Genomic DNA, 46,749 nt, shown 5'->3' on the forward strand with positions numbered 1-46,749 from the left:
TATCGCTAGAAAAAAGAGCCGCTACTCAAATCGAAACTTCTTATCAAATATCTTAAATTAGTTGACTACTGTAATCGGCTATTACGAGTAAGTCTTCAACATCCAAGTAATAAAAACATCGAGTAGACTATTGAATCGGAACAAATGAATTTCTAGTGGCTGTAGAGGCGTATGAGAAATTTTAATGAGAGATGCTATAGTATTTAATTAGCTTTCCACTTGGGGAGTTAATCTAACAATGATTTCATTGATTTTATTAACAATTCTATCTTCGATAGGATTATTAACATAACTAATATGTTTCAATGTTTCTACTACTTTAAACCTAGACTCTAAGATTGTCTTAATCCCTTTACCCTTCTTCTCACTAATTGTATTCATGATACCAGCTAGGTCCATCTCATTCGTACCTGATGTAGGGCCTGTGAACAAAAATAAACTAAATGTAGTTCTTTTATGAGGTTCAATATCTAAGCAGTACAGTACAATCTTATCTTTTATCTCAACTCTTAGTAGTAGTCCTTTCCGATTTCTATCGTAAGCTTGAGACCATCTTGTGCCTTCAAAATCAAATAACCCATAAGGATAAGTATTATCAATATGATTTAGTGGTAGAGCCGTAACACGCCAATTCTCGTTTGCTGACTCAATTCCATGAAAAATTTCAGAAATTTCATTAAGAGACTTAATTTCACTTGGGGCTCTTTCAGGAGTTATTTGTACAGGGTTAATTGGATTATTTCTTACGTAATTTTCTTGACCTAGGGATCCTTTGTTTATGGCTTCATTATCTTGTAGAGTTACTTGGCTGATACCTACAACATCATAAACGGTCTCTTCTTTGCCATCCTGCTCACGCTTCTTCTGAACTGGTAATGTGTTGAGAAACGGAAAACGTGCACTTTGATCAAGCTCTATAATCAATTCAGCGTTATTAGCACTTGGTCTGTCTCCAGCAGTCAGTTCTATTTGATCTTCATCTACCGTTGCTTGTTCCTTAGATACTCTAACTTCGTATTCTTCTCTCTCACGTTCTTTAAATGTTTCGGCACTAATAATATTTAGTCTTTCAAACGGCCAAGAGTGGTGACAAGTTTGAATTTTACGTACTAAAAAGAATCTTTCTTTACTATCTTCTTTAGTCAAGTAGTGTCCTATAACGTCAAGTTTAGTTTTATCTTCGAAAGGTAGGGTTGTTTCTAAGGGTAGTCCAGTCAAGCTATGAAAATAATCATTTTCTTCTGAATGATTCAAAGCATTATTTGCACGACCATGAATTGATCGCATCGCAAAAAGTGTTGGCTTGTCCAGTAAAGCTCGAGCTATGAACGGAACATCACTATCAAGGAAGTGTCTGCTATTAAGTTTTATCGAACATGTTTCACGGTTATCCTCCCCGTCTTCAATAAGCTCAGCTAAATCCTTTATCCAGTCTTCTTCAAATAATTTAGAAATAAAATATTTTGATGCAGAGAAATAGTGTCTAATAATTTCAGAATAAGGAATAAGTACCGTAGTGCTTTTACCTTCAACGAAAGAATCTGAAATAGCTAATAAGGGTAATTTATTATTTAGATTAAGAGGATTAAATTTAGCAGAAGTATCTAGTGATTTATAGATATCTTTTTGAATACATCTATTTCGTTCTATACCAATCTCAATAGTTTCCGAAGTAATAGGCTCAAAAACATTTTCAATGACTCTAGAGCCTTTAGCCTTCCAAATAGAGCCTGCTGACATTAGATATAAGTACTCAACCCTTACTTCTACAATGATTAATCCTGCATTAGGTTTTTTACCAATAGAGCTGAAGTATCTGTTGTAATTTCCAGTTGATTCATAGCTTTTTAACTTATTTATTGACACTGTTTCATGCAACTTGAAAAATTTAACTCTTAGAAATTCAAACGGCTCATGTTTGCTAATATTTTCAATCGCTTCCAACCTATATAGCGCTTCGTTCGTAAAATAACTATCTTCGAAGCGCTCGTTCTCAAATGTTATCTTCACAATAAGACCCTTCGTAAGTTGTACAAATTTCGTTTGATCAATATAGTTCTAGGGTCTGTTGAACATTCGATCATGGCACTGACAGAGACTATTTTTTAGACAATTCTAGATTAAAAATATCTAGTTTAGTCACTCTAAGCGGATCTTTTTAATGATGAATTGGCAAAAAAGAGTCCTGTCCCCAGCACTTAATAAAGAGGGGCTGATGCTAAAACCGCTCTATTCGTTGTAAAAATCTAGCCAATGCAATAAGCATTACCTGCAATTTTTCCTTAGACTAGACCTATTTTAGCTATCAGCAGTGCTCATTTATGAATGTTCAACAGACCCTAATCTTATTTCGCTAATTTTCACTTCAAATATAAGTTTATACATGTTATCAATTATAGTTGTAATTATCATTTAATTTTGTAATTATCATTTAATTTTGTAGTTGTCAGCGACAGCGTCCTGAAGCATCGCCATCATAGCCACAGGGGCAAGGATTCATCGCCGCAACCAATTGAAAATTAGCAGGAAAGGTCATTTGTGAATTGGCACGGCTAATAGTGATCTGCTTGGCCTCTAATGGCTGACGCAATACCTCTAACACCGCACGATCAAACTCAGGCAATTCATCAAGGAATAAAACCCCCTTATTGGCAAGCGTTATCTCGCCAGGTTTGGGTCGTGAGCCTCCACCGACTAGCGCTACTGCTGATATCGTATGATGAACTTGACGAAAGGGGCGCGTACCATAGTCATAATCACTATCGGCGACCGAATAAGTGCTGGCGACCTCTAAAGCATCCTCCGCGCTTAGATCAGGCAATATCGTCGGTAGCCGCGACGCCATTAGCGTCTTGCCAGATCCAGGCGGCCCTGTAAATAATAGCGAATGCCCGCCTGCTGCCGCTATCTCTAATGCGCGCCGAGCGTGATGTTGACCTTTGACATCGGCAAGATCAACTTTATAGCCTGCATGTTGCTGCGTAGGACTCGGAGCAACCGTCTCTAACAGGTGATTATCAGTATTCAGATGACCATTAGGATGAGCTAACGCTTGCAGATGATTGCAAACCGCCTTTAGATTCTGTGCAGCTAATACTGTTATACCCTCAACCCGACTCGCCTCTGCACCATTGACGCTGGGCACTATTAGCTGCCTTGATTGCGCAGGCGGTAGCAATGGCTCTACCAGATCTTGTTCGTGGATAGATGACTTTTTTACAGATGTCTTTATTCCCACCTGCTTTTTTTCTGACGATTTTTTTTCTAATAGCTTGTTAGCCACTAGCGCCTCAGCTTTTATCGCTCGTGCGACGGCTAAGCTACCTGTGACTTGGCGTAGCTCACCGTTAAGTGCCAACTCACCAATAAACTCAAATGCTGATAATACCTGTGGGTCAAGCTGATCACTCGCTGCCAAAATACCGATAGCAATAGGTAAATCAAGCCGTGCACCGTCTTTGGGCAAGTCAGCAGGCGCTAGATTGATCGTCAAACGACGATTAGGAAATTGAAAACCAGAATTCAGAATCGCCGAGCGCACCCGATCTTTACTTTCGCGTACTGCCGCCTCTGGTAAGCCCACAATCGTTAATGCGGGCAAACCTTGTGATAGATGCACCTCTATAATAACTTGCGGCGCATGCAAGCCAACGACCGATCGTGTATAGACCTGAGCAAACGACATGAGCGTATCCTGATAGAAGTATATATCGATAATAGAGCATTAGTTAGTAGTGCGCAAATGTCGTTCATTTATTTATAAAAGACGGCCTACTCTTATGATGATAATGAGCCAATATATACGGCAGAATAATGCCCTTGGTTACTAAAATAGTCATTAGCTAATCAGTTGATATTATTAAATATTAAAACTTTATCGGTACGTTTCTTTCAAAACAAATCAGGTAATAAATCTGCTGGCTAAGCAGGTATAAGTTGCTATATTATCAATAGTGCTTGTATAGCAATAAAAAGGAATTTATTGATATCTTGAGGCTAATGGCATTTTGCTAGGGCCTTGTAGACAACCTTTAACTATGGATGGTTAAAATATGAATACTCAAGCTTGCAGTTGGCACACACCAACACTCACCTTACTGACAGTTGCCGTCTCGTTGGGACTGTCTAGTTGTTCAGACAACGATGATAAGATTACTAGTACTGCTATTCCCGTGACTTATTCAGCAGATATACAGCGTACCGAATTTGGCATTCCCCATATCACCGCCAATGATTATAAAGGGTTAGGCTACGGTGTTGGTTACGCTTTTGCTGAAGATAATTTATGCTCACTAGCTCGTGAAGTTGTCGTGGCTAGAGGTGAAAGTATGCTTTATCTAGGCGACGAAGGTAACTTAGCGAGTGATGCCTTTTATACCTGGTACAACTCTCCTGAAAGAAAAGCTAAGTTTTTAGCGGCGCAAGACCCTGAAACTATCGATGCGGTCACAGGTTATGCGGCAGGTTATAGCCGATATCTGCGTGATAAAGGTGTAGCTAATATCGACCCTACTTGTGCCAATGCTGCATGGGTACGCGAAATCACCCTTGACGATTTATTGACAGTTTATGGTAAAGCCAATCTACGTGGTGGCTTATCACCATTTCTTGGCCCTATTGTGAAAGCTGCACCGCCCACTAATCCTACTGGCATTGAAGGTAGCTCTAGAATGCGTAGCGTTGCTCCATCCAATCCTTTAGTGGAATCGGCACCTGAATTTGATATGGATGCTGTTGACGCTATGAGTGGCGGCAGTAATGCCTATGCCTTTGGTAGTGAGGTCACAGGGACTAGTAGCGGTGTGATGTATGGCAATCCACATGAGCCATGGGAAGGCGTGCAAAGGTTTTATCAGTTTCACTTAACGATACCAGGTGAGATTGATGTGATGGGTTCTGCTCAACAAGGACAGCCCTTTATCAATATCGGCTTTAACAAAGACGTCGCTTGGAGCCATACCGTATCCACTGCCAATCGTTATACGCTTTATCAGCTTAATTTAGTAGATGGCAACCCTCTGAAATATAAATACGAGGTAAGTCCAGGTGTGGTTGAAGAACGTGATATTAGAGAGGACAAAGTCACTATTCAACTACCGAATAATAAAGAAGAGGAACACATTATTTATGTCTCACAATATGGACCTATGTTAGCTGCTAATGAAATAAACCCTAATTTACCTTTACCTTCTTGGGGTGATAACAATCTAGCCTTTACTATTCGTGATGCTGCCTCCGAAAACCCTCGTGCACTTAACCAGTGGCGTAGTATGAATAAGGCCACTAGTGTCGAGGATCTAAGAGATAGAATGCAAAGCATTCTTGGACTCGGGTTTATCAATACGATTGCTACCGACCGCAACGGTAAAGCGCTTTATGCTGATATTTCAACCGTACCTAACGTCACTAAATCTAAGCTTGAGGAGTGTGGTTTCAATGCTGGAATTGCGCTTAGAACCCTGATTAGTTTTGCCAATATACCTGCACTTAATGGTAGTAATGCTGCCTGTGAATGGGGCGTTGATATAGACTCACCGCAGGCTGGGATCTTTGGACCTTCAAATCTACCGTTTTTGATTCGTGATGACTATGTCGCTAACTCAAATGATAGCTATTGGCTAAGCAATTTAGAGGAGCCTTTAACTGGATTTTCTCCAATGCTACGTCGTCGTTTAACGCCTTTTCTAGGCGCTACTCCAGTGGATGGTGTGCCATTACTTATGCGCTCACGTATGGGACTGGTTCAAATACAAGATCGACTCAATAATAGAGACGGACTTGGCGGTAGCAGCTTCAATTTAGATAATATGCAAGATGTCATATACGGTAATCGTAGCTATGTTGCTGAGCTGGTACTTGATGATGTGTTAGCTGATTGTCAGGCGAATCCTAACTTACCTTTGACAGGTGGTAACACTATCGATGCAACTACTGCTTGTAGTATTTTAAGCAATTGGGATCGTCGTAATAATCTTGATAGTAAAGGCGCGCATGTATTTAGAGAGTTCTGGCGTAATGTTAGTTTTGCTGAAACTACTGATACCATATTTAGTGTCAAGTTTGATGTTAATGATCCTGTTAACACGCCGCGTGACTTAATTATCAACGCCAATACCCGTACTGCTTTAGGTGATGCTATCAAGTTCTTCCAAGATAAGAATATTGCCCTTGATGCATCGTTAGCTGATTTGCAATATATCTTTGATGCTGGCAACAACAACGAACGGATTCCTATGCATGGTGGGTTTGGTCGTGAAGGTGTCTTCAATGTTGCAGAACCAAGAGGTACAAGAGCTAATGACGGTGCAAATTACGTCATCAATTTTGGTCCGACATATATGCAAACTGTCACTTTTGATAATAATGGCCCTATAGCAGAAGCCTCGTTGGGTTACTCGCAAGCTTCTGATACGAGCCGACCTTTCCATCGTGACCAAAGTCGTCGTTATTCTGATAAGAACTGGATTCGTCTTCCTTTTAGTACCAATGAAGTAGCGGATAAAGCAATTGGTAATAAGATTCAATTAAGAGAAAACCTACCTGCTAGTTAAAAGTTAAAATATTAGACAGCTATAAACGCGATTCTAAGTTCATCTTAGGATCGCTTTTTTATAAGGAAAGGGCTTACCAATCACCCCACTAAATATAAGGATTTGTTATAATAAGCAACCCCTATTGTGCGTTGAGTATTATCTAATAAATCACTATAAAAGATTAGACGCCTATAGAACCAATATAAGGAAAGTTACATGTCCTCACAATCGGATTCAAAAGCCAATTCAATCTCCAGTACTGCCCCGCAGCAGCCCTACAACCCTGCTAATGAACAGCCGACTACTGCGCGTCCCGTGGTCGAAGTAAACAACCCTTATGCCAGCCTACGTGGGACTAGCGGTAACAAACAACTCCCTGCGTTTGATGAATCGCTAGTGAATAAGTACAACCGCTCAGGGCCACGCTACACTTCTTATCCGACCGCGCTTGAGTTCTCCCCGATATCTGAGGGCTTAGAGGCACAGATATTACAAAACCGTGAAGCGCGGGCGCCATTATCGCTATACTTTCACATTCCGTTTTGTCGTCATCTTTGCTATTACTGTGCTTGTAATAAAATCATCACTAAAAAGAACAGCGATTCAGGCGACTATCTACAATACCTTATTAGTGAGATTAAACATAAGCGCAGCTTACTATCGACACCAGAAGATGGCACTGGTATTCGCAAGAACCCACTGGTTAAGCAGCTGCATTTAGGCGGTGGTACGCCGACGTTTTTGCGTGATGAAGAGATAGTACAGCTGTGGGAGTTTTTGCAGACCCAGTTTGATTTTTTGCCAGAAGATCAAGGCGATTATTCTATTGAGATAGACCCGCGTGAGCTGAGCGGTAATACGCTAAAAGTGCTACGTAATCTTGGCTTTAACCGTATCAGCCTTGGCGTACAAGACTTAGATGAAGCGGTACAAATCGCGGTCAATCGAGTGCATTCAGCAGAATTAATTGAAAACGTCCTAGCCGAGGCGCGTGAATTAGGCTTTCATTCTATTAACCTTGATCTGATTTATGGCTTGCCCCATCAGACACCGACTACCTTTAACAACACGGTAGAGCGCATCATCGAGATGGCACCAGATCGTCTGTCAGTATTTAACTACGCACATTTACCTGAGCGCTTCAAAGCTCAGCGCCAGATCAAAGATGAAGACTTGCCTAGTCCTGCTACTAAAATAACGATGCTTGGCAGTACTATCAATACTTTAACGGATGCAGGCTATCAGTTTATTGGTATTGATCACTTTGCCAAGCCTGATGATGAGCTGGCAGTAGCGCAGCGCGAAGGCAAGCTGCATCGCAACTTTCAGGGCTATACGATCATGGGCGACTGTGATCTATTAGGCTTTGGGGTCTCGTCAATCAGTCAGATTACCAACGCCAATAGTAGCTATATTTTGCAGAACCATACTGACTTAAGCGTTTATCAAGACAGCATTAATGCCTCAATTAACAATCCTGCTGTCATGCCAGCCGTCAAAGTTATCAAAACTTCTGTCAAAGATCGCTTGCGTGAGTATGTGATTATGAATCTGCTTTGTCATGACTATATTGACTTTCGTGATGTGAATCAAAAGTTCGGTATCGATGCGATCACCTACTTTATAGATGAGATCCAGCAGTTAGGCGAGATGCAAGCAGATAAACTTATTGACATGGATGCTGCTGGTATTCGTATCATGCCAAAGGGTCGTCTATTAGGTCGTAATGTGGCGATGGTATTTGATGAGTATCTTACAGAGAAGCACAAAGATCGATTTTCTAAAGTGATTTAAGCGCTCATATTTTGTTTAAAATTAAGTCAATAAAAAGGCCTCAATGATGAGGTCTTTTTTAGTTTGTGAGTAAAATAAAAATTGAAAGGTAAGTACTACACTTTTAACTTGTCACCGACCATACCTTTTACCGTACTTAAGATATCAGCGGGCAATACGACCATTTTCGAATTGTCAGACTCTGCTAATTGGCGAATCGCCTTGATATACTGCTCACCAAGTAGATAAACAATGGGCATCTCCTCATCTCCCATCGCTGCAGTAATAAGACGAATGGACTCCTCAGAACCCTTAGCCAGTACTACTTGCGCTTCAGCATCACGGCGTGACGCTTCTAGACGACCATCAGCTTCTAAGATAGCCGCTTGCTTTTGACCATCAGCACGAGTCACTGTCGCACGACGTAGACGCTCGGCCGCTGCTTGCTCTTCCATCGAGGCTTGCATAGTCTGTGAAGGGTTAATATCTTGAATCTCAACGGTCTTGAGGGTAATACCCCAATCAGCGATATCTTCTGAGATAGCATTCTTGAGCAAAGCTTTGATTTCATCACGACTGGATAAGGCATTATCCAAGTCCATCTCACCAATGATAGAGCGCAGTGAGGTCTGAACTAAATTACGAATACCATACTCATAGTCTTCAATCCCATAGACGGCTTTGTCTGGACGCACAATATTAATATAAGCGACCGCATTAGCAATGATCACCACGTTATCGCGGGTAATGACTTCTTGTGAGGGGATATCAAGCACGATATCTTTTGTAGTGACTTTATACGCTACTCTATCGATAAAAGGAATAATGAGCGTCAGGCCAGGCTCCAGCGTCTGATTAAATTTCCCTAGTCGCTGAACCACCCACTTATACCCTTGCGGTACGATACGCACCGCTTTTAAGACGGTAAATATGATCAAGGCAATCAATACCAAGGTTACGATACTAACGCCATTTAAACTACTTAAGATGCTATTCATAACGCTCTCCTTGAGCCATTGCTCTATTCAATCAGCAATGTCGTATGTGTTTACGCTTTTCAACTTATATAAATTATGCTACTAGAATACTTAATAGTTGAGATATTTATTTTTAAGAGCTTTAATTAAATAAATCACTTATCAAAGGTATTATTTGTCCATGAACTTATTTTTAAGACGCACTTGGTCTAAATTAGGCTTATTCAGGTTAAGACTACTCGCCTTAACTTTTTGGGCTATAGGTTGAGCTTCAACCGCAGGATTGATTTTAGAGATGATGTCAGGCTGCACGACGTTAGACATAGTAATACGTTTGGTTGGCGCTACAATAAGATCATTACCTACGATATCAGTCACGACCACTCTATCACCTACTTCGACCTTGTCATCTCCGGTACGGCAAGGCCATTCATCAGCACCGGCAATGGGGACATTAAAGCGCACTACACCAAGCGAATTGGTTTGCGGCTTAAGCACAATCATGCCAGTCTCACCGATAATCACACTACCGCCAAGTCCTGCTTTGGTACGATTTACCGATAAAGGCTTGATGTACCTGACCCAAGCGAACATAAACAGCACCGATAGACTTAGCCAGATCAACACCTCAAACAAGGCAGGAAGTGGTAATAACCAAGCTAGTGCGGCAACAATAATAGCGGCTGCACCGAACCAAAGGCTAGCAAAAGTAGGAATAAATATCTCGGCAATCATCAAGGTAAAGCCTAATACTAGCCAATGCCAGGGTTCAATCATAAACACAGCTTCAATCATGGTTATACCCTCCTTTTTATTCTTACTTATCAATGTAGCATACTTATAAGAGCAATATTGTCTTATATATCAATATTATAGCATTAGTTATGATTACAACGATAGCACCAAACCTTTTATTATGATTATAACTATAGACATAAAAAACGACCACCGAAGTGATCGTTTTTTGCTTTTCATTTTTCTAATCTAGATAATAAATACTTTTAAATTAGAACTTTAGATGTGCGCCAATTGTCATTAGATCAGCATCACTACCAGCGATATCATATTCAGCTTCGATACCGAAGTCAGAGTTAACGGCATAGCCAACACCTAGACCACCAGCAACGGTTGTATCACTATCTGAGTAGCTGTTTCTTCTAACGTCTACACCACCAACTCTATCAGTAAAATCACCTTCGATTTCAGTTCTAGCAACACCTAGCTTTGCTTTACCATATAAAGCTGTGTTTGGTACAAAATAACGATAAGTACCATAGACGCCATAAGTCTTAGCATCGATATCACCATTATAGTAATCGGCATCACTAGAACCTACGTATTCGGCTTCTACGCCAAAGTTAGGATCGAAGTTGTAACCACCATAAACACCATAAGCGGTTGGGTCATCAGCACCAGCGACATCTAGATCAAACTGACCTACTTTGACGCCGACATAAGGTGTACCTGTATAGCCATTACCATAAGCGACAGCAGCTTGTGCGCCTACGCTTACTAAAGAAGTAGCTGCTAGAGCAAGTAGAGTTTTTTGTAAAGTTTTCATCTTAATCTCCTTAACGTACAATGTGTACAAACAAGTTATATATTTATTTGCTATGTCTCTTTTTACTATGTCTTTTATAGACTTATCGCCTTGTTTGCTAACGATGTAGTTATAATAGCAAATAACATATTTCAATCTGTCAGTGTTTAGCAGTCTGATAGTTAAGTTTTGCAAGCCTTTATGGCTCAATGAGTTACAAAGGCAAAGATATGAAATCTTTTGTTACATTCATATCTTTTTGCTAAAAATTATGTACAAGAAATCTAACTTTCAGGTCACAAAAGACTTATTACTTGGCATCAAAAAATAAAAAACGCACCCCTAAGGATGCGCTATTTTATTAAAAGATTGTACTTTGGCTGAATCTAGCTCATTATTTCTTATCGTCTTCAACTTCAGTGAACTCAGCATCGACAACGTCATCATCAGCTTGGCTATTATCAGCGCCAGCATCAGCACCTTGTTGGAACTGGTTCGGATCCATACCTTCAGCGCCTGCACCACTATCCGCGTAGATCTTCTGGCTAACAGGCAAGAAAGCATTGTCTAATGCTTCAAGCTTGGCTTTGATGTCATCATGATCATCTTCTTTAGCTGCCATTTCAAGCTCTGAGATAGCCGCTTCTACTGATGATTTTTCTTCATCAGTTACTTTGTCTTCAGCATCTTTCAATGCTTTTTGTACCGCATGAATACGACCGTCGGCTTCATTACGCGCTTGCGCAAGGTTAGCAAATTTCTCATCTTCGGCAGCGTTAGCTTCGGCATCACGCACCATTTGTTCGACTTCTTCATCCGACAAACCAGAATCTGCTTTGATTTGAATACTTTGCGCTTTACCAGTACCTTTATCAGTGGCTGAGATGTTCATGATACCATCAGCGTTGATATCAAAAGATACTTCGATCTGCGGTAGACCACGTGGTGCTGGTGGAATATCCGTTAAGTCAAAACGACCAAGCTGTTTATTCTGATTAGCAATTTTACGCTCGCCTTGATACACCTGAATCGTGACCGCTGGCTGGTTATCTTCAGCGGTTGAAAACACTTGTGATTTCTTAGTAGGAATCATCGTATTTTTCTCGATAACTGGAGTCATAACCCCACCCATCGTTTCGATACCTAGGGTCAATGGCGTCACATCAAGAAGAAGTACATCAGTTTTCTCACCTGATAATACTGCGCCTTGAATCGCCGCACCAGCAGCAACAGCTTCATCAGGGTTAACATCTTTACGTGGCTCTTGACCAAAGAAGTCTTGTACTTTTTGCTGTACCAGTGGCATACGAGTCTGACCACCAACTAAGATAACGTCGTCAATCTCGCTAGTTTTCAAGCCAGCATCATCAAGAGCAATCTTACAAGGACCCATAGTACGTTGTACTAGCTCTTCGGTTAAGCTCTCAAGCTTTGAGCGACTAATTGTCACGACTAAATGCTTAGGACCTGTACTATCAGCAGTGATATAAGGCAAGTTTACTTCAGTGCTTTGCGCGCTTGATAGCTCAATTTTAGCTTTTTCAGCGGCTTCTTTGAGGCGCTGCATCGCTAAAGGGTCACCTTTTAAGTTAAAGTCTTGCTCTTTTTTGAACTCACCAACTAAGTACTCAATCAAAGCTGAGTCAAAGTCTTCACCACCTAAGAACGTATCACCATTAGTCGCAAGTACTTCAAACTGTTGCTCGCCATCGACATCAGCAATCTCAATGATTGACACGTCAAAAGTACCACCACCTAAGTCATAAACTGCGATAGTGCGATCGCCTTGCTTTTTGTCCATACCATAAGCTAATGCTGCAGCTGTTGGCTCATTGATAATACGCTTTACATCGAGACCTGCGATTTTACCCGCATCTTTAGTCGCTTGACGCTGTGAGTCATTGAAATATGCCGGTACGGTCACGACCGCTTCAGTAACACTCTCACCGAGATAGTCTTCTGCTGTCTTTTTCATTTTTTTCAAGATTTCAGCAGAAACTTGTGGTGGCGCTAATTTTTTATCGTTGATCTCAACCCAAGCATCACCATTATCAGCTTTAACGATTTTGTACGGCACCATGCCGATATCTTTTTGTACGACTTTGTCATCAAAACGACGACCGATTAAACGCTTGATAGCAAAAAGCGTTTTGTTTGGGTTCGTGACCGCTTGACGCTTAGCCGACTGACCGACAAGGATTTCATCATCTTTATAAGCGACGATTGAAGGGGTTGTACGAGTACCTTCAGCGTTTTCGATAATTTTAACTTTATCGCCTTCCATTACCGCGACACATGAGTTAGTTGTACCTAAATCAATACCTATAACCTTACCCATAATTAATTACTCCAATTTGATTAGATTTATGTTTGTATAGCTAAATTTTTGTTAGCTCAAAGCTCTTATCATTTGAATAAATCAAGCTGTGAGCTAAAATTATCAGACCATGAACGGTCACTTGTTGCTTTATATCGGTTTACCCTTGATATTTTTCAAGGCGACTCACCCGCAAACCGATATATTTGTGTGAATATTTGTGAATATCCTCAATCTTAATAAGGAATACTCTATTTATAGCGGTGATGACACTATTGACCAACACGTACCATAGCAGGACGCAATAGGCGACCATTCAAGCTATAGCCTTTTTGCAACACGGTACCAACGGTATCAGCGTCGGCATCGGTGTCAATACCAACAGCTTCATGCAAGTCAGCGTTAAACTTCTCGCCTTGTGGATCAACGACTTCTACGCCGTTTTTATTAAGTACATCTAACAGCGATTTATGAGTCAGCTTGACGCCTTCCATAATAGCATCATCAGCATCCGTATCGTCTTGCACACTGATAATAGCACGCTCTAAATTATCGAGCACTTCAAGCAATTCTTTGGCAAACTTCTGTAGCGCAAATTTTTTACTTTTATCCGCTTCTTGCTCCATACGCTTTTGCGCATTATAGGTTTCAGCATTGGCGCGAGCCGTACTCTCTTTAGACTGCTTGACCTCGCCTTCTAGCTCGCTAATACGAGCTTTAAAGGCGTCGATATCGATTTCATTGTCGATAGTAGCGTTTTCGCCGTCGTTAGTCTCAGGATTGAACTCCTCAATAGTTTCTTCTAAAACACTACCCTCACGCTCGATATTGCTTTGTGCCACTTTTGGGTCTTGCGTATCGAACTCATGATTTGGGGTCTGCTCATTCATAATGATTCCTTATGTTACTTATATTAAATGGGGTCTAGAAGTCTTGTAATTATTGATAATGAATAACTTGTTTTAGGGCGTACTGACGCTTAGAGGTTATGCCTTGTATTGGCTAATAGCTAGCACTTCTATCTGTATTGCTGCATAAGTCACAAGCGTTTTAGAGTAATGGTTCAATAGCTGCTTGATAAAGGTGATGAGGGTAAATTTCAAGCCTAAAGTACAGGAATTTTTCTAATTGTCTGTAGATGTACGCTGCAGCCTATTCAAAACTTTGACTGAAGTGACTGGCTAGGTCTGTAAAGGGTGGTTATATTGTTTATTACTAGACCTTATATAGGTTACTTGTGACTATTCAACATACTATAAATCTAACGGTTTTATTACCAAACGAAACTTAATATTTTATAAATTACTCTATTATATTTTGTAATGAACTAATCCCTGATTTACAACTACTGATACTTACAACCTTACTGTTGGAGAATTATCAAGAAGGACTGTTATGTCGATCTTACCTATAACCTCAATTCCGCTGCGTACACGATTTAATAAAGCGGTTAAAAGTTTTAATCCAGCTATTTTGGGTCGAGCTACTAATGAAGATTTAGATAAAAATGATAATAAACAATTAATGCAAAAACGCTCAATAACTAAAAAAGTGCTGAGCTATAAGCCGATAGCGCTTCACCAGCAGCATACTTTGCACTATGCGATAAAAACACTTGGCTATCTACCGACACCTTTACTAGAAGCACTTGTCAGTTATTTAAAAGGGCCAACCTCAAAGCAATACTTACACGCTAACGCGCATCTACGTCTGATTATAGCGGTTAATGCCAAGCTCAAGACTCCTCTGCAACTAACAGAATTGATTGGACTGCGCAAAAGGTTTGCTGTTGACGCTGTTGCTATGCAAGCACCAAAGGTATGGCAACAGGAGCGAGGCAATTTTATTAAAAATTTGGGTGGTGTTCTAAAAAGTATGCTGGCATCAGACGTAGCCATAATTGACATAGAAGAACACCAGATCGAATACCTTAAAGTGATTATCAAGCTTTTTCGAGAAGCAGCAGGTTTTTCTAACGGCTCGACGTAACCGGTGTCTCAAGCGACAGTTATTGCCTTCTATACCTACCGTATGCTGTTTGCCAACTCGCTTATGATCTGATTTAAAAGCCGTCAAAAAGCTATCCCAGTTGTCCATACTAATAGAGTCATAGCTGACTTTGAGCTGATTTAGACGTGCTCTTAGCTTCTTAGCCGTTCTCAAATCACGTTTGCCCCAGACATAAGCGACAATCTCATTGGTAGCACGGTCATAAGCATAAATCAGCCAGACTTTACGTTTCTTACGGTACACGTAAGTCCAGAACTCATCAACTTCTAAGCGTTCATAGTAGCTCTGCTTAGGCGCAATCTTATATACGGATGAGCCTATGGTACTTAGCACTTTACCAATGCTAACTGAGGCTATAATAGCAATGTCTCTAATGCCACAGCCTCTCACTGTCATTAGCCGTATTTTATCTTCTATTCTAGAGTGACAGCCGTTATAAGTTAAGGCATGATCGCCAATGAACTGACGCTTGCAGGCTTTGCATTGGTAGTTTTGCTTACCATAGCTTTTTTTGCCATTTTTCTTTAAACTGGGACTGTGACAGTCGGGGCAGCTGATATCTATTTGTGTCTTCATAACCTCAAATATATCATCTTGCTTTGGCTGTCACCCTCCTTTATTACCTCAGCATACTTTCTGATACACCACCAAAATTTGAAGCCTATCACTAAACGTAGTGTCGCACCTGTGAGCTGGCACGATAAAACGATTGCCAATGCCGATGATGGTGATATGAATATTCGGTGTTACGGTAATGGTGCTGTGTCTAGCACTGATGCTGACAAAGCTAATAACACTGTTAATAACTACAACCGTGATCAAGTCGTTATGTTGTTCTTGCATGGTGGTGGATTTTGTATCGGTGATACCGATACCCACCATGAGTTCTGTCATGCTATTTGTGCACAAACAGGCTGGTCTATTGTCAGTGTTGACTATCGCCTAGCCCCTGAGCATCCTGTACCAACGGCTTTAAGAGACTCTATCGCCGCTTATGCTTGGCTGGCTGAGCATTGTCATACGCTAGGTGCACAGCCTTCGCGTATCGTACTAGCAGGGGATAGCGCTGGTGGCTGTCTGGCATCAATGCTAGCGCAGCAAATCGTTGGCCCCACTAACTCTTTATGGCTAGACTTAGGCTTACAAGGCCAAAAAACTTTTAATCAATTGCAAAACTTGCCCCATCCCCTAGCGCAGATGCCGATATACCCTGTGACTGATATTGAGACGGATTATCCAAGTTGGGCATTGTATGGTAAGGGTCTGTTGCTTGATCACGCAGATATCGCAGTGTTTGACGCGGCCTGTTTGCAATATAGCAAGCTACCTCGCGAGCATCCACTGCTGTCACCAATGACAGGAAATAATGAAAAGGTCTGCCCGACTTTCATTGTAGCAGCGGAGCTAGATGTACTACGTGACCAAGCGTTTGCTTATGCCAAGCAGCTGACCTACTGCGGCGTGGAGGTCCAAGTTCAAACTATATTGGGCGCACCGCACGGCTTTATTCATTTTATGAGTGTGCATAAAGAGATTGGCCAAGAGACTCAGAATATTATTAAGCAATTTGAGCAGTTTGTATATCAAGTAATAAGCACTCAAAAGGTACAGAGCGCTCAAAAGACTTTGGCGGCTTAGCTCTATATTTGATAAGTTTTAGGAAAATATTTTTTAGCTAAAAGGTGAGTTTATGTCTATTTTACCGCTTCCATCGCTTAACGCTTTGATTAAAAAAACCAACAAGACTATTGATAGCGCTATTAAAAACCTGCCTGTTAGTCAGACGCTTTTTCGGCATAGACTACATTACTTATTTAAAGGCTTAGATAGCTTACCTGAGTCAGTCATTGAGCGATTGAATCATCGTCTAGGAGCGACTACTGCTGAACAGTATCCCCATGCTGATGCACATTTGCGGCTGATTATGGCTATCAACGGTAAGCTAAAAAGCCCTCTTACTGTCGATAAGTTGCTTAAATTACGTAAAACATTCGCAACTGATGTCGTCTCTATTCAATCGCCAACGGTTTGGCGACAGGCTGAGGCTAATAACAAAAAATCTGGCGTTAACTGGCATGATAAGACTATTGCTAATGGCGATGGTGGTGACATGACTATTCGCTGTTACCAATCTACCCAGCAGAACACTGATGAAGTCGTGATGCTGTTTTTTCATGGGGGCGGATATTGTATCGGTGATCTCGATACTCATCATGAGTTTTGTCATGCCGTCTGTCGTCAAACGGGCTGGGCTGTGGTCAGCGTTGACTATCGCCTAGCGCCAGAATACCGCGCCCCAACAGCGCTTAAAGACTGTCTAGCAGCTTATGCTTGGCTGTCTGAGCACGCTGATAGCTTAGGCGCGTCATCATCACGTATCGTACTATCAGGAGATAGTGCTGGTGGCTGTTTGTCTATCTTAGTCTCCCAGAAAATCACTATGCCAACGCCAGCATTATGGCAAGACACAGCTAATGATGACGATAAGCAGGCTATTGATTATTTTATAAATACTATGAGTGACCTGCCGCCACCATTGGCTCAGTTGCCTTTATATCCAGTAACTGATTATGGCAGCGATCATCCAAGCTGGTCGCTATATGGTCAAGGGTTATTGCTAGATAATGCGGAAGCCGACGCCTTTAATACTGCTTACATTAAGCAAAGCAAGCTGCCACAAGCTCATCCGCTAGTGTCAGTGATGAAGGGTGATAGTAGCAATATTTGCCCAAGCTATATCGTCGCCGCTGAGCTAGATATTTTGCGCGATGAAGCCCTTGTTTACGCTCAGTATTTAGAAAATGAGGGTTTAGAAGTAAAAACTTATACCGTACTTGGTGCGCCACATGGCTTTATCAATCTGCTTAGCGTTCATCAAGGTCTAAACCGGGAGACCACTCATATCATTAATGAGTTTAAAAGTTTTGTACAAGAACTTATTGCCTAATAATAGCTTACCGCCTGCTAAAGGCTTATTGCCCGTTAAGCGTAATCAGCCAAACCTCAGAACGCGACCCTAAGCGAAACGGTATCCCCCAAAAGCCATAGCCTGAGGAGACCACAAAGTGGCTATTGTTAACAGCTTCATAACCATAGCCTATGCGATTGATAGCGCTGACGATGAAATTTGCTGGGAATATCTGTCCATTATGGGTATGACCTGACACTTGTAAATCTATCGGCAACTGACTATGCGCCATAATATCGCTAGGTCTATGATCTAACAATACTACTGGCTCACTCGTGTCGACTTGCGCCAACAGCTCGGTGGTCGCAACCCGCGCACGTTTGTGATTATCAAAGCGCCCTATTAGCCAAATCGGTTGACCGTTGTAATCAAGGCGCAATACTTCATCATTTAACAATTGCACGCCCGCACTACGCAGCGACTCGCTAATCGGCAGCTCGTGTCCATATAGATCATGATTTCCTAAAGTCGCATAAACACCAAAAGGTAAGCTGGCACATAGCTTCGCTAAATCATCCACCATATTATAATGGGTAAAGGCCTTAACATTATCATCCATAATATCGCCTGGCATCAACAATATATCAGGCTGATTATTATCAATAAGTCGCTGTAATCTAGCGATAGCCTTATTGCCAAATAGGCGACCAATATGCAAATCACTGGCAACCATCATGCTTATCGGCTGGGCAAACGGCTTATCGATAGTAATGTTCAGTCTACGTACTGCAGGACTATAAGCGCTGTAAAATGAGTGGATAAACAACCCTACAAAAGCGAATAGCGTTATCAGGCGCAGAGTATAAATCAGCGTGTTTACATCCTGCAAAGCTATCCCTGTGACAGTCATAAATAGCCAATAGCTACCGTATAGTAGAACGCCTAGCAGCGCACTCAACACTAGATAATGCATGACCAGCATCCAAGCACTTATCCAGCGATAGGCATTGGCTAATACTTTACTCACGCTCAATAGTAGCAGGCCATTGGTTATGATAAATATCACTGCAAATACCATAAGCTTCGCTGGATAATCAGACAGCCAAGGCTGTAGCCACCACGCTAAGCTATATGCCGCTCCTAAGCTAAAGAGCTGCAACAAGCTAAAGACAATGATAAAAAACGTATAACGCATCTGTTATCTCAAATAAAATAATAACGGTTATAATAATACTAACTGCTTGAAATTACGACGCTATTACGTGTGCTTATCGTTGATAAAACGCAGTAATAACAAGGTGAAATAGTTTATAGTATAAGTGAAGTCATTCAACGATAGCTATCATTGCAGACTGAGGATCATCATGCCGCAGACCCTATATCATATTGATATCAGTGATAAACAGAGTGCTGAAAAGCTAGTGGCCGATACTATTAATATCACGGGTGTACGCTGGGTCAATGTCAATTGTACTGAGCGCACCGTAGTAGTCACGCACGATGATGATTATGATGAGGCGGCCTTTAAGGCTATAGCGAAACTGTAAAACTTATAGTTAGTTCACTAACCATCGGTGCATGGAATGCACCCTACTCCTACTCTATTTTTCGTGAAGGGTATTAGATAATTGTAGATTATAATGCTGGCTGTAAAGTATCTGCTTTTAAGGTAATAATCCAAATCTCAGAGCGCGTGCCGAGTCTAAACGGTACGCTACCAAAGCCGAAGCCAGACGATACTAAGAACTGAGTATTATCTATTTTCTTCGTGCCATGAACTAAAGGTCTAAATATTTTCATCAATGTCGTCAATGGAAATATCTGTCCACCATGGGTGTGCCCTGATAGATGCAAATCAACGGGCAAAGCGCTTATCTCGTCGATAGCTGAGGGACGATGCTCTAAGAATATAACTGGTTTATCGGTATCGACTTTATCTAATAGCTCATTTGCCGATAAGCGCGTCAGGTCAATATCGTCTGAGCGTCCAATCAGCCAAACGGCTTCATTAAGCAATACGTTTTGGTTATCCAGCACCGTTATACCTGCATCTGTCACAGCCTTGGCTATTTTCTTCTCGTAACCAAAATAATCATGATTGCCCAATACCGCATAGACACCAAACGGCGCTGTCAGCTTAGATAAGCGCTCGTGCATATTGGTTTTGTCATAATAAATAGTATCGTCATTCATGATATCGCCTGCCAAAACCACGATATCAGCGCCCTCTGTCTCAACGAGATTGACTAATTTATCCAATTGCCGATTGCCAAACCAGCGACCTAAATGCGTGTCCGATACTAGCGCTATTTTTAGTGGTTCAGCCAAAGGTTTATCTGTGCTGACAGTTAGGCGCTTTACTGCTGGTACATAAGCGTTAAATATTGCTAAGCCAACAATACCAATATAGATCATTACACCAATAGCGCGTATCAACTTTGGACGCTGCGGTCGTTTAAGCAATCGACAATATATTAGTGCAATCACAGCGGTAACTAGCGCCGCATAAATCATAAATCCTTGCAATATCTCTATCACTAAATAGACATTGAATCGCGCTCGCCAAAACTCGCTTAACCCATAGACTAGCGCTATATTATTTATAATAAAAATGCTGAAAATCAGTACTAACTTTTTAACAGTGGTCTTAGGCTGTATTAACCACCATAAAATAACACTAGTGGTTACTGCTAATAAATGAGTTACGATAATAAAGAGCCACATAATTGAATCTAAGTGAATAAAAGTGTGCTTAGTTTAGCTTTTATTTTATCAACTCTGACCCTTGTGGCTATTATTCACTGATATTTCATAATTAATGCATAGTCTAATTAACGCTTGTCAGGCGCGATTTTGCAAAGACCATTTTGACAAGCTTCTACAGCAGCTTTGCCATAAATCGCTTTTGTTACCCAGTTTGGGATTCGATAGCGGTTACGCGCGACGTAAGGATAAGCAAAGTCGCCCAATTCCTTAATAACAGGTAGATAAAGCCAGTTTGCCCAGCTGACATTTGCAGTTTTATATAGCAGTCTTACTGCATCCATATGCGTATGCCAATCACCGTTGCTGTCTTGCACGCAAAGATAAGTCATCGCATCAGCGCGATTAAACCCTGCTGCTTGTAACATATCCAAGCCTTTATCCACTGATATCAGCTCAATGGCCTGAGGGTTACGCGCTTGCATATTATGTGCCTCCGTACTGCACAGCACGCAAGCATCGTCATAGTACATAGTGATTGCCAGTTTATGTTGGCTTGTAAGTGGCGTTGATTCAGTTTGAGTAGTCATCATGCAATTCCTAGTTTTATACTGATTAATTTATCTCGATTAAATTAAAGCTATAGCTCTTAAGCTAACCATAGTTTTTTTAGAGCGTTTCTAATGGGACAAGAATCTTCATGGCTCAAATGACTGACATGGCTCACATGGCTCACATGATCAGCTGGCTTTTTGAATAAAATATCACTGTTATTCATAGCTAGTACTCTATTAGTATTGGCTGATAGCTTTATTCGGGTAGGTTGAGAATTAGCGTTATTTTTTGCGATATGATTATTAATATAAATAATATTATCCCCTTTATCATTAGTGATTTTCTTACTAATAACATCATTAGCAGTCTGTATTGAACGGAGTGTCTTACTAGCTAATATAGGAATTACAGGCTGCTGTGTCCACTCTGGAGCTATAGTATCTAAACGCTTGGCCAGCTCCGGCAAATGGTTAGTCGGCACCGCTGGGAACAGATGATGCTCAATGTGATACAGCAAATTAAAGGTCAGTAGATTAATAAGCGGATGGCGCTCACTACGCGCATAAACCAGCTCATCGCAGCCGTGATGCACGCTCCATACTGCAAAGAAGCCTACCAACATATTCGCCACTAGCATGACCAGTACGTGATACATAAGTACAGGATGCATAGTGATAAATGCTGTAGTAATCACCGCTGATATCAGCACCATATCAATGACGACCAATAGCCGATTGCGCCTGTTACCGTGCGTCAGTCCAAACCACTGAATGGCAATAGAGAACTTGCCACCGCCTACTATCGCCTGATACCAAGGCAGACGCGCCCAATTGCCCTCGACATCGCTGTCCCCTAAAGGATCACGATGATGATTAAGATGCGTATGGCGAATCGCATGAGTGCTGCAAAGCATGGTAATACTGAGCATAAATAGCATCAGCTCTGTAGCGACTTTACTCACGCCTAAAGTACGATGGTAGCAATCGTGCGCCTGTCTAAGCGCTGCCATAAAGAAGAAAAATGAGCTGGCAAGCGCAAGTAACCAAAAGCTTTGAGCCGCGCTCCACCACGATAGTAGTAAAAATGGCAAGGATAGCAATACGTTATAAACAGTCTCTGTAGCACCTAGCTGACGCAAGTCTTGCCATTGAACGCTGTTTAATGGATGGTTAGCTAATGAATGGTTATTTGATAAATGACGCATGATGCTCTCCTTAATGAGTGTTAAGTAGTAGCAAAGAACATCTAGGCGACTACCATAGTATTTCTTAAATTTCTGTCAATACTGAAATAATAAGATAAATTTTTAGCTGATTTATTTTAAGATTTAACCTTTGGTACTATTATTTTGCCTAATACTACGCTACTCAGCCCGCCTACTGACCCTAAAAACAAGGCACCTTTTAAAAACGCTAAAATATTATCACTATTAAAACCAGATGGAGTATCCGTATAATTACTATGATTAAAAGTAGTATTTAGATAAGTCTGGATGAAGCTTTGAAGCTCCAAAGCCGTTATCAAAAGCATGAGGCACAAAACCGTCATAACAAAACCTGTGATAAACAGCTTTAGATAATCCTCTACACCGACGATCATAACTCTATGTCTGCTTACAAACCATCCTGTCAGAATAGACGGCACAAGTCCTATAATCGCACCAACAGTAGCAAACAATATAGTACCCATTATCATCGCAAACATAGGACTGCTATTACCGAAGATTATTTCAACTAATACACTACCGAGTCCTATTACTACACCACCAATAGCGCCACCTAATAAGGTATAAGTCCATATGACCGAACTTGTCGGATATAAATAATTGCTTATGCCAATCTCTGTGTTATTCATAATTTGATCACCGATAGATTATGCATTGGAAGTTTCGATTAAAACAATTGTTATGTAATTACTCTACTCCTTCTTATATAATTTTAAAAGTGTTATTTACTTTATTTCTGTTAAAAGTGAAATACTTATACAAATTTCTGTTTATTTTATTATCTATTTCAAGGTTTTACCTTTGGTACTATTATCATCCCTAATACTACGCTACTTAATCCACCTATCAGTCCCATTATCGCTGTAATCGGTAAGACGTTTTGGGTAAAACTATCGATTGAGAAGTCTTGTACTGAAAATAGATAACCTACTGTAACTATCAGAGCATAAACACTGCTGACAAATAAACCTATCAGAAATAACTTATAATAATCCTTGGCGCCACTAATTTTAATCTCATGTTGTGCTATTAAAAAGCCAGTTATTATTGAAGGTATTAAACCAAATATCGTACCAAATAACATGACAAGTACAATATCAGACGTAAAAATTTCAATACTTTGAGTATCAAACACAAATAGCAGTCCTATTATTAAACCGCCAGTTGCACCTCCCATTAAACTATATCCCCATCCTACCTTATTCACAGGATAGATCGACTCGCAATTTACATCTTCTTTATTATCCATACCTTTAGCCAATATCGGATGTCATAATAGAACCATTGTTTCACATGAAACGCTTTTTTGAGCATAGTAAATAATTATAATAAAGCAAGAAGGTATTTATAATAAAAGCTCAGCTAGCTCAAGACTTAGGAATGGTTAAACTACCTATTATAAGGGCACTAAATAGCCCTGATAGCCCTACTATTATAGCTAAGAAAAATATATCATAATCTATTGATTCGGCCATTGTCATAGCAATCAGGCTAAATGGAATAGTTGCAATGAAACCAACTAAGCCTAATTGAAACCAGTCTCTAAACGTTCTAAGATGAAGTTTTTGATAGATAACAAATCCTGCTGTTATCAATGCGGGTAGTAGGCCGACAATCATTTTGAAGACAAGACCTTCAAACATACTTTTAAAAAAGTATTTAAAATTAAAACCCTGCCATGACTCTGTTCCGATATCTCCTACTAAAACTATTATTAGTATTGCCATGGTGGCTCCTACCCAACCCCCAAATATACCAAACCCTATAAGTATTCTTAACCACGGGTAGGGCTTAGTAATACTTTGCTTTTTTAGGGTTAGTTTTAAAACTTTATTATTTTTATCAGTCATATTTTTATTATCTTAATGCTTTTTGGTGAACTAGTTATCACATGTTATAAGAAGTATAATTCTAAATAATTATACTTCTTATATTTTGCTATCAGACTACTCAATTACATTTCACATGAAACACTATTGAATTTTCAATTAACTCTGCTCTGCCAATGCCATCTCAAGCGTAGGCTGCTCAAACTCGTAACCAGCATCAAGTAGCGCTTGCGGCAATACCTTTTGCCCATCAATCAAAAGCGTCGACATCTCACCAAACATCAGCTTGAGTAAGAACTCAGGTAAAGTAAAGATAGTCGGGCGATGTAGCCATGCACCGACGTCTTTGGTGAATTTATGATTAGTCACAGGATTCGGCGCAGTCAAGTTATAGACTAGCGCTGGTGTATCGCTTGTCGTACTGAGCGTATTATTATGCGTTTCAATCTTATTAGCTAAATGCTGTTCAATAATAAAGATAGCAGCCCCTACCCAATCGTCACGGCTAATCCAGCTCATGATTTGCTGGCCATCGCCTAACTGACCGCCTACCCCAAATTTAAATGGCGTCAATAACTTGCCGAGCATACCGCCTGAGGGATGAATGACTACACCAGTGCGTACAATAGCGACAGGGACGCCATATTCAGTAGCCTTTAACGCCAACTGCTCCCAGTCCTCACATAAACGATGCGAAAAATCAGTCTCAAAGCCACTGCTCTCAGTCAACGGTTTATCGCCTTGTGTACCATACCAGCCAATCGCCGAACCACTGAGCAGCAGCTTAGGCTTATTAGGCGTACGCGCGATAAAGGCGAGTAGCGACTCTGTAGGCTTGATACGGCTGGCAAGTAGTGCCTCTTTACGCTCATCGCTCCAACGCGAGTCGGCAATCCCCGCTCCCGCTAAGTTCATTATCACATCATAGCGGTTATCGGTTTTTGCCAGCTCATCATAGGTCATCAGGCTAACAGTATCAGGATGCGCTTGACTCGTATCGCGAGTCAGCCAAGTGATAGCGACCTCTTTACCCGTTTGGTAATAACGTTTGATAATCTCATCACTAAATGCGCTACCCAAAAATCCTGTACCACCACTGATCAAAATATTCATTGCGACATCCCTCTTTTATTGGCGTAAAAAGCTATTCAACTGATTGGTTATCTAAGGTTATAAAGTCTTGATAAATATCGTCGCCCTTTTTCACTGGATTGTCAAAACGCGTTGTACAGGCTTTTGGTAAGGCTGCGAGACTGGCGATAACTAAATTGACACCGCCAAATAGACCTATAGTTAGCATGGCAACGGATAATATACCGACTTCCTCTACGCTACCAATGCCCAAATATATAATTATGGCAGCGATATAGAGCGCTGAGATAACAAAGCCAATTAGAAATACTGTGCGAGTACTGTGTGCATCACCCTGCCATATTTGTTTATTAGCAATAACCATACCCGCTAATAATGCAGGAATAAGTCCTAATAATCCGACGTGTAACAATGGATGCAAGCCGATCTGCGCAAAATTAGCCTCTCTAAATATAATTAATAGAATCAGCTGAACGAGCAATCCACCAATGATACTACTAAGCCCTGTAAACATCGTAATCACCTGTAAATAGGGGTAGCGTTCTGCTTTATTATTTTTCATTTTACATATCCTACAAAAGTGAGTATTCACTTAGTATAGGTATAGCATTGGTACAAACTATGGATATGTTATGGAGAGTTGATGAATAGGTTTTTCAAGAGTATTAAGTTATGGTCTTGGCAAAGCAAATAGTCCTGTTAATATAGCGCTGACGACTCCTATTAATGTTATAAAGATCACACCCTCTATATCATTTGCTATAAATGTAGCAACAACTGTAGTTGTACATGCACCAATGACAGCTGACCATAACAATCCTTTAGCATTGCGATGCAGCTTAAAGCTGGCTATCAAAAAACCTGCTAAAGTTGCTGGAATGACACCAAATACAAAGCCAAGAAACAGTCCTGCAAAAATAAGGTAAAAGTCCTCTAGTGCAAATGATTCAATTAAAACAAGACTCATTAAGAAAGCTCCACCGATAGGACCACCAAGCAATAAATACATAAGTATCACTTTACCAGTAGGATAATTACTTTCTACTACTAGCGTTTCATCCAATTTAAACTCTTCTTCAGGCAACTGAATAGCTGCTGCGGTAGTAGCATTTTTCTTTATATCGTTGGATGACATAAGAGGCTCCTAATATTTCAAAAACTAATCTCATAAACTCAATAGGTATTTTTATAATAATTTCTGTCAAAACTGAAATGAGCAGCTAAATTTTTATTTTTTAATATATCCTATCCCAAAAACTTCTTTACACTAGCGCCTAGTTTCAATACCTTTTTTAGCGCACTTGTCGGCAGTCTCAACATCTCTGACGACCAAGTAGTGACGGTGGCTACAAACTCCTGAGTATCTTTAATGCGTGTCTTGACTTCGCTATTCTCAAATTCAAACTCAGGACTGTCCATTAGCTCTTGTAGGAAATGTACCGTCGGATCAAGTTCACGCTTTTGACGCTCAACTACTACGATACGTGCCAGCTCCCAGACATCAGTATTAGTGGTGAAATGATCACGCCGATCGCCTAATACCGAGACCTTTTGTACCAGTCCCCAATTTTGCAGCTCTTTAATACTAGTAGACACATTTGAGCGAGCCACGCCAAGCGTTTCAGTGATTTCTTCAGCATCTAACGGCTTACCGATAATGTATAACAAGGCATGAATCTGTGACATCGTACGATTGACGCCCCACTTCGAGCCCATCTCGCCCCAATGTAAAACGAACTTTTCGGTAACTGGGTTAAGTTTCATAGTAGTACTTGCTCTTTATTGATTAATCTAAGTACTCAAAAGGTTTTTATTTATAGGTTATATATAAACAGCTTAAAACCATCATGCACCTTTCTATTATTTCTGTCAACAGTGAAAATATGTTATTCAGATGATTCCACAACTATAGTTTGAGTCAGCGTATAACTTGTCCCGTCAGTGCATCATTAATCTGACTAGGTCGCTGATAATTTAAAGTTTCACCTGTTAGATAACGTACATTATTAGCATAGTTATCATTTTTATCTGTATCTATATCTAGATTTGCAAAATAAGCTTGTGCTTGCGCTAACCCTGAAGCTGGCGGCTTGCCTGCGGGGTTACAACTGGTCGATACGACAAAGCCATAAGGGTTATTCGGCGTGACCATCTGCGCGCAGAGCTGCTGGATCATGGGATGAGCGATCAATCGCACCGCAACGCTATTATGAATACCTGTAATCCAAGATGGAATAGTCACCTCAAGCGATTCAGGTAACGGCAGTAGCCAAGTTTGTGCCTGCTGTACTTGTGAGCTTACAGCTTGTTGATTGATAGGATAGTGATTTAAGAGAGGCTGCCAACTATCCGTTACGCTTTGACGCTGTTTAGCATTTAAGGATGCTAATAATGGCGCAATCCGCTTTATATTATCAGTGATTACGATCATACCCTTATCTACTGGGCGCTGTTTAATCGCTAAAAGCTGCGCTACTGCCGTCTCATTGAACGGATCGCAGCCTATACCCCAAACGCTTTCAGTCGGGTAACAAAGCAGCTTACCCGCTTTTAACCATTTAGCAGCTTGGCTGATATCGGTCGTAGTATTTGGGTTTGATAGAGGATCAGATGGTTTCATAAGAATCAATACGGGAAAATAGAGAGTGATAGATGACTTTATAGGATAATAAAGACTAACTTTAAGCTTTTATAGGCGTAAGTAGCGACCGCCTTGCTCGTTGATAACCCCTAATAACTCTAGCTCCATGAGCTGAGCGATGAGCTGAGCGGTACTTAATTTAGTGGTAACAAGTAGCGCGTCTAAATCCTGCCCATGCCAATCTAGCTGCTCATAAACGTCAGTCAAATGCTCAGGAATGGTCACTTTCATTTTTATAGCGGTACTGATACTGGTATTGTTATTATTACTTTTATCGCTACTAACATCAGTACTACTATCTGGCTGGACTTGAGTGCTCTGCTTGCTGACAGACTCAGAATTTTTAGATTGAGAAGAGAAGCCTACTGGTCGCTTAGCACTATCTGCCTTAGAGTGGTCTGACCTAGAGTACCCTGCTGGGATAGTGAGCTGCGCATCGACATCATCGAGCACTTGCTCAGGATGATAGATCAATGTTGCGCCTTCGCGAATCAGATGCAGACAGCCTGTCGCATTATTATTATCGATATGACTGGGGATAGCAAAGACTTGCTTGCCTTGCTCGGAGGTCAATCTTGCTGTGATCAGCGAGCCGCTTTTTATAGTCGCCTCGGTGACAATAGTGGCTAGACTGAGACCTGCAACTAAGCGGTTGCGCCGCGGAAAAGTATGCTTATGCGGAAGAGTGTGCGGGAGTAGCTCACTAACGAGACAGCCGCCTTGCTCTATGATTTGGGTGAATAGCTGCTCATGATGAGTAGGATAGCAGACGTCAATACCTGTACCCATCACACCGATAGTTCGCCCTTGATGCTCGACATGAGCTTGTGTCAGCGCCCCTAGATGCGCGCATTTATCTACTCCTACTGCCAAGCCACTAGTAATCACGTAGCCGACTTGAGCTAGATACTGCGCCATATCAAAAGTAGTCTTTTGTGCATGAGGGGTCGGCTTACGACTACCGACCATAGCTATCTGTGCTTGTTGTAGGCGCGCACTATTACCGCGACAGAATAGCAGTGGCGGCGGATCGTATATCTGTAATAACTGAGTAGGATATGCTGGCTGATCGGCGAAGAGTATCTGATACTTACCACTATCTAGCGCTATTACAATCTTATCAATACTAGCGATAGTTTGTTCAGGCTCTTCATGACGTGCCAGATGGGTCTGGTGAATACCTAACTCTCGCCAAGCGCTTAGCGTCGCAGACCATGCTTGCTGTGCGCCGCCAAAATAACTAATTAGCTTATGAAAAGCCTTTAATGACGCATTCACCTCATACCACAGCGCTACTGTTGCGCGCTGATCTGCTGACAAGGTGGGCTTAGATGCCGTCATAATTCTTAGCTCTTAGTTAACCTGACTTTTAGTTACTATTATCTTTAGTTACTCAGACTTTTAATTCATTGCATAACGACTGCAACTATCCTTAATCACTACAGATACGGCGGTGGTAGCAATTGATCCCCTACCCCTAATGGCAGCTCCGAGCTTAGAACATAAGCATAGCTAATATCGGCAAAAGTGTTGAATACCATGACCATACCGCTAGGCTCGCTTGGCAAGCGTACTGGGGTGTCGTTATCGATAGTATCGCGTACTAGTGGCCCTTTTTGATAGACGGTTAATACATCGCCAGGTTTTGCGCCTTGTGTGCTCCCTAAATTAATGGCAACCACGCTACCACGAGCCGCTGAGCTAATAGAGTCCATGACTCGGATAATCATACCACCGCGCGTGACTGTTGCAGGTTCAGGATAGAATACTGGCGCGATGTTATTATTAAGCTCGACGAATACTCGATCCCCTTCACGGACTTCTTTGCCATAGCTGGCTGTCAGCTGAATACTAGAGACGCCCTCTGTCGTGGAACTCGTCACCAATCCTGTCGCTACTTGGGTCACCTCTAAGCCGATGACTCTTAGGGTTTTTGGATCAGTATATAACTCACCCTCACGATAAACCCCATAGGTCTGACCGACAATAAGCGGTATTCCTTTGGCATAAATCTTATCACCGCTAGCAGTGATAAGATTACGGTTTTTTGAGGCCAATACATAGGGTGTGCTGTTAAAGTCTTGTGGATTGACGATTACGGTTTTGTCGAGCCATTGCTTAATAGCAGAGAGTGGAATAGCAGGAATGCTGTTGGCAACTGAGGTCACAGTGACTGCACTACTCACTGCCACAGCGCTCATTTGTTTTTCAATCCCAGCACAGCCCTCACCGGTATCAACACCGATCAAGGTTTTACCTTTGATAATACATAAAATAAGCACGTCATTAGGATAAATAAGATTAGGGTTTTTTATTTGCTTATTAGTTGCCCAAATCTCTTTCCAGCGCCATGGACTGTCCAGATAGCGACCTGAGATATCCCATAAAGTATCGCCTTTTTTGACAATATATCGATTAGGAGCATCGGCTTTGATAGTAGGCGCTGGATTATTGGCATGCGCGTTACTCATTAATAGCGCACCACTAAAGGTGGTCATCAATAGCGATTTCGCTAAACCGTTAAAGCTTATTTTCATTATTATATCCATAAGAGTTAAGGTATAGCGCTTAAACAATAGACGCTATGATAATGGCTCTATTAAAATTGAAATTCTGGCTTACGTTTAATAGTAATTTACTAAGCTTAACACTACTGTAAGCTAACTGTACCATAGCATAATATTAGCGATTTTTTATAGAAAACTTATGGCTTATAGATATGAACACTTTTATACAGAATACTCATAGTGTTTCACATGAAACAAAATTTTCATATCGCTGAGCTTCTAAGTCTATAAATACTATTAACAAGGTAGCATCAATGTTCTATATAGCTAGTGTTAAGCTGGATTAGCCATAACTTTTTGACGAATTTGCTCAGCGACTAATTCGGCTTTATTGTCTAAGATAACCACATGCTGCTCCAAATCCTCTAAGCCTTCGGTATGCTTAGGACGAGCAATATCTATAGGGCCGATAGCCTCGATAATAGTCTCAGCAAACTTAACGGGCAAGGCAGTTTCAGCGCAGATGATAACCTCTCCTGCTTGCTGCAATTCTTTAGCGACTTTAATACCATCAGCCGTATGCGGATCGACCAGCTCACCATGTTGCTCATATAACGCTTTAATGGTTTGCAAACGGTCAGCGTGAGTTGATTTGCCAGCGGCAAAACCATAGCGTGAATTGACCGCTTCCATCAGCTCTGCTAAATCAAAGCCCTGCCCTGACTTCACCCCTTCAAATAACTCATGTACACGAGCGCTATCTTTATCGAGTAATAAATAGACAAAGCGCTCAAAGTTAGACGCTTTAGAGATGTCCATTGAAGGGCTTGAGGTCACATAAGTTTTGTCCGTAGCGCGTGGCTGATAGGCACCTTGATTAAAGAAATCATTAAGTACGTCATTCTCATTGGTCGCGACGATTAAACGTCCAATAGGCAGACCCATCTCACGGGCAATATGACCTGCACAGATATTACCGAAGTTACCAGATGGTACGCTAAAGCTAACTTGCTCATTATTGCTATCAGTTACCGCAAAGTAAGCCTTAAAGTAATAAACAATCTGCGCCAGTATCCGTCCCCAGTTAATAGAGTTGACTGTACCTAAGTTATAAGCGGCTTTAAACTCAGCATCTTGTTGCAGCGCTTTGACGATATCTTGGCAATCATCAAACATGCCGTCGATGGCGATATTATGAATATTAGCATCGGTCAAGCTATACATCTGCGCGCGCTGAAACTCGCTCATCTTGCCATGCGGCGAGAGCATAAAGACTTCGATGTTATCTTTACCCCGTAGCGCATATTCGGCCGCACTACCCGTATCGCCGCTAGTCGCGCCAATGATAGTAATACGCGCGTCTTGACGCTTAAGCACATACTCAAAAGCATTACCCAAGAATTGCATGGCGACATCTTTAAAGGCGAGCGTTGGGCCATTGGATAAGCCTAAAATATACAAGTCATCTTCAAGCTTACGCACAGGAACGATCTCAGCATCACCGAATACTTCAGCAGTATAAGTACGCTCGATAATATCTTTTAGATCTGCATAAGGAATATCAGTGGCAAAGCGCTGCATAATGGCTAATGCTAACTCAGGATAACTCAGTGAGCGCCATTCCTCTAAGGTAGCGTCATCAACATTGGGATAGTGCTCAGGCAACATTAAGCCACCATCAGGAGCAAGCCCCATCAGGAGCACATCACTAAAATCCATCGGCTCGGTCTGACCACGGGTACTGATATATTTCATGTTTTGTCCTGTCTTTAATCGTTTTTAAATATGAGGTTTTAACTTTAAATAAGTATCTTTTGTAGGGTGCATTTTATGCACCATTGACGCTTTAATCTGTTTTAAAAAATTGACTATAATTCTTATAATAGTGCGATTAATTGCACTCTAAATAACTGTCTATGTAGCCAATCCCGCTTTTGCTTCTATCTTAACTGGCACAGAGGCGGTCGCTAAAAGCATGTGTCGTTCCTGCCCTGCGATAACGCCACTTGCTAAGCGCCCACAACCCTGTGCTGTGCTAAGTATATCCGCGGCAATCGGGGCTAAAATACGTTTATGGCAAGGTTGAGTTTAAAGGTTATCAAGTTTTTATGCTGTAGGTTGGCGTGAAGCTTGCGACACCCAACTATTAAATTTGTTGGGTCTCGTACCTCGACACCAACCTACAGTCTAATATTCTGCAAAATAATGAGCTATAGCTTTAAACTAACCCCAAATCGTAATTGTTAAAAGTAAATCTTCAAACACACTAACCTTAACTCTTCCGCAACAACGCATAATAAAAGCCATCACCTTTTAACTCGTCTATCGGCAAACACTGACGACCGATATCTTGCTCAATACCCCAATTACACTCTTCGGTAAGTTCGATAACGCTAGCGTCAGTATGATGATTAACAAACGCTTGCATCTGCTCGACGTTTTCTTGTTTTAATATCGAGCAGGTAATATAGAGCAGATAACCACCGACTTTGAGTTGTGGCCATAGATTATCTAATATCTCGCTTTGCAGACGCGCGGTTTGCTCAACATCTTCTTCACCACGTAAGATACTAATATCAGGATGACGGCGAATGACACCCGTTGCGGTACATGGAGCGTCCAAAAGAATAGCGTCAAATACAGGAGTATTATTGTCTTTAGCTTTATTCTGTCCTTGCCAGCGCGTGGCGTCTGCACAGACGATATTGAGATCAATATTTTCAGACTGTTCTAAATTGAGACGCTCAAGGTTCTCATGAATACGAGTAATACGCGGCGCTTCGTTATCGATAGCCGTTAGCTTAATTTTAGAAGTCTGATTATTGTCTTCAGATTGTTTCACATGAAACAGTGACTCTTGCTTATCGGAATTTAATAATTCTAGCCAATGCGCAAGCTTACCACCAGGGGCGGCGCAAGCATCTAATATCTGTAAGTCACCGGTGTTGTTATCACTACTAATCTTACTGATAAGCGCTTGATTGATCAAAGGTGCGGCAAGTTGCGCATACATATCCTGAATACTAACGACACCTTCAGCGAATGACGGTAAGCCACTGACCGCTGTGGTTTGCTCTAAACGTAATACTGGTATAGTTACAGTAGCCGCCTCAGAAGCTTCGCTAGACAACTTTAAGCTAGTGTTTATCTCAACCAAATCAGCACTAATATCTGCATCTACCAATATCTGCTGATAACTCTCTACAGAATTGATTGTAGTATTGACTCGCAAAAACATTGGCGCAGGCTGTCGCAGGCCTTGCATGAGATCATCATAATCACCAGACCAGTCATGCTTTAGCTGATAGGCGAGCCAATTGGGCAGGCTATGTTTTTTATCGCACTTTTTACGGAATTTGCTAGGATTTTTGGCGACTTTACGCAAGATAGCATTGACTAAGCCACTGGCATGAGCGAACTCAATCTCTTTGACCGACTCTACGGTCTCATGAATCGCCGCATGGTCAGCCACTTCTAGATAGAGCAGTTGCGTCAAGCCAACTTGGATGGTCGTCCGTACTTCTATCTCATCAATAGGATTATCCGCTAAGCTATCAAGCAGACGCTCAAGCGCGTACCACTGACGTAAAGTAGTTAGCAGCAAGGCATAGGCAAAGCCTTTATCACCTTCATGTAAGCTATTAAGTAACGGGTCGAGGACATTAGATAAAGACTGCCCATTTTGAATAGCTAGCAAACAGCGAATCACCCGCACCCGTACGCTGCCGATCATTTTTAGATTACTGGATGGTTTGTTCTTATTGTTTCTAGCGGTTGCGGGTTGTCTCATATGACTTAATTTCCTGTGCCGTATTAGGGCATTTACATAGACTTATTGAATTGATTGATCTGTACTTTAAATTATTTATGATTATCAGTGTTACATTCAGTCAGTGCCAAGTTCAGCGCTAAATTGGTCACCATCATCGAGCTGATTACCATGACAAATTTGCTCTGCGCTAACGGGTTTGCCACCTGCAAATTGCAAATTTGTGATAGCGAGTGTACTGCCTGGTTTGTCACTGTTAGTAGAGTTGACCAATTCATCTGCACCGCAAGCGACTAAAATTGCTTTACGACCGACGCTGATAATCGTACTCGCTGGTTTATCCGTTGGTTGAGTATGATTCACGGGTAAACTGGCTAAAACTTTAACTCGCTGACCGTTTAAAAAAGTATAAGCGCCTGGCCACGGGGTTAACCCGCGAATTTGCCGTTCAATTTGGGTAGCTGACTGCGACCAGTCGATTTCACCCTCAGATTTAACGAGCTTTTGGGCATAATTGGCTTGGGCGTCATCTTGGAGTTGCGCTTGTGCTTGATAGCTTGAGATATCTTTTAGTACAGTAGCAATAGCACTAGCGCCAAGCTCTGCCAGCTTATCATGTAAGCTTGCTGCGCTATCAGTAGTCTCGATAGCACAGCTAGTCTTAAAGAGCATATCGCCCGTATCAAGGCCTTTATCCATCTGCATAATGGTAATGCCCGTCTCACTATCACCAGCGAGTAGCGCTCGATGAATAGGCGCCGCCCCGCGCCAACGCGGTAATAATGAGCCATGAATATTAAGACAGCCCAGCTTCGGTATACTTAACACACCAATGGGCAGAATAAGCCCATAAGCGGCCACGATCATCACATCAGGCTGATAAGTGCGCAAGACTTCTCTTGCAGCAAGACCTTCGTTCACTGACTTTTTGAAGGTAGCGGGTTGTTCGACTGGAATATCAGAATTAAGCGCCACTTGCTTGACCGCAGAAGCGGCTAGCTTTTGCCCGCGTCCTGCCTTACGATCTGGCTGCGTATAGACCGCTACAATCTCTATATTTAGCGCCTCTTGCTGAGCGATCAAAGCGCTAAGGCTAATAGCCGCAAATTCAGGCGTCCCTGCAAACACCACTCTTAGTGGCTGTAGTTTGTTATCAGTAGCTAGTGGCTCAGTTAATAGATCGTCAGTAGAATTTGTAGTAGCAGTCATAGTAAGTACAGTAGCTCAGTAGAGGTAATGAATAAGTTGAGAATAAACACTCAATGTATTATAAGTGAGTTTGTAGCGATGTGCTATTACTCATGATTCATTGTTCATGATGAGGGATATGCTGCACTCAAAGCAGTCGTCCATGCTAATATATTAGAAAACTACAATTTGATTAATATCATCAAATTATTACAGACTTGCTGTTATTTTGTATACTGCATATAAATATAGGATCAAGTGATATGCGCCAATTTAAGTCGTTAACACGCTTACTTATATTTTATGCCTTAAGCTTGCTGATTATGCTAGCTCTGTATTATGTCATGATATTTTCAATGTTAAAAAATGATAGCCAGCAGCATAGTCAAATTGTATTTGATGCCCTGCATTATGAGGTGACGCAACATACTACACTAACCGACGCCGAAATCGTAGCTATCTTAAAAAAGCCACTTTTTCAAGATATAAGCTATCAGATCATCTTAAAGCTGCCTTCTGGGAAAAGTTACATCCATCGCTACACTGGGCCTCAAGAAAAAAAGTTTACCACTGTTATTTTTCCGTCCCTTAGCACCTCAGATGCTAATGACAATTATCAGCTAACCAATAATACCTTGACGGGCGCGATCAAGCTGGTAGGAGGTCACCAACTTTACGTAGTATTACGCCACGAGCCTTTGGATATACAGTGGCTGTCTTATCAGTATTGGTTACCCATACTGATTGCTATCGCTTTATTTTCTACAGTCGTTTTATATATGTTTAAGCGCCGATTAAACTGGCTACAGTTGCTAGGCTATATCGAAGACATGCCGACTAATGCTAAAGAGGCTCATACTCTCTCTCCTTTCATTAAAAAAGCCTCTACTCCTGAATTTATACGTCTAGGTCATGCTTTAGGTCGTGTCAGCTACCAATTACATAGCAACTATCGTCGTATAAAAACCTTAAGTCATCGCTTAGAGCGTCTCGTGGATCAAGCGCCGCTACCTATGCTGATGATCATGAGCCAAGGTCAGGTTAGTTTTTTTAATCAGCGTTTTGAGCAAGTCTTTGCGACTACTTTTCAAAAAGATAACAATTATAGCTTATCAGATTTTGTGCAAAGCAATAACGAAGCCACTCAGCAGCTATTGCAGAAAATATCCACACAGCGTGTGACACGTACCTTACTCGTTTATGGTGTCGAAAATAAACTCGCCTATCATTTGCATATCACTCCATGGTTCGGTGAGCATGAGCAAGTCCATGGCTTTACAGCATTACTAAGCCCAGTTAGCACTTTTATCAAGCAAGCTGATGATATGCGCTCACAAAATCAGCAATTACAAATACAGCTAAAAGAGTTTGCTCACCTGAGATCTATTGTAGGTCATGAGTTGCGCACTCCGCTAAGATCTATTATTAATACGCTTGAGCTTGTCACACCCTCTACTGTGTCTAACGAGCAGCAAAAGATCCTGAGTACTCTCAAGCAGTCTAGCCAGTCTATGTTGGCTATGCTAAATGACATGTTAAATGTGACCAAGGTAGCAGCAGGCAAAGTACAAATAGTGAATGAACAGACAGATATCTTTAAGATAGGATTGCAAATTAGCGAGTCGATAGTGAATCATGCTCGTCAAAAAGATATCGAACTGCTGTACTTGTTCATGCCTGAGTGTCCTCGGTTTATTAGCACAGATGTTGAGCGACTACAGCAAATACTGCTCAACTTTATGAATAATGCTATAAAACTCACTCAATCAGGTTACGTATCTTTAGTGATAGAGCCAGTATTTGGGCGGCAGAGTCCTAATGCAAATAAGGCTTTGCTCAGTAGTCATTTTAGTGAGGACAAGTTTTCTTTGGTTGATGAGGCGGTTGTATCAGTTAGCAGCAAAAGGCTTGAACCTTTGAGTATTTATTTTAATAAAGCTGCTGATGTCAATGGTGATAAAGCTGAGATTACCACTCATCAACATTGGATACGCTTCAGTGTTAAAGACACTGGTAATAGTATCACTGAAGCTGAACAAAAAAAGCTGTTCTCCTACTTTGATCAGGATAATATTAAAACGAGTCATAAGTTCGATGACAAACAATTAGGACTGACGATATCTAATAGTTTTGCAAAACTACTTGGCGGCTTTGTTCAGCTCGACAGTAATAATAGCTCAGAAAACGTGTTTTCTTTATACTTACCTTGCCTAGCACCGATCTATCAGCCAGCCTATGATTTTCACCCTAGCCAGACGCCTATCTATCTTATTGCGCTGGTCAAACATGATATCTGCTTAGATTATTTACAGCGGCTTTGCCAGCATCTCTCAATTAGTGCTAGTATCTATACTATCAGTGATGCGCCAAGTAGCGCCGAGCTTGCCAAATATATAGCCGATAAAAGAGCAGTCTTCGCCCCTATCCTGTTGTTAGAAAGTGAAGAGCATCATAGTTATAAGACTGATACTGATACTGATACTGATACTGATACTGATACTGATACTGATACTGATAGGCATAATGTTCAAAATGGCAAAAATACAACACCTTATCGCGATTTGAATCGTCTGCTTACTTTGCCATTACCTAAAATATTGCTAAGTATGAAGCCTGAACGTGATATTTCATTAGATTACTTGCAGCGGTTCGATGGGTTTTTGAATAAACCTTTAGATGTTACACTACTGTTATCTGAGCTGCTGCGCTTAACCCAGCCTAAGTTTTTAACCCAGCCCGCTTATATATCGAACAGTATTACCGATAATAAACGCAAAAACTTTCATGAGAAAATAGCCTTGTCAACTTCTACTCCTCTTACGGCAAATAGTACTGATACCTCAAAGTCAGATAAACTGACAGCACCTCTTATTCTGGTTGTTGAAGATAATATGATCAACCAAAGAGTAGCTTGCAAACTATTAGATCGCTTAGGATATCGAACTATCGTAGCTGAAGACGGCCAGCAAGCTCTAGAGCAGTTGGCCGCGGCAAGAGCGCAAATCTCACTTATCTTGATGGACTGCCGAATGCCTGTGATGGATGGCCTACAAGCTACGCAAGCTATTCGAGCACAAGGTGACTCTATACCTATCGTAGCGCTGACAGCTAATACTTCAAAAGAAGATGAGGAGTCTTGTTATGCCTCAGGAATGGATGACTTTTTGCCAAAACCTGTCAATAAAGAACAACTTGAGGCAGCACTAAAACGCTTTATTGTTGATTAATCACCCTTATAGGCTTTCCTGAGCTCTCAGACTACCCTCTTCAAAAGTCGCTAAATCAATTACTTCATAAAGCCATTATCAGCCAAAAAGCCTTCGGTTATATTGCTCTTAGAATCAGAGGCATTCATAGTACCTGTTTGCGCTTTAGTCAATAACCGCTCCAAGTAACGAGCAACTAGATCCACCTCAACATTAACCTTATCGCCAACCAGCCAATGCTGTGAGATGTTGGTCATCTTTGCTGTATGTGGAATGATATTAAGACAGACGATGTTATCGCGGACTAAATTTGTCGTCAGACTAATACCATCAAGGGTAATAGAGCCTTTAGTCGCCGTATAATGTGCCAGCTCATGCGGTACTTCAATCTCTATATAGATAGAGCGAGCGTCTTGTTGTAGCTTACTGACCACGCCTACCCCATCAACATGACCTGAAACGATATGACCACCGAACCGAGTAGTCGGTAGCATCGCTTTTTCTAAGTTTACTTTGTGACCTATTTTTAGATCTTGTAGTGCGGTACGTGCGATGGTTTCACGTGACACATCGACTGCATAATAATTACCACCTAGCTCTACTACCGTTAGGCATATGCCATTAGAGGCAATAGAATCCCCTAAAGAGACATCAGAGAAATCTAGCTCATCCGACTCTATAATCAGACGAATATCCCCACCAGTAGGTTGCATGGCTTTCACTTTGCCAACGCTTTCGATAATGCCAGTAAACATAGAACCTCACTTTGTTATCTTATTTATATTGCTAATTAAAATACTTATTCTTGCAGAAATTTTCAATGGTATAAGTTGTGGATAAGTATAAGCTATTTGTATAACTTCATAATAAAAAGGTTGGTTTTCCAAACTTATCCACAGCAAGTATGCTTTTGTGAAAAAAATAAAATATAGCTATATATGTAGTAGACCCTTTGCGCTATAACGTTTTCGAGGTTTAGGCAAGGACGTATTTATAAGTTTAGTTTCACATGAAACAAAGTTATACACAGTTTCATGTGAAACTATCAAACACTTATCAATATCTAGTTATATTTCAATTTTAAACATTTATTTGGCAATGAACGATTTGACTAACCCAGTCGCTTAGAGTGCTGTCAGAGTAATCTTAATGTCTGATTCCATATGTTCAACGTTATGATACTTAAACCGCAGCTGCTGAGCTAACGTCAAAGGACTGAATTTAATCATAGCTTGCGCTTGCGACCCCAACAGACAAGGTGCTTGATAGACAATGAGCTCATCAACTAACTGCTGGCTTATAAAGCTACCTGCGACACTAGCACCTGCCTCAACTAAAACATCATAGCACTGATGCTCACTGACCAAACGTTTTAGCAACATCGATAGATCATCATCGCGCCAATATAAGGTATCGGCTTGCTGACAGAGTTTATAAGATGACTTAGTGTCATGAGCCAAACGCTCGCTTCTATCGAGTATCACAACCAGTGGCTGAGGAACCTTTTCTACGTCTATGCCTAATTGGGTTGAGCGTACATTTAGCTTAGGATTATCAGCAATAACCGTCTGACTACCTGTGATAATAGCCGCACTTTTTGCTCGTAGCTTTTGCACATCCTCTCTTGCCGCTGCACCAGTAATCCACTTCGACTCACCTGATGCCATTGCCGTACGCCCATCAAGACTAGTGGCGATTTTTAAGCGTACATAAGGCATTTGTGTACGCATCGCCTTCAAAAAACCTTGATTTAAGGCTTCAGCTTGCTCAGCTAGCACGCCCACTCTCACAGTAATACCAGCCTGCTGTAATAACGCTACCCCGCGACCTGCTACTTTTGGATTAGGATCGAGTCCTGCGATGACCACCCGTTTGATACCAGCCGTTATTAAGGCTTCTGCACAAGGCGGCGTACGCCCTGTATGACTGCATGGCTCCAAGGTAACGTAAGCGGTCGCGCCAGCTGCCCTATCTCCAGCGTCTTTAAGTGCAAAGACTTCAGCGTGTGGCAATCCTGCTTGCGGATGAAAGCCCTGACCCACCATTTGCTCTGCTTGTACGATAACACAGCCGACTGCTGGATTAGGCCGTGTCGTATACATACCAAGCCGTGCCTGCTCTACGGCTAGCATCATAAAATAGTTATCTTGAGCATTTTGATCAGGAGTGATAGTTGGCATAAGAAGGTCACATTTAATAGGGGTTTAGCAGTGCAACTAGCAAAAATTAGCCGTCGCTTTTATCATTAGGGCGAATATTGGCAATCTCTTGATGAAAAGCATCGATATCTTGAAAATCACGATAGACGCTAGCGAAACGTACATAAGCCACATCATCAAGTGATTTGAGCTCACTCATGATAATCTCTCCTAACACCTTGCTATTGATTTCACGCTCGCCCATCTGTCGTACACGTTTTTCAATACGACTGATCATACCCTCCTGCTCATCGATAGTGATCGGTCGCTTTTGTAGCGGCAACAGAATAGAGCGGCGTAGTTTTTCATTATCATAGGGCTCAATTTTGCCACTGGACTTTATGATACGAGGCATAACTACCTCTACCATCTCAAAAGTTGTAAAGCGCTCTTGGCAACCATTACAGGATCTGCGGCGACGTACTTGCGCACCTTCTGCCGCTAAGCGTGAATCAATAACTTTAGTCTCTGAAGCGTTACAATAAGGACAGTGCATACTGTATTCCTAATATTAGCTTTATACTAATCAAAATTATTTACCAATACAAAAGCTGCCAAATATTTTACCTAATAAGTCATCGGCACTAAACTCACCAGTGATTTCGCCCAGGCTTATTTGAGCTTGACGCAAGCTTTCTGCGACCAGCTCTCCTGCCTGAAATACTGTGAGCTGCTCATGCGCCTCAAACAGATAATCAGTGGTACGTCTTAACGCATCTAAGTGACGAGTACGGGCAATAAGACTGTTTTCTGGTGGATGAAAGCCTACTTTAGCACACAAGGCCGCTGTTAAGTCCTCGATGCCTGCGCCTGTTTCACATGAAACATTAACTTGCTCATAATCTTTATTATTAGCATAATGAATAATCGTAGAGCTTAATGGTTCTGTAGTTTCCATCTTACTTTGACTGATTAAATCACTTTTATTAGCGATAATTAGTAAGCGCTCAGGTTCAGGCAGCTTACCAAATAGCTGCTCGGCTAACTGCAGTGGCGTACTATCGCCTGCTATATCACGAGTGACATCATAGACTAGCAGTAGCATATCAGCTTGGGTAATAGCAGTATGTGCACGTGCGATACCGATACGCTCAACCGTATCCTCGGTATCACGTAAGCCTGCGGTATCAGTCAAATGTAAGGTCAAACCATTTAATACCACCGTCTCTTGTAACGTATCGCGGGTCGTCCCTGCCACCTCAGTGACAATAGCGCGCTCTTGACCTGCTAAGCGATTGAGCAAACTTGACTTACCCGCATTCGGGCGCCCTGCAAGCACCACATGGATACCATCACGCAGTAACTGTCCTTGCTTTGCAGTTGCTAATACTTGCTGTATTTGTGCCTGCACTTGCTCAAGCTTGCCTTGTATAACACCATCTGATAAAAAGTCTACATCCTCTTCATCGGGGAAATCAATCGCCGCTTCGACATGTAGTCGAAGATGAATGAGTTGTTCTAATAGCTGATTGATCTTTTGCGAGAACTCACCACTTAACGAGCGAATAGCACTACTAGCCGCAGCAGCACTGGTAGCATCGATAGCGTCAGCGATCGCTTCGGCTTGCAGTAGATCTATTTTATCATTGTCAAAAGCGCGATAAGAGAACTCACCAGCGCTTGCTTGCTTAGCGCCAAGCTCAAACGCTCGCGCTAATAGCTGATTCTGTAATATGACACCGCCATGACCTTGCAGCTCAATCACATCCTCACCTGTAAAGGAATGCGGCGCTTTAAAGTAAAGCACTAAGCCCTCGTCAACTACGGTACCATCAGCCTGATAAAAGCGACAAAAACTGGCGAGTCTTGGGGTAAATTCAGTCTTACCTGTCAGCAAACAAGCTATTGCATAAGCTTTTGATCCTGACAGACGGATAATACCAACACCACCACGCCCAAGTGGCGTAGCTATGGCAGCAATCGTAGTAGACACAGATAAAACCGATGAATCAGTCGATTTCGTAGTAATAGAATTCACAACCGCTCTCAATAGCTAAAACCACCATTATAGACGGCTAAGCTTAGACTAACAAAACAAACTTGAAATTGATCTACGATAATCATCACTTCGATTCAGTTCAGACATAAAAAAACCATCGCGATTGCGATGGTTTTTTATTTTCGATCAGCTCATCTAGCCCTCTAAAACTTTAACAGTACGATGCTTTTGCTCAGTTTCAACCTTTTTATTGATCAGGTACTGTTGAGTCATACTGAACAAGTTGTTCACAGTCCAATACAGTACTAAACCTGCTGGGAAGAACAGCATAAAAGCGGTGAAAATAATAGGCAAAAACTTCATAACTTTTGCTTGCATAGGATCAGTAGGCTGCGGGTTTAGCTGCTGTTGGGTAAACATTGAAGCACCCATCAATAGCGGCAAGATAAACCAAGGATCCATGGCTGATAAATCGTTAATCCATAGAATCCAAGGCGCATGACGCAGCTCGACACTCTCGACCAGCACCCAATATAACGCTAAGAAAATAGGCATCTGCATCAATATAGGCAGACAACCTGCCATAGGATTAACTTTCTCTTCTTTATAAATCCCCATCATTGCTTGCGACATCTTCATCCGATCATCGCCATGCTCTTCTTTAAGAGCAGCCAGTCGTGGAGCAATAGCACGCATTTTTGCCATTGAATAGTAGCTCTTATTAGAGAACCACATCAGCGCAATCTTAACCAATATCGTCAATAGGATAATAGACCAACCCCAGTTGCCGATCACTTTATGAATACCATCTAGAATTGCAAATAATATCTTAGAGATAGGCCAGAGCAGACCGTAATCAACGGTTTGATTGAGACCAACTGCTACGTCTTTAAGCTCAGACTGTACCTTGGGACCTGCATATAGCGTCGCAGTCAAAGTCGCCTGTTTATTTGCGGCTATATTAATTGGTTGACTATTAAAACCAATAAAGTACTCATCAGCGGTTTCACGACTAAAGAAGTTACCTGTAAAGTTTTCAGGTGTCCATGCTGACACAAAATAATGCTGCACAATACCAACCCAGCCACTATCGCTAGTCGTTGTAGTCAGCTCACCATCGCTAAAGTCATTAAACTTAAGCTTATTATAAGGATCATCTGGCGTACCCCAAGCACCGCCTAGATAGGTTGCCATGCTGAGTGCACCCTTATCAGACATACCAGGATCTTTACTAGCATCACGTTTTAGTTGTGCAAATAACTGTCCTTGCCATGGATTTGCTGACTGGTTTTGAATCTGGTAACTGACATCGATAGGGTACTTATCATGAGTAAAGGTAAAGGTCTTAGTGATCGTCACCCCATCTTTTTGATAAGTAAGTGGTACTGCTAAAGTCTGCTGACCTTCAGTCATCGTGTAGCTGTTAGCACTATGACTATAGTTAGCTCGACCATCAGCCGTATCAATACCATCAACGCCAATCAATCCTGACTGCGCAACATAAACACGATTACTATCATTTTCTAATAGCACAAAAGGCTGATCGCTATCGAGCGTCGCGTTATATTGCTTAAGCGCTGCATAAACGATATCCCCTCCTTCTGGATTGATCTTGATATCGTAACGGTTGGTTGTCACGGTAATCAAACCAGTATCTGTAGCTGGCGTTGCTACTGCGTTGTTGTTAGCAGTAGGCAGCGTTTGCACTGGAATATCACCAGCCGCACCAGTTGTCGATGGAATATCAGACCCTACCGAAGTTGCCGTATTAGGGACAGCCTCTACAGGTGTGGCATCAGAATAATCATCTCGCCATGCCAAAATCAGCAGATAAGCGGTAATTAGCATCGCGATGATGATCATTACCCGAAGTATCTTTTGCATAAACCTTTCCTAGATTAAAAAATTAGGGCATAAAAATAGGGTATTGATCAGAGTTACCCACAAGTTATCCACAGAACCAGCAGTTATTTGCATAAAATGTGCATTATTTTACTAAAAATAAACCCTAAATGATACCAACAGTGTGGATAAGTTGTGGATAACTCTAATTCAATGAGGATAACCTCAGTAAACTATGATTGGTCCCTTTAAAACAAGGGCAGATTGTGGATAAGCTGAAATGTAGATAATCAACTTGTGGATAACTCTTGTTAGTTATCCACATGCTCCTTGATACTAGCGCATCAAGTCGTTCAGACGTGCCACGTAACTGCTATCGTCACGGTAAACACTGCTATAAGTGCTTTTATTAAGCCTACTGCTTTTCAATGGTTCTATTTTCAGAGATATATTTATATCACTACTGTTCATATCATCAATGGTTGAAACAAATTTATAGTAATAATGATTTAAAGGTAGGGGAACAAAATCAACCCCGTGTCCACCCCATGGCTGGCAACGAGACAGGCGTTTTAATAGTAACCAGCTACCTGATCTAACCCCATGCCATGCTAACGCCTGTTTACCATAACTTGAACAGGTTGGGTAATAACGACAACGTGCAGGTAATAATGGGCTTATTATTCTTTGATAAAAATTAATGAATGAAATAATAAATAGATAAACATATCTATTTATTATTTTTATAGTTTTTAACATTTTATTTTTTTTCTATTTTTTTAAAAATATTATTTATCTCTATTATTAAATTTTTATTGTTTAATTCATCAATAGATTTTTTAACTATAAAAACAATATCTTTATTTTCTAACCTATAGCTTTGCAAGCGAAAGTTTTCACGAATCTGACGTTTAATTAAATTTCGTTTTACGGCAGTAGGTACTTTACGTTTCGTTATCGCCATGCCTATACGCGGTTTTTCACTGTCATTACTACGCACAAACGCCATCAAATGAGTCTGATGTAGTTTTCGTTCAGGCGCATCAAATACCTCTTTGAACGCAGTTGGCGTGAGCAGACGCTGCTCCTTTGTGAATGTCGCAGTAGTTACAGCTGATACAGGATTTGACATAGTACAACTCAAAATAGAAGCATAAAACATAGCGACAAAAAAAGCGCCAATAAGGGCGCTTTTAATATAGGGCTACGGCTAAGTATAGACCAATCATTACACAATACTAAATAATTAATAGAATTATACAGTAAGGCGATGACGACCTTTAGCACGGCGACGAGCTAATACTTGACGGCCTTTTTTTGTTGCCATACGAGCACGGAAACCGTGAGTACGTTTGCGTTTAATCACGCTTGGTTGGAATGTACGTTTCATAACTCACCTATCAAAATAATGGACTAAATTCGCAATAATGCAGGATTATATCATCAGATGAAATATAGGTCAATAAACTAATTTATAGTTTTACTAAAAATCCAAAACCTAGTAAGAAAGAGACTCTCATTAGTTTAATAACCTGTCACAGAATCGTATATATAATTTGACTATTTTAAAAAGTTATCCACAGAAATTATCGAATCCTATAATAATTAAAGATTAATATATATTAGTATTGTTATTATTGGCACCCCTGTTTTCTGAGGATAAGTGGAGATTCTTCTTTTTTATCAAAAGACTAGACTATGGATAACTCTGTGGGCAACCTGTGGACGAAATGGGGGTAACTCACCAATATTAGTTATCCCCAAAACTATCCACAGAGTTATCCCCAAAAAACAGGATGTTATCCACAGGTTGTTTGTGTTAGATTAGCATCCTACTCAGACAGCAATTTTCGATATTGTTGTGTGCAATAATTCTCAGTATAAGATTTTAGAAATTTATATTGAAAAGGGTTAAGGATATGAGCTAATAGTGATATCTCATAGCAGTATTCGATAATAATCAATAATAAAATTAAATATTAAGGTCAGTATTTTTC

General features: G+C 41.2%; 38 protein-coding genes and 2 pseudogenes. 7 read left to right on the forward strand and 33 right to left on the reverse strand.

The window, feature by feature from the left end; all coding sequences use genetic code 11:
- Positions 1 to 207: 207 nt before the first annotated feature.
- The gene (locus ACR63T_RS13470) at positions 208 to 2,010 is read right to left on the reverse strand and encodes a hypothetical protein (RefSeq protein WP_472784312.1); all 1,803 of its coding nucleotides are present in this window, start codon (positions 2,008 to 2,010) and stop codon (positions 208 to 210) included.
- Between the two features lie 439 nt (positions 2,011 to 2,449).
- Positions 2,450 to 3,685, reverse strand: a pseudogene (locus ACR63T_RS13475) (YifB family Mg chelatase-like AAA ATPase); the annotation flags it as partial.
- A gap of 367 nt (positions 3,686 to 4,052) precedes the next feature.
- Here ACR63T_RS13475 and ACR63T_RS13480 point away from each other — a divergent pair.
- Positions 4,053 to 6,551 (forward strand): penicillin acylase family protein, encoded by a 2,499-nt coding sequence (locus ACR63T_RS13480; protein WP_472784313.1) that lies wholly within the window; start codon positions 4,053 to 4,055, stop codon positions 6,549 to 6,551.
- Positions 6,552 to 6,749: 198 nt separating this feature from the next.
- Entirely contained in the window at positions 6,750 to 8,327 is a 1,578-nt protein-coding gene (gene hemN, locus ACR63T_RS13485; protein ID WP_472784314.1) for an oxygen-independent coproporphyrinogen III oxidase, read from the forward strand.
- A gap of 95 nt (positions 8,328 to 8,422) precedes the next feature.
- On the opposite strand, the gene ACR63T_RS13490 is transcribed toward hemN, so the two are convergent.
- From ACR63T_RS13490 to grpE, 5 genes and pseudogenes are all read right to left on the reverse strand, one after another.
- Positions 8,423 to 9,304, reverse strand: coding sequence for an SPFH domain-containing protein (locus ACR63T_RS13490; protein ID WP_472784315.1), 882 nt, complete (start codon positions 9,302 to 9,304; stop codon positions 8,423 to 8,425).
- A gap of 318 nt (positions 9,305 to 9,622) precedes the next feature.
- Positions 9,623 to 10,078 (reverse strand): annotated as a pseudogene (locus ACR63T_RS13495) (NfeD family protein); the annotation flags it as partial.
- A gap of 211 nt (positions 10,079 to 10,289) precedes the next feature.
- Positions 10,290 to 10,844, reverse strand: a complete 555-nt coding sequence (locus tag ACR63T_RS13500) for a porin family protein (RefSeq protein ID WP_472784316.1) — start codon at positions 10,842 to 10,844, stop codon at positions 10,290 to 10,292.
- Positions 10,845 to 11,217: 373 nt separating this feature from the next.
- A complete protein-coding gene (gene dnaK / locus ACR63T_RS13505; protein ID WP_472784317.1) occupies positions 11,218 to 13,161 on the reverse strand; it encodes a molecular chaperone DnaK in 1,944 nt (647 codons plus the stop codon).
- Positions 13,162 to 13,412: 251 nt separating this feature from the next.
- The gene (gene grpE, locus ACR63T_RS13510; protein WP_305899186.1) at positions 13,413 to 14,030 is read right to left on the reverse strand and encodes a nucleotide exchange factor GrpE; all 618 of its coding nucleotides are present in this window, start codon (positions 14,028 to 14,030) and stop codon (positions 13,413 to 13,415) included.
- A 505-nt stretch (positions 14,031 to 14,535) separates the two neighbouring features.
- Here grpE and ACR63T_RS13515 point away from each other — a divergent pair.
- The gene (locus tag ACR63T_RS13515; protein WP_472784318.1) at positions 14,536 to 15,129 is read left to right on the forward strand and encodes a hypothetical protein; all 594 of its coding nucleotides are present in this window, start codon (positions 14,536 to 14,538) and stop codon (positions 15,127 to 15,129) included.
- On the opposite strand, the gene ACR63T_RS13520 is transcribed toward ACR63T_RS13515, so the two are convergent.
- Positions 15,025 to 15,726 carry an IS1 family transposase gene (locus ACR63T_RS13520; protein ID WP_201571335.1) on the reverse strand — a complete coding sequence of 234 codons (702 nt, stop codon included), beginning with the start codon at positions 15,724 to 15,726 and terminating at the stop codon, positions 15,025 to 15,027. The genes ACR63T_RS13515 and ACR63T_RS13520 overlap by 105 nt on opposite strands.
- A gap of 111 nt (positions 15,727 to 15,837) precedes the next feature.
- Here ACR63T_RS13520 and ACR63T_RS13525 point away from each other — a divergent pair, with 111 nt between their 5' ends.
- The gene (locus ACR63T_RS13525; RefSeq protein WP_472784319.1) at positions 15,838 to 16,788 is read left to right on the forward strand and encodes an alpha/beta hydrolase; all 951 of its coding nucleotides are present in this window, start codon (positions 15,838 to 15,840) and stop codon (positions 16,786 to 16,788) included.
- Between the two features lie 52 nt (positions 16,789 to 16,840).
- Positions 16,841 to 18,097: an alpha/beta hydrolase gene (locus ACR63T_RS13530; RefSeq protein ID WP_472784320.1), complete on the forward strand. Its 1,257-nt coding sequence runs from the start codon at positions 16,841 to 16,843 to the stop codon at positions 18,095 to 18,097.
- A gap of 25 nt (positions 18,098 to 18,122) precedes the next feature.
- On the opposite strand, the gene ACR63T_RS13535 is transcribed toward ACR63T_RS13530, so the two are convergent.
- The gene (locus ACR63T_RS13535; protein WP_472784321.1) at positions 18,123 to 19,253 is read right to left on the reverse strand and encodes a metallophosphoesterase; all 1,131 of its coding nucleotides are present in this window, start codon (positions 19,251 to 19,253) and stop codon (positions 18,123 to 18,125) included.
- A 169-nt stretch (positions 19,254 to 19,422) separates the two neighbouring features.
- Here ACR63T_RS13535 and ACR63T_RS13540 point away from each other — a divergent pair, with 169 nt between their 5' ends.
- Positions 19,423 to 19,605 carry a hypothetical protein gene (locus tag ACR63T_RS13540; RefSeq protein ID WP_201570668.1) on the forward strand — a complete coding sequence of 61 codons (183 nt, stop codon included), beginning with the start codon at positions 19,423 to 19,425 and terminating at the stop codon, positions 19,603 to 19,605.
- An 88-nt stretch (positions 19,606 to 19,693) separates the two neighbouring features.
- On the opposite strand, the gene ACR63T_RS13545 is transcribed toward ACR63T_RS13540, so the two are convergent.
- The 16 genes from ACR63T_RS13545 to fmt all read right to left on the reverse strand — a co-directional run bounded on the left by ACR63T_RS13545 (position 19,694) and on the right by fmt (position 35,588).
- Positions 19,694 to 20,782, reverse strand: coding sequence for a metallophosphoesterase (locus tag ACR63T_RS13545; RefSeq protein ID WP_472784322.1), 1,089 nt, complete (start codon positions 20,780 to 20,782; stop codon positions 19,694 to 19,696).
- 107 nt (positions 20,783 to 20,889) lie between these two features.
- Positions 20,890 to 21,354: a thiol-disulfide oxidoreductase DCC family protein gene (locus tag ACR63T_RS13550; protein ID WP_472784323.1), complete on the reverse strand. Its 465-nt coding sequence runs from the start codon at positions 21,352 to 21,354 to the stop codon at positions 20,890 to 20,892.
- Between the two features lie 56 nt (positions 21,355 to 21,410).
- On the reverse strand, positions 21,411 to 22,520 hold the full coding sequence (locus tag ACR63T_RS13555; protein WP_472784324.1) for a fatty acid desaturase family protein: 1,110 nt from the start codon (positions 22,518 to 22,520) through the stop codon (positions 21,411 to 21,413).
- A 116-nt stretch (positions 22,521 to 22,636) separates the two neighbouring features.
- Entirely contained in the window at positions 22,637 to 23,170 is a 534-nt protein-coding gene (locus tag ACR63T_RS13560) for a hypothetical protein (RefSeq protein ID WP_472784325.1), read from the reverse strand.
- A gap of 158 nt (positions 23,171 to 23,328) precedes the next feature.
- Complete coding sequence (locus tag ACR63T_RS13565; protein ID WP_472784326.1) at positions 23,329 to 23,790, reverse strand: hypothetical protein; 462 nt, start codon at positions 23,788 to 23,790, stop codon at positions 23,329 to 23,331.
- A 118-nt stretch (positions 23,791 to 23,908) separates the two neighbouring features.
- On the reverse strand, positions 23,909 to 24,391 hold the full coding sequence (locus tag ACR63T_RS13570; protein ID WP_472784327.1) for a hypothetical protein: 483 nt from the start codon (positions 24,389 to 24,391) through the stop codon (positions 23,909 to 23,911).
- 138 nt (positions 24,392 to 24,529) lie between these two features.
- Positions 24,530 to 25,483: a TIGR01777 family oxidoreductase gene (locus ACR63T_RS13575; RefSeq protein WP_472784328.1), complete on the reverse strand. Its 954-nt coding sequence runs from the start codon at positions 25,481 to 25,483 to the stop codon at positions 24,530 to 24,532.
- Between the two features lie 31 nt (positions 25,484 to 25,514).
- The gene (locus ACR63T_RS13580) at positions 25,515 to 26,024 is read right to left on the reverse strand and encodes a hypothetical protein (RefSeq protein WP_305899197.1); all 510 of its coding nucleotides are present in this window, start codon (positions 26,022 to 26,024) and stop codon (positions 25,515 to 25,517) included.
- A 108-nt stretch (positions 26,025 to 26,132) separates the two neighbouring features.
- Positions 26,133 to 26,597: a hypothetical protein gene (locus tag ACR63T_RS13585; RefSeq protein ID WP_305899198.1), complete on the reverse strand. Its 465-nt coding sequence runs from the start codon at positions 26,595 to 26,597 to the stop codon at positions 26,133 to 26,135.
- A gap of 110 nt (positions 26,598 to 26,707) precedes the next feature.
- Complete coding sequence (locus tag ACR63T_RS13590; protein WP_305899199.1) at positions 26,708 to 27,226, reverse strand: GbsR/MarR family transcriptional regulator; 519 nt, start codon at positions 27,224 to 27,226, stop codon at positions 26,708 to 26,710.
- A 154-nt stretch (positions 27,227 to 27,380) separates the two neighbouring features.
- Complete coding sequence (locus ACR63T_RS13595; protein WP_472784329.1) at positions 27,381 to 28,082, reverse strand: L-threonylcarbamoyladenylate synthase; 702 nt, start codon at positions 28,080 to 28,082, stop codon at positions 27,381 to 27,383.
- Positions 28,083 to 28,151: 69 nt separating this feature from the next.
- Positions 28,152 to 29,444 (reverse strand): DNA-processing protein DprA, encoded by a 1,293-nt coding sequence (dprA, locus tag ACR63T_RS13600; RefSeq protein WP_305899201.1) that lies wholly within the window; start codon positions 29,442 to 29,444, stop codon positions 28,152 to 28,154.
- A gap of 98 nt (positions 29,445 to 29,542) precedes the next feature.
- Positions 29,543 to 30,640, reverse strand: coding sequence for a LysM peptidoglycan-binding domain-containing protein (locus ACR63T_RS13605; RefSeq protein ID WP_472784330.1), 1,098 nt, complete (start codon positions 30,638 to 30,640; stop codon positions 29,543 to 29,545).
- Positions 30,641 to 30,943: 303 nt separating this feature from the next.
- Positions 30,944 to 32,365, reverse strand: a complete 1,422-nt coding sequence (gene thrC / locus ACR63T_RS13610; protein WP_472784331.1) for a threonine synthase — start codon at positions 32,363 to 32,365, stop codon at positions 30,944 to 30,946.
- Positions 32,366 to 32,882: 517 nt separating this feature from the next.
- Positions 32,883 to 34,400 (reverse strand): 16S rRNA (cytosine(967)-C(5))-methyltransferase RsmB, encoded by a 1,518-nt coding sequence (gene rsmB / locus ACR63T_RS13615; RefSeq protein ID WP_472784332.1) that lies wholly within the window; start codon positions 34,398 to 34,400, stop codon positions 32,883 to 32,885.
- A gap of 96 nt (positions 34,401 to 34,496) precedes the next feature.
- Complete coding sequence (fmt, locus tag ACR63T_RS13620; RefSeq protein ID WP_472784333.1) at positions 34,497 to 35,588, reverse strand: methionyl-tRNA formyltransferase; 1,092 nt, start codon at positions 35,586 to 35,588, stop codon at positions 34,497 to 34,499.
- Positions 35,589 to 35,923: 335 nt separating this feature from the next.
- Here fmt and ACR63T_RS13625 point away from each other — a divergent pair, with 335 nt between their 5' ends.
- On the forward strand, positions 35,924 to 38,794 hold the full coding sequence (locus ACR63T_RS13625; protein ID WP_472784334.1) for a response regulator: 2,871 nt from the start codon (positions 35,924 to 35,926) through the stop codon (positions 38,792 to 38,794).
- Positions 38,795 to 38,853: 59 nt separating this feature from the next.
- Here the strand turns inward: ACR63T_RS13625 and ACR63T_RS13630 are convergent, their stop codons facing one another.
- The 8 genes from ACR63T_RS13630 to rpmH all read right to left on the reverse strand — a co-directional run bounded on the left by ACR63T_RS13630 (position 38,854) and on the right by rpmH (position 46,142).
- Complete coding sequence (locus ACR63T_RS13630) at positions 38,854 to 39,528, reverse strand: riboflavin synthase (protein WP_472784335.1); 675 nt, start codon at positions 39,526 to 39,528, stop codon at positions 38,854 to 38,856.
- Between the two features lie 369 nt (positions 39,529 to 39,897).
- Positions 39,898 to 40,953 carry a bifunctional diaminohydroxyphosphoribosylaminopyrimidine deaminase/5-amino-6-(5-phosphoribosylamino)uracil reductase RibD gene (ribD, locus tag ACR63T_RS13635; protein WP_472784336.1) on the reverse strand — a complete coding sequence of 352 codons (1,056 nt, stop codon included), beginning with the start codon at positions 40,951 to 40,953 and terminating at the stop codon, positions 39,898 to 39,900.
- 46 nt (positions 40,954 to 40,999) lie between these two features.
- Positions 41,000 to 41,467 (reverse strand): transcriptional regulator NrdR, encoded by a 468-nt coding sequence (nrdR, locus tag ACR63T_RS13640; RefSeq protein ID WP_201570711.1) that lies wholly within the window; start codon positions 41,465 to 41,467, stop codon positions 41,000 to 41,002.
- 36 nt (positions 41,468 to 41,503) lie between these two features.
- Entirely contained in the window at positions 41,504 to 42,949 is a 1,446-nt protein-coding gene (gene mnmE, locus ACR63T_RS13645; protein WP_472784337.1) for a tRNA uridine-5-carboxymethylaminomethyl(34) synthesis GTPase MnmE, read from the reverse strand.
- A gap of 156 nt (positions 42,950 to 43,105) precedes the next feature.
- A complete protein-coding gene (yidC, locus tag ACR63T_RS13650) occupies positions 43,106 to 44,794 on the reverse strand; it encodes a membrane protein insertase YidC (protein ID WP_305899211.1) in 1,689 nt (562 codons plus the stop codon).
- Between the two features lie 294 nt (positions 44,795 to 45,088).
- Positions 45,089 to 45,511, reverse strand: coding sequence for a membrane protein insertion efficiency factor YidD (gene yidD / locus ACR63T_RS13655; protein ID WP_472784338.1), 423 nt, complete (start codon positions 45,509 to 45,511; stop codon positions 45,089 to 45,091).
- Between the two features lies 1 nt (position 45,512).
- Positions 45,513 to 45,884: a ribonuclease P protein component gene (rnpA, locus tag ACR63T_RS13660; RefSeq protein ID WP_472784339.1), complete on the reverse strand. Its 372-nt coding sequence runs from the start codon at positions 45,882 to 45,884 to the stop codon at positions 45,513 to 45,515.
- Between the two features lie 123 nt (positions 45,885 to 46,007).
- Positions 46,008 to 46,142: a 50S ribosomal protein L34 gene (gene rpmH / locus ACR63T_RS13665; RefSeq protein WP_007394757.1), complete on the reverse strand. Its 135-nt coding sequence runs from the start codon at positions 46,140 to 46,142 to the stop codon at positions 46,008 to 46,010.
- Between the last annotated feature and the right edge of the window lie 607 nt (positions 46,143 to 46,749).

This window comes from Psychrobacter sp. M17(2026), from assembly GCF_055699815.1.

Excerpts from the sequence above, each read along its gene's own strand:
- ACR63T_RS13480 (WP_472784313.1), top strand. The coding sequence starts at position 4,053 with ATGAATACTCAAGCTTGCAGTTGGCACACACCAACACTCACCTTACTG.
- hemN (WP_472784314.1), top strand. The coding sequence starts at position 6,750 with ATGTCCTCACAATCGGATTCAAAAGCCAATTCAATCTCCAGTACTGCC.
- ACR63T_RS13490 (WP_472784315.1), bottom strand. The coding sequence starts at position 9,304 with ATGAATAGCATCTTAAGTAGTTTAAATGGCGTTAGTATCGTAACCTTG.
- ACR63T_RS13500 (WP_472784316.1), bottom strand. The coding sequence starts at position 10,844 with ATGAAAACTTTACAAAAAACTCTACTTGCTCTAGCAGCTACTTCTTTA.
- dnaK (WP_472784317.1), bottom strand. The coding sequence starts at position 13,161 with ATGGGTAAGGTTATAGGTATTGATTTAGGTACAACTAACTCATGTGTC.
- grpE (WP_305899186.1), bottom strand. The coding sequence starts at position 14,030 with ATGAATGAGCAGACCCCAAATCATGAGTTCGATACGCAAGACCCAAAA.
- ACR63T_RS13515 (WP_472784318.1), top strand. The coding sequence starts at position 14,536 with ATGTCGATCTTACCTATAACCTCAATTCCGCTGCGTACACGATTTAAT.
- ACR63T_RS13520 (WP_201571335.1), bottom strand. The coding sequence starts at position 15,726 with ATGAAGACACAAATAGATATCAGCTGCCCCGACTGTCACAGTCCCAGT.
- ACR63T_RS13530 (WP_472784320.1), top strand. The coding sequence starts at position 16,841 with ATGTCTATTTTACCGCTTCCATCGCTTAACGCTTTGATTAAAAAAACC.
- ACR63T_RS13535 (WP_472784321.1), bottom strand. The coding sequence starts at position 19,253 with ATGCGTTATACGTTTTTTATCATTGTCTTTAGCTTGTTGCAGCTCTTT.
- ACR63T_RS13540 (WP_201570668.1), top strand. The coding sequence starts at position 19,423 with ATGCCGCAGACCCTATATCATATTGATATCAGTGATAAACAGAGTGCT.
- ACR63T_RS13545 (WP_472784322.1), bottom strand. The coding sequence starts at position 20,782 with ATGTGGCTCTTTATTATCGTAACTCATTTATTAGCAGTAACCACTAGT.
- ACR63T_RS13550 (WP_472784323.1), bottom strand. The coding sequence starts at position 21,354 with ATGATGACTACTCAAACTGAATCAACGCCACTTACAAGCCAACATAAA.
- ACR63T_RS13555 (WP_472784324.1), bottom strand. The coding sequence starts at position 22,520 with ATGCGTCATTTATCAAATAACCATTCATTAGCTAACCATCCATTAAAC.
- ACR63T_RS13560 (WP_472784325.1), bottom strand. The coding sequence starts at position 23,170 with ATGAATAACACAGAGATTGGCATAAGCAATTATTTATATCCGACAAGT.
- ACR63T_RS13565 (WP_472784326.1), bottom strand. The coding sequence starts at position 23,790 with ATGGATAATAAAGAAGATGTAAATTGCGAGTCGATCTATCCTGTGAAT.
- ACR63T_RS13570 (WP_472784327.1), bottom strand. The coding sequence starts at position 24,391 with ATGACTGATAAAAATAATAAAGTTTTAAAACTAACCCTAAAAAAGCAA.
- ACR63T_RS13575 (WP_472784328.1), bottom strand. The coding sequence starts at position 25,483 with ATGAATATTTTGATCAGTGGTGGTACAGGATTTTTGGGTAGCGCATTT.
- ACR63T_RS13580 (WP_305899197.1), bottom strand. The coding sequence starts at position 26,024 with ATGAAAAATAATAAAGCAGAACGCTACCCCTATTTACAGGTGATTACG.
- ACR63T_RS13585 (WP_305899198.1), bottom strand. The coding sequence starts at position 26,597 with ATGTCATCCAACGATATAAAGAAAAATGCTACTACCGCAGCAGCTATT.
- ACR63T_RS13590 (WP_305899199.1), bottom strand. The coding sequence starts at position 27,226 with ATGAAACTTAACCCAGTTACCGAAAAGTTCGTTTTACATTGGGGCGAG.
- ACR63T_RS13595 (WP_472784329.1), bottom strand. The coding sequence starts at position 28,082 with ATGAAACCATCTGATCCTCTATCAAACCCAAATACTACGACCGATATC.
- dprA (WP_305899201.1), bottom strand. The coding sequence starts at position 29,444 with ATGACGGCATCTAAGCCCACCTTGTCAGCAGATCAGCGCGCAACAGTA.
- ACR63T_RS13605 (WP_472784330.1), bottom strand. The coding sequence starts at position 30,640 with ATGAAAATAAGCTTTAACGGTTTAGCGAAATCGCTATTGATGACCACC.
- thrC (WP_472784331.1), bottom strand. The coding sequence starts at position 32,365 with ATGAAATATATCAGTACCCGTGGTCAGACCGAGCCGATGGATTTTAGT.
- rsmB (WP_472784332.1), bottom strand. The coding sequence starts at position 34,400 with ATGAGACAACCCGCAACCGCTAGAAACAATAAGAACAAACCATCCAGT.
- fmt (WP_472784333.1), bottom strand. The coding sequence starts at position 35,588 with ATGACTGCTACTACAAATTCTACTGACGATCTATTAACTGAGCCACTA.
- ACR63T_RS13625 (WP_472784334.1), top strand. The coding sequence starts at position 35,924 with ATGTTAAAAAATGATAGCCAGCAGCATAGTCAAATTGTATTTGATGCC.
- ACR63T_RS13630 (WP_472784335.1), bottom strand. The coding sequence starts at position 39,528 with ATGTTTACTGGCATTATCGAAAGCGTTGGCAAAGTGAAAGCCATGCAA.
- ribD (WP_472784336.1), bottom strand. The coding sequence starts at position 40,953 with ATGCCAACTATCACTCCTGATCAAAATGCTCAAGATAACTATTTTATG.
- nrdR (WP_201570711.1), bottom strand. The coding sequence starts at position 41,467 with ATGCACTGTCCTTATTGTAACGCTTCAGAGACTAAAGTTATTGATTCA.
- yidC (WP_305899211.1), bottom strand. The coding sequence starts at position 44,794 with ATGCAAAAGATACTTCGGGTAATGATCATCATCGCGATGCTAATTACC.
- yidD (WP_472784338.1), bottom strand. The coding sequence starts at position 45,511 with ATGTTAAAAACTATAAAAATAATAAATAGATATGTTTATCTATTTATT.
- rnpA (WP_472784339.1), bottom strand. The coding sequence starts at position 45,884 with ATGTCAAATCCTGTATCAGCTGTAACTACTGCGACATTCACAAAGGAG.
- rpmH (WP_007394757.1), bottom strand. The coding sequence starts at position 46,142 with ATGAAACGTACATTCCAACCAAGCGTGATTAAACGCAAACGTACTCAC.